The following is a 57671-nucleotide window of genomic DNA, read 5'->3' on the forward strand; positions in this document are numbered from 1 at the left end:
CACGCTTTAAGTTCCGAAAATTTGACAGAATTTGATAACCCCCTAAATCAGCATGAACATAACCACCATCGTTTGCTTTAAAGGGTGTAAATGTTGCTTTGCCTAACTTTAATTTGTTGTCAGCAGCATCGACCATTTCTAGGGTGATGTTTTCTGCTTCGAGATATAATAGTGCTAATTGGGCGCCTAACCCTACAACCGTTTCATCGCTTTTGGTTTTAATAGACAATAAACTGCGGCGGATTTTGCCATCAGGGTCTGGAACAAAATCATTAGAACTTACTTGTCCTAATTCGTATAGTACAGGTGGAGGGTTAATAGCGACTCCATAAGAACTGCCAATAACTTTTTGAATACCAATAAGATTGGGTGTTGTTTTATATACGTTAATTAATTCTTGATGACCGGGTTCTACAGGCAAATCTCGGTAAATATCTAGACCTATTGCGCGCGGTTGCTGCTGTTTGATATTGGTAATCATTCTTGCTAGTTTGGTATCGGATATCGGTAAACCATGCTTTCGCACATCTTCCTCGTTTACCTCGACTATTACTACACGCTCATCTACTGGTTCGGATGGGCGCCTGCGAAAAAACTCATCGAGTGCAGCTAACTCAAATGGCTGTAATAACCCCGCATATCGCAAACCAATCAATAGACCTGCGACAGCAGGAGCAGTAAGCAAAATACCACGTAATTGCCAGATTCGTTTTTTGAACGCGCGCATAGCCTGTATGTTCTACTAAATATTGGGGGTTACAGCTACAGAGTTCCCAAAAATTAGCTGTAACTAACAATCTTGTGGGATGGGCATCCTTGCCCGTCCCAAAATATACAATAACTTTTAAGTAGAAACCAAGGCGCCTTCAACGTGTGATTCTTTACCACGCAACTCTTGTAAATCATGGTCAACCATCAACTCGACCAACTGCTTAAAAGAGTATTGAGGTTTCCAACTGAGTTCAGCTTTTATCTTATATATACAGCCAACTAGCTGCACTGGTTCATCAGGACGATAAAAAGCTGGGTCTACAACAACATAATCCTGCCAATTTAAATCCACATAATTAAAAGCACACTCAACTAAATCTCTAACTGAGTGAGTTTCGCCGCTAGCAATAATAAAATCATCTGGTTGTTCTTGCTGTAGCATCATCCACATAGCATGAACAGCATCTTTGGCATAACACCAATCACGTCTAGCATCCAAATTACCAAGTTTTAGTTCCTTTGCCAAACCGAGTTTTATCATTGCTGCAGTGCGGGTAATTTTCCTAAATACAAACTCTGTACCGCGTCGAGGAGATTCGTGAGTGTAGGTTATACCGCAACAAGCATAAAGATTATACTGCTGTCTATAGTTAACAGTCATCCAATGCGCGTAAGCTTTAGCAACACCATAAGGGTTACGGGGACGAAAAGCAGTGCGTTCGCTTTGAGGTGACTCATCAGGTTGTCCAAACACTTCGCTACTAGATGCTTGGTAAAATTTTGCATCGGGTCTACAGCGACGAATTGATTCGAGTAAGCGGGAGACACCAATTGCGGTATACTCAGCAGTTAAAGCTGGTTGTGTCCAAGAAAGAGGAACGTAACTTTGGGAAGCAAGATTGTAAATTTCCGAAGGCTGGGTTTCGGTGATGACATCCATTAAGGAACATTGGTCAAGTAAATCGCCAGATACTATTTTGATTTTATCAAACAGGTGGCTAATGCGTTCTAGGTTACTAGTGCTAGAACGACGAACCAAGCCAAATACCTGGTAGCCTTTTTCGAGAAGGAGTTCGGCAAGATAGGAACCGTCTTGTCCTGTGAGTCCTGTAATTAGTGCTTTTTTAGTCATGCTAATGGCTTGAATAGAGTAATGAGTTTATGCAAAACACAAATAATTAAAAATCTACTAATTATTAATTGGTTCTATTACTAGTTTTCTAAAGTTAACAGACATAGCTCTATTATCACCAGGAGCAAATGTTTTTTGATTTCCATTCCAGTATTTATACTTAAAAACTATGTGATTAATACCTTTAAGTGCTTGTAGCTTTATTGCGTTGTCTATAATAACATCTTTTTTCAAATTTTTAAAAGCTGTTTTGGTTTCCCCGTTTAATTCAACAACTACATTTTGAGCTTGAATTGGGTTACTAAATGTGAAAGATAACTTTAATAATTCAGATTCAGGCATTTTAAAAACAATATCGGTATTTGCTCCTAAAGCCCAGCGCCATTTCTCGGTTGCAGTTTCTTCAATAGAACTAAGTCCATTTATTGATATAAAGCTATTTCTTGAAGGCGATGTAAGAAGGTTCCCTTCTGCAAAATCAAGTATAGGCTCAAACTTGATACTAGCTCCTAATTCTAAATTTACTTGACTTCTCAGTTCAGAATATTTAGGAATAAATTTGACTTTGCCTGCTGCAAGTATTGTTGTTTCAAATACAGGCTGACCAAAGCGTTTATAAAATTCTTGGACACAACTTTCAGGTAATAAATCAGTATAAAGGTTAATACCAGCAAAGTCATTATACTTATAAAAATCTGTGAAAAAAGACCATTCATGAGAACGAAAACATCTAGCTAATTGGGTTGCTTTCATAATATCTGGGGAGTTAGGAATTAATAACTTTTGCCAGCCAGCTTCTAAATAAGAGTTAAGTTGAGAAGGATGTAAACGACCAAAGTACTGACCCATAACTTTTTTTTCATGGAATCTTCTTAGAGCAAAAATAGAACCATTTTTCGAGTAATAAGGACATAAACCTGCGCCAGCACCAACTCCATTTCCTCCTATAATACAGAATGGCCAGTCGAGAACTGCTTCTCCTGGCTGTTGTTTTACATAATTCATGTACCTAAAGAAATTTTCATTTAATAAATGCGGCTGATAATTAGCCTTAAACGAATAAACTGTAAAAACTTCAGTACATGCTAAAATTACTAATATTCCAGCAACTAACTGCTTACTGGAATTTCGTAGCCAATTCAAGTTAAAATATAGCGCAAAAATACCAAGTATGATTGGATAAATTACTGTAGAGCGAGTAGCAAGTCGATTAAAAGCAAACCAAGGAAATATTTTTAGGGTTGGTAAGTTAGATGGATGATAAAATAAGCAAAGCAAAAATAGAACAATTAGGGGTATGAATATGATAATTTTTTTGCGTGCCTGCCACAATCCTAAAAATCCAATAATTACTATAAATAAGCCCGGACTTCCATCAAAAAATTGCTCAGATGTATCTTTCCAAATTTTATTTGAATCTAATATTTCTGGATTTAATGTTGGAAGATAAGGGATAAATAACCGTAAAGGATTTGCCCACCATGCTCCTGAATTTACTCCAGTGAAATCAAAACCTTTAGCTCCTCTAGTAATTTGAAAAATTAGAGGCAGGTATATACATGATAAAACAAAACAAAATCCTAGCAAAATAAAAGATATTTTTTTGTGTAAAAGCAAGTCATTTTTAATAATTACAAATGTATTATTAAATTTAATGATAGCTTTTAAAGGTGATGTAAAATATCTACGTAGTGCTATTAGAATAACATAAACTACGGAAATTATAAATGAAGTAAGTGAAAAACCTGCTATATACCCTAACTCTTGACCTAAAGACAATATCAATAAGTTTGCTCTCAGTATAATAATTGTGCTGGATAGTTTTTCTGTTAAAATAAATTTTCTAACTATAATAAAATCAGTTATAATGCTAAGTGTAGTCCAATGAATTACTGAATAAGCGAAATGACCTGGGTATTTATATATTGCATAAAAGTTACAGAAAGAAACTAGTAATCCAACACCAGTTGCCTTAGCAGAACCATAATATTTTACCAGTAGTACAAAACTTCCGAAAAATGTAATAACAATAGTTAAAATATAATATATTTGTAACCAGGGACCAACACCAAATAATTTATAAAACATCGCGTATAAAATATCTCTTTCAAAAGACCAGGGTTGGAATACTGAGTTAACTCCATACGGATAAAAAGCTTGATTATTTACTATATCCAAATGTGGAAAAGGTGTAAAATGGAGATTTTTTGAAAAATAAAATCCTGTGTATTCCCAATATTCTGCATCTCCTGCACCTGCAAGTGGATTTGAAAAATCTTTGATGACTAAAATACTAAAAGCAAAAGATAAAAACAATACAAGTAAAATTAGATACTTGTATTTTTTAGTAATGTTTTTGAATGTTGTATACATAATTAAAATGAATACTAATATGTTTTTTGCCAAATTCCTAATATAGACTTACCAATAGAATAATTAATGAGTGGATCGACTTTTTGAGACAGGGGTACCATCACTCTATCCCAAAGTAGTATTTGCTTTTTAGTTGGCATTTTACTTTTTAAAATAAATTTATTACCTAAAGAAGCAGCTAGTCCAATACTATCAATATATCTTAATTTAATGCACTTTAAGTTATTAGGAATGATTGAACTTAATGTTTGATTATCATAGCGGCGATAATGACCAATAGCTTTATCAAAATTAGTAAACAGCCACTGATGGGCTGGGGATAAAATTACTAAAAATCCATTAACTTTCAAATGATTAACTGCGAATGTAGCTTCTAACTTGTCATCTTCAATATGTTCAATTACGTCGATATAGATAATTGAATCGAATTGCTCTTCAAAGTTTAAATCCGATAAATCACCTATCTTGACATCACAACATTGAGGTATTAAATTATTATGGATAGATAATTTAAGATTACTTGCTAATACTGAATCAGGTTCTAGACATAGCCAGCGCTTATAACTTCCCTGGCAAAGTATTTCGGTGTTTGAACCAGTACCTGCACCTACCTCTAGCACCTCATTGCCTAAGAAAGGTTTTATTAAATCGCTCCAGTAGGCTTTCCAATTACGAGCATGACGGAATAACTCTAGTTCAGAACCGATGTAAGTATAGTTAGTCATATTGGTAACAAGCTTAAATACTAAGTTAAATGTTGATTTTTTATGTAGTCTATAGAATTAAGTTTTTTAACACCTAAAACGAAATAATGAAAGTCACGTGTTGGCAAAAATACAAAGTTGTTTTTCCCATTTAAAATCAAAAATATAAAAGAAAAAGATATAGTCGCAAGCTGTAAAAAAATAATAAAAGAAATACCTGCAATGTACGGTGCCCAATCTGGAACGGCGATTCTAACTATGTAAACTATAGCAATGATTAAAATACTCAACAACATCAACATTACGGCTGCAATTAATGCTTTAGTTCCGATAATGTCGCCGTATATAGAAATTGCACTAAGACCATGCATTACTAGAGATACAAAATTCATCTTAGATTTTCCTGCAATACGACAACTACGTTTACATGGAATACTTGTAAACGGAATACGCGCTTTTAAAATGCCAGCAGCATAATGATTCCATATCTCTGATACTATCACAATTCTTTGTAAACTTATAAAAGGAACAATGCTAAAATTACCCATATCGATGTACTGACCTGTAAGTAATTTGAATGCATATTTATACATTTGATAAAATAATCTGAATAATACAGATTCTGATCGCTGAGTACGTCTAGCAAATACTATTTTTTCATATTTTTCTTCCATACATTTATAAATAAGTTTGGGAATATCTCTTGGGTCATCTTCTCCATCACTATCCATGACAACAATTGCTTTGCACTTTACGTTTGCTTCAAGAAATGCTAATCCTATAGAAATTGCTCTTTGATGACCAAGATTTCTTTTTAAATCTAACATGTAAATTTGATTAATAGCTTTGGTTTCACATAAGTCGAAAATTTCATGATAAGCAATTGTGGAACAATCGTTTAATATATAAATATCAACGTCAATATTTTCCTCATGCAATACTTGGTCTATTTTTGCAATTAGAATATTCAAACATTCCCAGTCGTTAAATACAGGAATTATGATGATGATAGGAGAAGCTCTATGCATATTCAAATTTATCATGAGTAATTAATTCATTTAAAATTAAAATGAAACTAAAAATGTTGGCATTGTATCAAATTTCTTTAGCATACCACATACCGCAAAGTCAAATAAACTAGAAACCGGGTTTCTTAAGAATATTTGACGCAATTTAAATACATTTGTTCTATATTGTCCCATCTATAATTATTTTCAACGAATTTCTTCCCCTGTCTTCCTAATTGCAATCTTACTTCTTGACTGATTATTTCTATAGCTACTTGAAACTCATCTTCGCTTGTGTACCAAACTCCACCCTGCGCTCTACGACATTGACCGACTAAAACATCGCATTTTCCGTTGACTAAAACTGCTTTACCTATTGACCATGCTTCTAAGAGTACAATAGAAAGGCTCTCATAAGGTGATGGCATTATTAGCAAATCACAGGCAGCTAAAGCATCCCATTTAGTTTGTTCATCAACAAACCCTAGAGTAATAATATCTGGATGTTTAGGTATTGGCATTGCTGGTTTACCAAGTAAAACCAATTTTGTAGAAGCACTTTCTTTTTTAGGTAACTTTAGAAAGTAAGTAAAAAGCTCTTGACATCCTTTAGAAGGGTCAATTCTGCCGACGTAGAGAAAAAATGGTTGATTTATATTGTATTTTTGCCGAAATTCATCTGGATTACAAGTTGATGGTACATCTATTCCTACCCCAGCAATTGGTCCTTCTAATTTAGCTTTAGGAAAACGCGCTTTAAGAAAATTGAGTTCTTCTAGTGTATTGAAGATGAATCCGCGAGGTTTTTCAAAGAACTTATCCCACATATTCATATAAATAGTCCATTCATTATGAGCCAAAGGAGCAAGATAAGCTTTTTTTGCTACTAATGGAAGGATGAAGTAAGTCGTGGCATATAAATATGTGAAAAAAATAAATGCATCGTACTCATGCTGATGATTTTTCACATAAGTAATCATTTCCAAAGAAAATGGTCCTTGTGCTTGCATCCATGCTTCTTGTTCTTCTATAGACGCTTGCTGCAAACGAGGAGATATATTGTCAGATAAACGATTGAATGATTTAATATCGCGCTGTTGCGTAACTGGAAAACGCCTGACTGTAACTCCTTGAATATTTTCAACTCCAGCAGTATAATGATTTTTCCAAGTTATATAGTCTAAAGCACAAGTTGTTAATATTTCAGTGTCCCAATACTTAGACATTTTTTGGGCAATCATTAAACAGAGGCTTTCAGCACCTCCATTAACTTCTAATCCACATCTTTGAACTACAAATGCAACTTTAGTCATTATTCTATTTCATCCGCAGGATAACTTCTATACAAAAAGGAAGGTTTTTTATTACCTCCTATATCCGTGTTAATTGCTTTCACAAAAATATATTGCCCTAAATCAAATTCTCTCTTTTTTAAAAGAGATGCTAATACATCAACTGAGCAATAATCACTAGTAGAATTTGCATGGACATCTGCAGAGAACATTTTTTCAATGTTAAATCCCAAATAGTTTAGCAATAGATGTAACTCATGCTTATTATATTCTCGATTGTGTCTCCCATAAGGGCCGTATGAAGAGTATGGGTCATATATATTGGCGCCACTAATCATACGAGCGACATTTTCTAATCGACTTACATTCGGGGTAGTCAGAATTAATACTCCATTTGGTTTTAATATCCTTTTAATTTCTTTGATAACGGCAACTGGGTCTACAAGCAGATGTTCGATAATTTCGCAAAATAAAACAACATCAAATTCATCATCCTCAAAAGGAAATTTATTAGATTCTATATTGAAATGACTTGAGTTTAATTGGGTTGACACGATTTCGCCAGAACTAACGTCTTTGTAAGTTACTTTCTGAGTAATTGAATTACCTATATCTGAACCAAAATAATTGGCTAGAACAAGTTTCAAATTAGTAAATTCTTGCAGTAATATAGTAGTAAAATAAGGATTGGCGCCTAATTCAAGACATTTACCAGATAAACCTTGTACTAATCCATAAGTATAAACAAATCGACGAAAATCTCCTCTACAATAGTTTTCCATTTCTTGAGGAGGTGCATCCTCGACTCGTACACAATTGAGAATATCAAACAAACTTTTCTCAGATACTCCTGGTGGTAAGGGCAACTCTGGACGTAAGGGAAATAAATTTTCCACTGGTTTTGACATTAAATTGCTGACTCGACCAATTTTTTTGAACAATTTACGCAATTTTATCATGTAATTATTCATGGTAATCTAGTTCTATTTGTGAAATCAAATTATCTAAAATGTTGTATATGTTTTGCGGTAAAAATCTATTTCTTATACGACACTGTGCTTTGATAATTTTTGCACGTAGCTTTTGATCTCGAACGGTTAGCTTCGCTAATGCTGCTATTTGAGGCAAATCATCTTTACTAGTAAACATGAACGCAGCTTCTCCTAATGTTTCAGGTACGGCAGTGCTTTTATAAGCTAAAATTGGAATATCAAACCACATCGCCTCTACTATTGGTACACAAAAACCTTCATGCTCGCTCATCGACCAGAACAAATGCGCTGTTCGATAATAAGCTAATAACTCAGCATCGTTTGCTTGTCCTGGTAAGAGTACAAAATCTCCTAGGTTCAATCGATTAATTGTATTAATTAAATGTTGGTAGTAAGGGTCACTGACATCACCATATCCTACAAGAATAATGCGTGCATCACAATCCATTGTTAAATAATGTGCGAATGCTTCCAGCAAATCATCTTGTCGCTTATTGGGAGCTAAACGACCCACAAACAGCAAATTAGCTTTACCGTCTTGTAACTTTTGCATTAGTTCAGCGTCTGCTAATATATCCCACTTACTTGGATTTACCATAATTGGCAAAACCCCTGGTTGAGAAAAACCACTCGCAGCAAGTTCAGCAGCATTATATTCTGAATCTCCAACTGATACCGGGAAGTACTGAGCTAGTTGCTTGAGGTCTGTCCGACCTTTCTCTAAAATATTTGCAAACTCTGGCCGATAAGGTACAAAAAATTTTGCGGGTGTAATATTATGGTAAATTAAGCACTTATGACTTGGATGAGCAATCGCAAAATCTGTTAACTCTGAGCCAATGGAATGATGGTAAATTAAGCCCGCTTTACGGTTTATACTCTTTGGATTAAATACTATTGCTTCGTCTTTGACTCGCTCATCTAGGTAACGAACAAAAATATCCGACTTATAACCGCAATTGCGTAAATAATCTCTAATTGCTATAGCTTGATTTGAGATTGCATCACCATAGGCAAGATTTGGCAAAAGTTGATGAATTTCTTGAAGTTTTCTAGCTTTTGGCTTTGTTGTAGCAACTGCTGGTTGTAAGGAAACTCCTAATTTATGTTCATAACGTTGAATAATTTTATCCCACACTGCATTTTCTTGAGCATAGATATAACCTTTAGTTCCTAAGTCAATCATCTCTTGTTCGCTGTTAGTATCTATGTGACTAAATAGTTCTGTCCATTCGCTTTCTGCTCTTGCTATCCAACCTCCACAAGCAGATGTTACAGCCATTGAAGTTGCTAAACAATCTCCGTGAACTGCAACAGGTCGTTTGTAAAACCAAGCTTCCATCATTACGCGCGAGTAGCTTTCGTTTTGGCTTGGTTGAAACAACGCAAAGCAGTTTGCTAACAATGCTTCTTTTTCATGTTCTTCAACCAAACCCAAATCGATTAAGTCTGGAGCAAAACCATTAAAAGATGTACTCCCAGGTCCTGCCAGAACTAATTTGAGATTCGATTGGTACTGCTGTTTAAAACTTGCAAAAGCTCTAATTAATAAATCTGTATTTTTCGTCGGGTCGCGACGACCTAAACAAAGTATAAACCGTTCTTGTTTTGGTTGAAAATTTTTTATTGTTATTTCTTGATTATTATACTCGCCTGGTTCTATTCCGGCGCCTACCACAGTACTTTTATTAATAATACCTGGGCCATATAACTTGGTTGCTAGCCTAGCTTCTCCCTCGCTAATAAATAGTAATGCTTTTGCTATATGGAAAATATTGGCAACTTGGGGTAAATAAGCATAAACCTCATCGTGCAAACAAGGTTGTAGAAAAGCCTTATTTGCAACAATTGGTAAGCCATTTAATATCACCCCATAAAGATAGGGTAAAAAAATAAAAGCGTGATAATTTTTATGTTGATCTTTTAAAAAATTTAGTAGCTCGGTGGAGTTAATATTTTCAGTAACAAATATGGATGATTCCTCTAAACTAACTGGATTAACTCCTGGTTGTAGTGGAGATGCCAAATTTAACATTAAACCATTAACTTGGTCAAAAGTGTTTTTATCACGAGAGTCAACTCGAAATCTACGAATTGTAACACCTTGTTCCTTTGTAACCGCTGCTTTTAGACTGTTAACGCTCCAATCTTGACTAAAGGCGCCGGAGCAAGTTGTTAATACTTCAACTTGATGACCTCGACTTGCCAGACGTGTTGCCACTTGCCAACCATGTTGCTCTGCTCCTCCTTTTAAATCCTTGCCAAACCAAGGAGTAACAATTGCGATTATAGTCATAACTTATACCCTACAACAGCGTAATCTTGTGCCCCGTAAAAATAATCATTAAAACGTTCAGCTTCCGCAGAACCACTCAGTTTTAGCGTTTCTGGATAAGGATGAAGTTTTAAAATATCCACTTTACAGAAACCAATAAATTCAGCAATAAATTTTATTGTAATACTGGGTAAAGGATTGCGATGAGTGGGGTCAATATAAAAATTATGGGTACCTACTAATACATTTTCTGGATTAGGAGTTTCAAAAATAACTAACCCTTCTGGTTTTAACACCCTTAATGTCTCAGTACATAACTTCAAAATATCCTCAAATGCTAAGTGTTCAATAATATGAAAACCTGTGACGGCGCCTAAACTTTCATCTGGTAATGACTGCATATACTTAATTACATCTTCTTCTATAACCTCTAATCCTCTATTTATACATTGCTCTAGCATTACACTATTAGTATCTATACCTGTTGCCGAGTATCCAGACTCGCGTAATAATTCCAACCATTCACCACGACCACATCCAATATCTAAAATAGGTGCATCAAATTGACCAATTTTTGCTTGTTCAATTAAAGGTAAATAAATATTAAATCTATTATAAATTTCTTCACGGCTGCCTCTAAATTTATCTTCAAATGCAACATATAAAGCATCAAGTGAATATTTATTGTCAGTCAAAATTTGCAGTTGAGCTTGGTTAAACTGGTTAGGTAAAAACTTTTGTGCTTCTTCTAAAAATCTTGTCATTAAATGCTTTTGTTGAGCTAGTTCTCTTTTTAGATAACTATCATTTCTGATATAACGTTCATCCATATACTGAGAACGCTTGTCCAAACTCTGAGAAAAGTTATCTAGAGTTTGAATTTGATTATCTAATGTTTTAACACTTGTTTCTATACTAACTAAACGAGTTGTTATTTCTGTTTTAAGCGTATTAACTTCTTCAGTCAACTGCTGATTTAATGCTACTGATTCTCGCAATGATTGAATTAAATTAAGATTTACTTCCCTTTGATCTTTAAAAAGGGTATTAAATGCTTTTAAAAGAAATTTTTCAATTATTTTACCTATATTGAAAGGGATACGACTAAATGTATCGGGTAATTTTGTACGTACAGATGCTCTATTACTTGCATTGTTTAGCAAAGCTTCTATATACTTATGCTTGATTAAGTTTACTCTTGGTTGAATATTTGCAATAAAAGGCTTAGATAAATTTTGCTCAATCCTTGATTTACGTTGAGCCACCTCATTTTCAATTCTTTGCCTTAATTCATCAACATCAATTTCTTTAATATTGGATTCTATCATTATTTACTCCTTATAAACAAAATAATGCTTTACATATATAAAACTTATTTTATACCAAAATAATATATTTAATAAATTATATATAAAATTTGGCGCCAACGAAATCTCAAACTAATTACTTATTATATCAATGTAAAGGTCTTGATATAATTCAGTCGGTTTAACATCAAACCAGCGCACGCCTTCCTGTACTAGTGTAATTCGTAACACATAACTTCCAGTATTAGACAGCGATTGTACCGTTGCCGAATATGTTCCTTTATTAACTTGATGTCCAAAAAGCTTTATACTCAAACCTTTATTTGTATACAAAACAGGAATTATTTTAGTTCTTTTGCCATCAAAAACAAGATACTCGTGATCTTTACTCATCCAATGGTATGAAATATGAACTGGATTTTGCCCACAGCTATTTAAAATAAATTCGCTGGTATTTTGAATCTCTAACTCAATTTCAAACTCGCTATCAACACTAACCATCATGGGATAAGATTTCACAAGCAAATTAATTTTACCTGGCAAGATATCAGGTAAGGGTGACATTTGTAATGTATTCTTTAACTGCTCGTAATTTAACTGTTGTTGGGAAGCAACTGCAAATAAGCTAGGAGCTTGACGCATTTCTTTAATAGAAAATTTATTGATTAAACTGCCACCAGGATTTTCTGGACATCCGAACCATAAATATACATACTTAAAGTATTTACTTAACTGCTTTTTCAAAACAACTGGTGATTGCTCATTAATATGCATGAGTTGCTCGTATCTTGAACGCGGTTCTTTAGGTAAATAAGCTCCTATAGAAGCTGCAATCTTTCTTCGACGTGAATACTCATATTTGTAATACCAAAGATTTGGAAAAGTATGTACAACAAATAATCCATCAGACTTAAGATGTGTCGCGACTTTTTGATACAGCTTATCTACTTCTTCAAAGGCTAAATGTTCTATCAAATCGGATGCAACTGCTAAGTCATATTTATGTTGTAATATAATATTGCATACATCATCACATATAAATTCCACGTTTTTTTGTAACTTATCTTCTTTTTCAAAACATTGTTTTGCCAATTTCATCGCACTTGGTGAGTAGTCAACAGATGTGACGGCAAAACCTTGACGAGCAAAATAGTAGCTTAGTTCTCCTCTTCCACAACCTAAGTCAAGTACACGACCAGATTTTTTAAAACTGGAAATATTCGCTACGGCAATCAATCTTGCATCTTCTAGTCGTTTTCCTTGATTTTTACTATAAGCATCAAAACCTCCACAATCCTGAGTAAAGTATTCATCAGTATAAGTTTGACGAATCATTAAGCTTGAAGAAGCTTTGCTTGTAAATTTATTAGCTTGGCTTAAATAATTTTCTGATACTTTTATAAGTAACTCTCCAGCATAACCTGGTATGACACCATACCAATCTAGTAAATCAACATTGTGAAATAAAAAATCGCTAACTGCCAGAAAATTTGGACGTGTCCAAAAATAGCCATCTACAAGTACATACCGTGCTTGCTTAATAGCTAATTTTAAATCATGAAAAGAACTATCACCATCTTGTTGTCCGTCAACATGAATTAAATCATACACATCACCGGGAAAAAATTCCATGCTTTGTGTATCGGCAACTATAAACTCGGTATTATATTGTTGGGTAATTTGTCTTGCCCAATCAATAGCTCCTTTAACTCCACCGTAAGAATCTGTATCTAAATCGATACCAACATACTTAGCTGATGGAGATGCTTCAAGAAAAGCTACTGCGGAATAACCAAAACGTACTCCTATTTCTAAAATGCTAGAAGGATTTAAGACTTTAGCTATTGCCCACTTTAATTTGTAATAATCAATCCAATCTTCAAAAAGATGGCTAAGTGGGTCGTTTTTGTTAGCTGTTTTTTGAAAATTGTATTCTGTAAAGTTTGCTTTTTGTATAATTAAATCAAACATAAGCTTGTTTTGAAATAGATAGAGATGGATATAAGTTAACGACTCCCGACCAAATAATAGAATTTTTATTTCTTAATACTTTGAAAGCACTAACATTATGAGCGTAAATTAATGTTCGTTCAAATAACCCCTCTCCATATCCTGTATCTGTAAGACCCACAGAAATTGTGTACTCACCTTCAATTAATGGCACGTAGAAATTAAATCGCAAATTAACAAAACTATTGCTTTCGACTTTGCCTATCTTTATTCCCATACAGTAAGTATTAGTTTCAAAAACCACTTCTCCTGTTTTATTCCTTATTTTAAAACCTGCGTGAGGATCATCGAATGATTTTAAAAACAATAATCCAATTGATATTTCTATTTTATCTTCGCTAATTATTGAATCTATTTCCTGGTTATTTTCATCTAACAAAGTCACAAATTTTAAATCTACTTCCGGTTGATTAATGACGACTTCATTGGCAAACGTATTAGATGAATTGGAGATAGATTCTGAGGAAGAAAGGATTTTAATTTCTAAAGATTTAGAATCTACATCATTTTTCTTTAAAAGATTTGCTTCATACAAATCAATGACCTGCTTTGGTTGGTTATCAAGTATTAATTTCCCCGACTCTAACAGCAATGCTCTTGTACAAAGTCTATATACCGAGGTAGAATCATGAGAAACAAATAAAATGGTTGTCCCCAAGTCTTTAAGTTGTCTTAGTCTTTCGTAACATTTTTGTTGAAAGTAAACATCACCTACTGCGAGTGCTTCATCTACAATTAAAATATCAGGATTAACACACACTGCTACAGCAAATGCTAATCTCACGAACATACCGCTAGAGTATGTTTTTACAGGTTGGTCAATAAAGTCGCCAATATCGGCAAAGGCTAAGATTTCATTGAATTTAGCTTCTATATCTTGCTGACTTAACCCCAAAATCCGTCCATTGAAAAACACATTTTGGCGCCCAGTAAATTCAGGGTTAAATCCACTACCAAGTTCTAAAAGCGCCGAAACTCGTCCATTCACCAACACATTACCAGTAGTTGGTGTAAGGGTTCTGGCAATAATTTGCAGCAGTGTGCTTTTGCCGGAACCATTTTGACCAATAATTCCTACAGTTTCACCAATGTGTACTTCTAAATCAATATTTTGCAATGCCCAAAACTCCTGGGCATAATTTTTCGTCGGTAGCAAAACCTCTTTTAGCTTATCCACCGGGCGCCCATAACGCTTGTAACATTTCGATACATTTTGCAGTGAAATCGCTAACTCGTCGCCCATGACACCATGCACACGCTCATAAACAACTAAATCATTGAGTTAACTAAGCTTTTCCGAATAATAGCATTATTAAGGGCAGTGGATAACTCACCCCCATCTGGAATTAAGCCTAGTGCCTGTAAATCAGCTTCAACCATTAACTTTACTAGTTGCTCAAAACTGACAGAAGGTTCCCATGACAACTTTTGCTTTGCTTTAGTTGCATCACCAATTAATAAATCTACCTCAGTTGGGCGCAAGTAACGAGCGTCGAACTCAACATAATTTTCCCAATTGAGGTTAACATACCCAAAGGCAATTTCCAAAAACTCTTGTACTGAATGCGTTTCTCCAGTCGCTACCACATAATCATCGGGTACATTCTGCTGTAGCATCAACCACATTGCCATCACATAATCTTTGGCATAACCCCAGTCGCGTTTAGCATCTAAATTACCCATATAAAGCTTTTCTTGCTTCCCTACTAAGATGCGGGCAATGGCTCGTGTAATTTTACGAGTAACAAATGTTTCACCGCGTCTCGGAGATTCATGATTAAATAAAATACCATTGCAGGCAAACAATCCATATGACTCGCGGTAATTGACCGTTTGCCAGTGAGCAAATACCTTGGCACAAGCATAAGGACTGCGAGGGTAAAAAGGAGTTTCTTCAGATTGCGGTACTGAGCGCACTTTACCAAACATCTCAGAAGAACCAGCTTGGTAAAAACGTACTTCAATGCCGGTTCTTTGCTGATAATCGCGTATTGCTTCTAATAATCTTAAAGTCCCCATGCCTACTACATCAGCAGTATACTCAGGAGAATCAAAACTTACACGCACATGCGACTGGGCGCCAAGATTATAAACTTCTTTTGGCTGAACTTGCTCAAGAATACGCCGCATCACAGTGCCATCGGTTAAATCTCCATAGTGAAGAAACAAACGCGCCCCTTCATTGTGCGGGTCAGTATAAAGATGGTCGATACGGTCGGTGTTAAAAGTCGATGTCCTGCGGATAATACCGTGAACCTCATAGCCTTTTTCTAATAACAACTCACTTAAATACGAACCGTCTTGACCCGTAATACCCGTAACTAGCACCCGCTTGCGCTCTGTCATATCCCTTTACCGCTTTCTACAAGCACTATGACATATTACAAGCTTTTTGGTTTCGCAGATAGTGGCGCCAACGAGTCTTTGCCTTTTACACTTCAATCTTGACTCTTGGTTCCACAAGACCCTTATAAGCTTTTAATGTTTCTTTTGCCGTTCTTTCCCACGTGAATAATTTTGCTCTTTCTTTGCCTTTTTTAAGTATCTAATCAGCTGCTTCTTCTAAACCATGACAAGTGAGGGAATAACCACCAAAATATAATTTTTAATAATAATTTCGCGGAAATTTGATTTTGGTAATGATAAAATTCTTCTAGGGTAGTATGAATTAAAACTTTAGTAAATTCCCTAAGTTGGGTGTTATCAAATTTGTTTAGATTAGTAGTTTCTTCTACTTTCATTAATGAATAAGCAAAAAGCCAACAATCAGGAACTCTACCAAATTTCTGTTTGAGCATTTGATTTATTTCACAATGAGCCTCTAATCTTTTACCTAAAGTTTTGTTGGTTTTGTACATACGAGAACCAGCAAATTTTTGAGGTACTTGATAAAAAGGAACATACTCGCCATAGCGCAGCCATAGTTCATAATCCATGCAATAATTAAGCGATGCATCTAAATTACCATATTTTTGAATTAAAGAACGTCTAAAAAATACAGCAGGTTGACTAATAAAACAAATTTCTTTTAAATATTGATAATTCCAAGATTCTGTAGGAAATTGCTGCAAAACTTGATCATACTCATCAATCCAGTCAGCGTGACCATATATCACTTCGATTTCTGAGTTACTTTCAAATAAGTGTTTAACGGTGCTAAATGCATTAGGATAGTAAATATCATCAGAATTAATCCAGGCGATAATCTCGCCAGAAGTTAAGGATATACCTTTGTTTACAGCATCAGCTTGCCCTTTGTCGGGTTCAGAAACCCAGCGAATTTTATCGCTATATTTTTGTATAACTTCAAGTGTTTCATCATCACTTCCTCCATCACAAATGATGTATTCCATATCAGGAATATTTTGAGAAAGTACGCTTTTAATGGTGCGATCTATAAAACGTCCCTGGCAAAAAGAGGGAGTAATAACACTAAATTTTAAATTCATAAATTGCTATATGTGAAAATATTTAGACAACAGCTTTTAAATTATTCCGAGGTATTGTTTTTAGGAATTCAAGCCAGTCGTCTATTTTTTTGAGATTGCTGTCCCAAGTATATTGCTGTTCAACTACTTGGCGCCCGGAACTTGCCAAGGTCGCTGCTAGTTCTGGGTTGTTCAACAAACGTATAACACGTGCTGCTAGTTCTTGGTCAGTTTTCCCAACTAAAATTTCCTTGCCGTCTTCAAGGTTTAAACCTTCTTGGGCTAGAGGAGTACAAACTGTTGGCACCCCTGCACTTAAAGCTTCCAATATTTTGTATTTTGTACCACTCCCAGATATCAACGGAACGCAGAGGACAGAAGCTTGGGCAAGATAAGGTCTAACATCTTCTACCTTGCCAGTCACGATAATCTTGCGACCGTCATGCTGTGCTATTAGTTGCGTATCAGGGTATTGACCAACAATCCAAAGACGGGCATTGGGATATTGCTTTCGTACAAGTGGCATAATTTGACGTATTAGCCGCCATGCAGCTTGCTGGTTAGGTAAATAGCTAAAACTGCCTACAAAAATAATATTGGGAGGAGTATTAGGTAGACGTTCGTTGAAACTAAAGTATTGAGGATCCACGCCATTTTCGACAACCAATATACGTTCTGGCGCAAAGCGATACTCCTTTACAAAAATCTGTTTGTCCAATTCGCTAACAGCGATAATACCATCGTAGTTCGCCAGATTCTCTTTCTCGAAGGAAGCTGCGCGACGAATTTCCGCAGACATTTTTAATCTCGCCAAACCTTTTTGCGAGGCTACCAAACGTTTAATTCTTACCCATTCCACATCATACGATGCTAGTATTAATCTCGTCTGTAGACTTACTAATTTCAGATTTAGCGCTACAGGATTTAACTGAGGGCTGACAAAGAAAAAGTCAGGTTGTTCGCGCTCTAATGTTTCTTGAATAGCAGGAGCAAGATAGGTTGAGAAAATTGGTAATATTCCTGTTACATCCTGATGGTAACCATCTGCTAAAAATGGTAGGATTGTAGATTTTATTTTGTTAATGATATGCTTTTGCAAACTAGTTTTAGATGGCGTAAATGGCACAAAGTCAGTTTGGCGTGCAGCAATGTTTCCTACAGTATGGTGATTTTCTAACAATGGTAGTAGTAAGTTTTCTCGGTCTTTATAAGAATTTTCTTGTGCTGCAAAAAAATCGACCTTACTTAGTGTTAACAGTTGACGTATAAGATGAAAGTCTCTAATCTCTCCACCTGAATAACCAGGGTGGCAAGGTAAAAAGAACGAGCAAAACACGGAAAAGTAGCGTAAATTACTGCGGTCTATGTTGTAATTGGTTTGAGGAGTGGATACTGAAGTTAGAAGGTTCGGCTTTAAGGTCGGTGGTTTATCTTGAACCACATTCTTAGGTGCCGGGAATAACCAAGGTTGCATTGCTTCCGGATTACCGATTTTAGTAAGCGTGGAAAGTGCGACTAGACAAGCTATCGCCCAAAAACGAAGATTACGCCGCTGTGTACCGTAGTTGCGGAGCATATATTTCCCGACGTAATCACGCAGTAGCGATTTAAATTGAAATGAAGGTAACTGGTGCCAAAAAGGCCTGCTAAAGCTATATAGTTCAATCAAAAACTTGTTCCAATCGCTAGTCTTGGCTGTTGCATGGATACGGTAGAATGCCTGCGTCCTTTCCAACTTGTAGAATTTTGCTTTGCTAGTAAAGCGGTAAAAGAGTTCAAAATCAAAGATATAATTGTATGATTCATTGAGTTTGCCGCAGGTTTCCAACAAGTGTCGTTTAAAGTATACTGTTGGCTGCGGCACTGCATGGACGTACTCCCAGTAGAGGGGAATGTATTCTGTTGGCTTGATTTCCCCGTAGTAAAGCCCTGTGCGATAACACCCGTGGTTTACTATCTGTAACTTATTTTCCTCATCAATATAAAGAGCATTACCCAGAACCATATCTAATTCAGGTTTTTCTATAAACGCCTGAGCTACTTCCCAAAGAGCATCATGAGCGAGCATGTCATCTGAGTTTAACCAGCCAATTATATCCCCCTTTGCAATTGCAAAGCCTTGGTTAATGGCGTCTGCTGGACCATTATCGGGCTGCGACTTCCAGTAAGTTAGGTGTTCTTGGAAGGAGCGTAAAATGTCCACACTGCCATCACAAGAACCACCATCAAATACTAAAATTTCTAATTTTGGGTAGCCTTGATTAATAATACTCTCTAAGGTTTGACTTAAAAATTCTGCTTGGTTAAACGAGGGAACAATAATGCTTATAAAAGGTAAATCGGCAAAGTTAGGGCGAGGGGCATGACTGCCAACATCTATTGGAATAGGCAAATAAACACTATCTTGTAAATCGCCTGTTTCGGGGAAACCATCCTCGTTACCATATTGCTGTGCGAAATACTGCCTAATTTCTTTTATCCCCTCATAAACGTGGTAGCGTAACGCTGGTATTGAAGTATTAGCTACATCCAGCAGCGTTTCTAACATGTAATACAAACTACCTGGAGTTGCTTCCACCTCACAGTAGCCCTGAATCATTTGAACGATTTCAAAGGCTCTTTTTAGTTTACCAGTACTAGTTTTTGTTTCCTCGTACTCCCGACTGACAGACAAAAATTCGTTAATTAATACAACTGGGTAATGTTCGCTAATACGGATGAGAATATCCCAATCCATACAAAAGCGCAGTTTATCGTTAAGTCCTTTAACTTCATTCCAAGCGTCACGCAGAAAAAATACCGACGGTTGCAAAATATAATCTAATCCTTGACGCAATGCCTCCCGATTCATGACTAAATGGCGCCGACTGAATGGGGTATAACGTTCTCTTGCCTGGTCGTACCGTAAACCATTGCCAATATAAATTCCTCTTTCAGGAAAACTTTGGTATGCATGTGCTACCGTCCACAAACAATTACTCCAGTAGTAATCATCAGAATTTAACCACGCTACGATTTCTCCAGTACAATATTTTATTCCAGCATTAATCGCTGCTGATTGTCCTCCGTCAGGCTGGCTCTGCCAATATTTTAATTTTGACTCATAGGAGCGAATTATTTCTACGCTATTATCAGTAGAACCGCCATCCATGACTATCACTTCTAAAAACGGATACTCCTGACAAAAAATACTCTCAAGAGTATGACTTAAATACTTTCCTTGATTAAAAGAGGGGACAATTATACTAATTTGAGGTAATTTGTCAGTCATGAGTTTGGTGTTTCCTGTATTGTCAAGTTAAGAAGCTTTTTAATGAACACTAACAATCGATGTATCGATTGTTTAACTAGACTATTTGCGCTTTGCTTATTTTGCAGATGTTCTAGCAATTGCTGGTTTTGCTCAGATAATCGTTCAACTACCTGGAGATTAGCAACACTTTGACTTTGAAGTATCTGTAATATTTCTAGAAATTGATGGTTTTGGTTAGATAATTTTTCAATTTGATGATTGTACTTAGTATAGACAGCTTCAGTATCATCTAGTTTTTGAGTTAATTGGTTAATCATAGTTAAACGAGCAGCACGGTCAGCTTCGCTTTCCTCTAGTTTTTGAGATAATTGATTAATGACACCCAAACGAGCGGCACGGTCAGCTTCGCTTTCCTCTAGTTTTTGAGATAATTGGTTAATTACAGTTAAACGAGCAGCACGGTCAGCCTCACTTTCTTCTATTTTTTGAGATAATTGGTTAATTACAGTTAAACGAGCAGCACGGTCAGCCTCACTTTCTTGTAGTTGTGGAGATAGTTTATTAATTACAGTTAAACGATCAGCACGATCAGCTTCACATACTCCCACTTGTGGTTCGATGTAATCAAACTGTCTAGCTTTAATCGCTATATCCCATCTCGATACTAGATCTTTTGCTAATTCCAAAAATTCAGGTTCTGCACTACTCAGACGAGTATTGACATCATCAATATTTGCCACTGCAAACAAGTTGTCATACAAATATTCTAACTTATGAGATTCAGGAACTAAACGAAAATTAGTGGCATCAAAACGGCAGAGATGATAACCAAAACTTTCTATAAGTTGACGCAATTCTTTAGTACTAGTACCAGCCGCAATTGCATTGGCTTCAGTAAACTCTATCATCCAAACAGGAAGTTTACCTGCTTCGATTGCTTGATTGGCTCCATTTAGAACAAAATATTCCCAACCTTCGACATCAAGTTTAGCTAGAGTTACTTTATCAATATTTAATTCTTCGATAATATCATCTAACCTTGATAGTTCTACTACTACTTTTCCATCACCTATTTGTGTATGCAATTTTGCTTCTGTCGCGAAAGTACTAAATGCAGAATTACCAGACTTCCCTAGAAGTAGTTCGGCAGTACCTCCTTTATCGGATAAACCAATATTTAACGCTGTAAAACACTCGCATTCCAGTCTTTCAAGATTCGATTTATAAATTTCATAAGAAATTTTATTCGGTTCAAAACTTATAATCCTACCGTTATTTTTCATTTTTTTTGCAGCAACACATGAAAAAATACCTACATGAGAGCCGCAATCAAAAAATGTATCACCTGGTCGTAAATACAGCCACAGAAAAGCTAATTCTGGACTTTCAAAAACTCCTTGTTCTAGTAACTGACCTACATAGTCATTTTTAGTAGTAGATATAATACCGACATACGGAACTAATACGTCTAAATACTCTAGATTATTAATTAATGGATAGCGATTAACTCTGACAAACTCTAAATTTTCTTCTAATCCTCCCGTTTGAGAAATAGATCTAACCAAACGAAATCCAACTTTTGTTAAATAGTCTACAACTTCATCTTTACCTGCACTGCCTTCATACAAAGGCGTAGTTTGAACTTCAAGTAAAATTCTTTTGATACTATGAATACACTTACCTGCTCCCTTCAGAACTTGGAAATCGAAACCTTGAGTATCTATTTTTAATAAATCTATCTCCGCGATACCATTTTTGTTTATAAATGATTCTAATGTAGTAACTGGAACTTCTATGCTTTTTACTTCTTCAAGATTCTGTACATAAGGTTGCCAATTGCCTTGACAATTTGCTCGTAGTAGAGATGAAGTTTGGTTATCACGATTCACATGAAACTTTGATGTCGTTTCGTATGCACCCATAGCGGTACAAAAAACATTTATATTTGGCAACTGATAAGAACGGATTTTTTCCGCTAATTCAGGTATTGGCTCAATTGCATATACTAAGTTGTTTCTATCTTGAGCCATTGGGACTGATAACTTAGTCCCATCATGAGCGCCAACATCGATTATTATCATTGCTTATTCTCACTTTTCATATATTAATCATTAGTAGATAAAATAAAAAAGATAATTGATAGCTTATACATTAGCAACAACTATATCGGGAAAGCATATTCCTGACTGTTTCAATCGAGAATTTGATATCACATCTATTACTGTAGCATTGTCAATCCAATCATATATAACTTTTGCATCATGTTCGTATTCTGCAACGGCTACTTGAATAGTATACTGTTGAGGATAAATTGGTAGTTTGGTTTGAAACTGACAGATCAAAGGTTGCCCAAACTTTCCTTGATTTATAATTAATGACAACATACATGTATTCGTCCCTACAATCATCTGCCCCAGTCTATCTCGAATTTGAAATCCGATATTAAGTGGACAAATCTCTACCTGGTGTGAACTAATTTTTACAGATAAAATAAATTCTTCGCCAACCTCAAAAATCTTTTTTATTTTCCCATCAATACCTGATATAGAAATTCCATTAATTAAGCCAATCATGCTTCCGTATCTATTTTTGTTAGGAAATTCACAAATGAAATTTTCTGGTTGTACAAAACCTTCAGGTATATCAGTTATATAGTCTATTCCCATCTCTGCTATTGTATTAATTTGAGAAAGTATAGTTGGTGCGGATTCTTCAGTATGTTGACTATAATAAAGTTCAATATATTTAGGTACTATCTCTGACGGCTGCCCAGAATGCGTTAATTGCCCGTGTTGCAAAATCACAGCATGATCGCATAGTTTTAAAATTGCCTGATTGTCGTGGCTAACAAGAAGAATTGCAGTTCCTTTCTCCCTTAATTTCTCCAAAAATTTAAAACATTTCTGTTGAAAAAAAATATCTCCGACTGCTAGTGCTTCATCTACAATAAGTATATCTGGGTTCGCATTAATTGCCACGGAAAATGCCAAACGAACAAACATCCCGCTTGAGTAAGTTTTTACAGGTTGGTCTAAAAATTCTCCAATATCGGCAAAAGCTACTATTTCATCAAATTTATTTTCTATTTCTTCTTGACTTAACCCTAAAATTCTCCCGTTAAAAAAGACATTCTGGCGCCCAGTAAATTCAGGATTAAATCCACTACCTAGTTCTAATAGTGCCGATACTCGACCATTGACTAATACATCACCAGTGGTTGGTGTGAGCGTTCCAGCAATAATTTGTAGCAGTGTGCTTTTGCCAGAACCGTTTTGACCGATAATTCCTACAGTTTCACCTTTGGGAATTTCTAAATTAACATCCCGAAGTGCCCAAAACTCAGCCGCATAATTCTTCCCTGGTAGTAAAACTTCCTTAAGCTTATCCACCGGGCGCCCATAGCGCTTGTAACATTTCGAGACGTTTTTGAGTGAAATTGCTAACTCCTCGCCCATGACACCATACACATAAAAGGAACAACTAAATTATTGCGTTAACTAAGCTTTTCCGGATAATAGCATTATCAAGCGGACTCGATAACCCGACTCCATTTGCAACCAAGCCTAATGCTTGTAAATCAGCTTCAACCATTAGTTTTACTAGTTGTTCAAAGCTAACCGATGGTTCCCATGACAACTTTTGCTTTGCTTTAGTTGCATCACCAATTAATAAATCTACCTCAGTTGGGCGCAAATAACGAGCGTCAAACTCAACATAATTTTCCCAGTTGAGGTTGACATACCCAAAGGCTATCTCCAAAAACTCTTGTACTGAATGCGTTTCTCCAGTCGCTACTACATAATCATCGGGTACATTCTGCTGTAGCATCAGCCACATTGCTTTAACATAATCTTTGGCATAACCCCAGTCACGTTTGGCATCAAGATTACCCATGTAAAGCTTGGATTGCTTTCCGGCTAAAATACGCGCGACAGCTCGCGTAATCTTACGAGTTACAAATGTTTCTCCACGTCTTGGAGATTCATGATTAAACAAAATACCGTTGCTGGCAAACAATCCATACGATTCACGATAATTAACGGTTTGCCAATGAGCAAATACCTTGGCACAAGCGTAGGGACTGCGAGGGTAAAAAGGAGTTTCTTCAGATTGCGGTACTGAGCGCACTTTACCAAACATCTCAGAAGAACCAGCTTGGTAAAAACGTACTTCAATGCCGGTTCTTTGCTGATAATCGCGTATTGCTTCTAATAATCTTAAAGTCCCCATGCCTACTACATCAGCAGTATACTCAGGAGAATCAAAACTTACACGCACATGCGACTGGGCGCCAAGATTATAAACTTCTTTTGGCTGAACTTGCTCAAGAATACGCCGCATCACAGTGCCATCAGTTAAATCTCCATAATGAAGAAACAAACGCGCGTCTTCATTGTGCGGGTCAGTGTAAAGATGGTCGATACGGTCGGTATTAAAAGTTGATGTCCTGCGGATAATACCGTGGACTTCGTAGCCTTTTTCTAACAACAGTTCGCTTAAGTAAGAACCGTCTTGACCTGTAATACCCGTAATTAGCACCCGCTTACGCTCTGCCATACTCCTTCACCACTTTTACTAAGTAAACATCAAGCTAATTGATACCTTGTTTTATTTACTACACAATTTTATTTGTGTAATCAGTACGATATCGAATCAATATTTACACCCATAGCCCTTCAGACTATGTCGTTAACGCAATACACAAGCACTATGACATCTTACAAGCATTTTGGTTTCTTTGTAGTGGTGCCAACAAACTATTCCACACCTGATTTGCTTCAATTTCAACTTATCTATCTTGTCGGATGACATCTAAACTTCTTAAACCTCAATCTTCACTCTTGGTTCTATAAGACTCTTGTAAGCCTGTAATGTTTGTCTTGCTGTTCTTTCCCACGTGAATAATTTTGCTCTTTCTTTGCCTTTGATGATTAAATCTTGACGCAAATGAGAATCACTAATAATTTTAAGAATCGATTCAGCTAATTCTAGTGGTTCTGAAGGATTAATAAGTAAAGCTGCATCACCTGCGACTTCTGGAATTGAGGAGCAGTTAGAACTGACTACAGGCGCCCCTAAAGTCATTGCCTCTAGTACAGGTAATCCAAACCCTTCATAGTGCGATGGATAGACAAAAACATCAGCTTTAGAATAAAATAACGCCACTAAATCATCAGATAAATAGTCAAGATGATGAATAGAATCGCTCCAAGGAGAATCCTCAATAGCTGTAAATACAGGTTCGTAGCGCCAACCTTTTTTACCTATCAATACTAAATTATGAGGGATATCATATTTTGACTTTAAATAATTAAACGCTTCAATCAAAGAATTAATATTTTTTCTCGGCTCAATATTACTAACAAATAATAAATATGGTCGTGAAAAATCAAAATCGAATCTTTCTAAAAGCATTTCAGTCTTTCGACCTAACAGACTATTAGAATGATAACGACTCGCGAGCGGTGTTACATGTATTTTATCTGGGTCTACATGCAAATACTCAACAATATCTTGTTTTGAGCTTTCAGAAATAGTCATTACTAAATCTGTCCATTTCAAGCATCGTTGCACTTTTTGTGTATATTTCGCAACAACAGAATCAACATATTGAGGATATTTCATAAAAGTTAGGTCATACAAGTTCATGACCTTTAAGCTTTTACGGCAAGGGTACACAGAATAGTTTGTGCCATGAATAATATGAGAATTACCAAAATATTTTTCAAAGCGAGAAAAAAGAAATTTATTTTCTGTAGCTAACAATAAATCTGATACCCTCACTGGCATCGGGAAAAAATTGACGTTTGAGTATGATTTCAGAGAATCGGGTAAACTTTTGCCACCACGTAACCAGCTTTTTAATCCTGGCTGAAAAACTAGCCCTAAACTAAAATTCTCAGAGTATTGTAAATCACTCAGAGAACTAATTAAATTAGCTACAAAAAACCCTACACCACTAGGTTTGGCAGATACTGGAGTAGCATCGATTACAACTTTCAACATGGAACAATCACTATTAGCTAATTATTGACTGGTATAAATAAGTTTTAGTATTCAATTTGAAAATTACTAAAAATGACATTATAAATAACGCCTGCTCTCGTCTGCTCAATTAATTATTTATCGAGTCCAAGCTAGCTGTCATTAGCTTTTAACTTAAAATTATAAAACTCTGTAAGTACAGATTATTAATAGTACTTTTGTTAAGTTTACACTTAGATTAAGTATCATTTAATTTAATTTTAACAAAACTTATACATTTAGTAGAGTATATAAAATTACATGAAGAAGATAATATAAGTATTAAAACTTATTGTATCAAAGTACCATAGCAGTTTAAGTTACTGATGAATACCGTAACAACACTGTAATTAATTACTCTTTCATAAAGATTTCAAGAAATTATCAAGGATTATACGTAAATAACGGTCACGATTTGTTAAGCTGATAGCGCTGGTAGGAGGAGTAAGGTTAACCTTATGCGCGTGTTGTTTTCTGGACCGTTGAGCGTTGAGAGAATAACGGTTAATATTGCAAATCTACCGACATCGTTAGATGGAACTGTATTAGTACATCTGTCTGATTTGCATTATGACGGTTTGCGCTTGTCAGATGAAATGCTTGAACAGGCGATTAAAGTTAGTAATGAAGCAGAACCTGACTTGGTTGTGCTTACAGGCGATTATGTCACCGATGATCCATCACCAATTCATCAATTAGTACAGTACCTCAAGCATTTACAAACGCGCGCTGGAATTTGCGCTTGTTTAGGAAACCACGATTTGTACTATAAACACTCGCGTTCCATAATCACCGATGCTTTTACAAGTATCGGTGTTCAAGTTTTATGGGACGAAATTGGTTATCCCTTGGGATCAGAGTTGCCTTTTGTTGGTCTTGCTGATTATTGGTCAGGAAAATTTGACCCAACAATACTCGACCAACTCGACCCTAATATACCGCGTATTGTCCTTTCCCACAATCCAGATACGTTTGAATTCGTACAAAAGTGGCGCGTAGATTTACAGCTTAGTGGTCATACCCACGGTTCACAAATCGTGATTCCTGGGGTTGGCCCTTTGGTTGTGTACTACTACAAAGTTATTCGCAAAATACCACGCAAAATCCGTAAATATATACCTTTTCTACGTGGTGGTTGTGCTAAAGTTGTACGACATTGGGAATGGGCACAAGGTTTCCACCAAGTTGGAAATAATCAACTTTATGTCAATCGCGGTTTGGGTACTTATCCTCCTGGGCGCCTGTTTTGCCCACCCGAAGTAACTATTATTACTTTAAAGAGTGCTGAGTAAAAAGTGCTGAGTGCTGAGTATAAACTCTTAACTCTTAACTCCGCGCCTTCTAACTTTATACTCTACTCAGCACGAGCGCACTCAGCACTTTCCACTCTTTCAAGGTACTATCATAGAAATTCTTGATTATAAGGACAGCGGATTCGTGATAGTACGCTACGATTGGCAAGAAGCCGAAATACGCGAAATCTATAATACACCTTTGCTTGAGCTAGTTTATCAAGCAGCTAGCGTCCATCGCCAGTATCATAACCCCAAGCAAATTCAAGTTTGTAAGCTTATATCTATTAAAACAGGCGCCTGTCCTGAAGATTGTGGTTATTGTGCCCAGTCATCTCGCTACAAAACCGAAGTAACACCCCAAGCACTTCTAGAAAAAGAAACAGTTCTTAATATTGCAAAACAAGCCAAAGCTAGTGGTATTAGTCGCGTTTGTATGGGCGCCGCTTGGCGTGAAGTACGTGATAATAAACAGTTTGAGGAAGTCCTTGACATGGTTAAAGATGTCACTTCAATGGGGTTAGAGGTTTGCTGCACGTTGGGAATGCTTACCGAAAACCAGGCAAAGCGTCTAGATGAAGCAGGACTCTACGCTTATAACCATAATCTTGATACCTCGCGCGATTATTACAGCACAATTATTACCACACGAACCTACGACGACCGTCTCAATACAATAAATAACGTTCGTCAAACCAATGTAACCGTCTGTTCGGGTGGTATTTTAGGTTTGGGTGAAACTCCAGAAGACCGAGTATCAATGCTCCACACCCTCTCAACCCTAAACCCTCACCCCGAATCGGTACCAATTAATATTCTTTCACAAGTTAAGGGTACACCCCTCGAAAATCAACCCGATGTCCCATTTTGGGATGTAATACGGATGATTTCCACTGCTCGTATTATTATGCCCACGTCTGACGTGCGCTTAAGTGCAGGCAGAGCCAGACTATCTCAAGTCGAACAGGCATTTTGTTTTATGGCTGGCGCCAATTCTATCTTTTCTAGCGACGATGGACACATGCTCACCGTCACCACTCCCTGTCCTGGTTATGATGCCGATAGCGAATTACTTGGCCTACTAGGATTATCCATGCGGGCACCATTCGTCAAGAAAAACCAAACCATACCCCAAACCATCTAAATCATGTAGAGACGCGATATATTCCCTGCGGGACACTACGTGAACGCGTCTTTATACATCGCGTCTTTATATATCGCGTCTTTACATTCATTAAATAATTTTAGCTGCCCGTAGCCCAAACAGCAGACCTACAGCCAAAGCAAAAAAGGCGCCAATATAAAGAACGAAGAAAATAGTACCCATTTTAAGTTTCTCCACAAATATTCATCATTCTATATTCAATCATCCCGCACTACACTTGTAAAACCGGGTTTTTTGTTAGCTCGCGTAAAACTACGTAAACTTTACGTTAACTTATTAAAATTTTTAACAATATTTCGTAATTACTTTATAGTTATAGATTGTATTTCAACGATATTGACGCGAAAATCGGAATCTGGAAAGATTTGAGTCCCGTCCGGAATATCGTTCAGTACACACGTATATCAAAGAAATAACCAGCACTTGCTGTACTCTTATTAGATTAAATACACCTACCAAACGAGTTATAGATGATTCGACAAACTGCTTTTGGCATAGCTCTAAGTACGATTGTCCTTGCTAGCGGGTTAACAAATGCCATACCAACCCAGATTTCAGCAAAAAAAGTTAATCAAGTAAAGTCAGTGCCAATTACCAGTCAAGCTGTACTAACTGGTAATTTCAATACCAGCGAGCTAGAAAAATCTGTTTTTGAGCAAATCAACCGCTATCGAGCTTCTAAAGGTTTATCGAGACTCACGCTCAACAGCAGAATTTCAAAGCAAGCAAGGGTTCACAGTCAAAATATGGCTAGTGGTAAAGTCCCTTTTAGCCACAATGGGTTTGAAAAGCGCGTCAAATCGACAGCAGTTCGTTACCAAAGCGCTGCTGAAAACGTTGCTTTTAATCAAGGGTACGATGACCCTGTTGCTGAAGCGATTCGCGGTTGGATTAAAAGTCCTGGTCACTTAAAAAATCTTAAGGGCAATTACAACCTGACTGGTATCGGAGTTGCCACCAATAAAGAAGGACAGGTCTATCTCACTCAAATTTTTATTCTTAATCGATGACTAATTCTAAATAATAAGTGCAAACACTTAATAAATATCTTTGTATGTGTCAATTTAGAAACTGTCCTCAAACCGATTTTTACGTAAGCAGAGAAAAAATTATCGGTGTAGATTAAAACAGTGTTCCCTATTAATTGACGAGCTAGATATTTATGAACCGACATGTTATTACTATCGGTGCTATTTTACTCGCAAGCGGATTCATTTCGCTGCCAAACAGCACTTCCGCAAGCACGCGGCTATCTTCTAAACAGGCGCCGCGTGCTATCCAGGTTGCACAATCTACCACTGTCAATATTGCTACTATAGAACGATCAATTTTTGACCAAATCAATCAGTATCGCGCATCAAAAGGACTGTCTAAATTAACACGCAATACTAAAATAGATAATCAGGCTAGAACGCACAGCCAAAACATGGCTAACGGCAAAATTCCATTTAGCCACCAAGATTTTAGTAATCGCGTCAAATCTATAGGCATTGCTTATAATGGCGCCGCTGAAAATATAGCATACAACCAAGGTTACAAAGACCCAGCAACTCAAGCTGTTCAAGGTTGGCTCAAAAGTCAGGGTCATAAACAAAACATCGAAGGCAATTACAGCCAAACTGGAATTGGTGTAGCAGCTAATAGTAAGGGAGAAATCTACTTCACCGAGATTTTCATCAATAACAAGTGATAGTGCTGAGTAGAAAGTGCTGAGTGCTGAGTAGATGATATAGTGCTGAGTAGAAAGTGCTGAGTGCTGAGTAGAAACACAATTAATTGTCTCTTCACTCAGCACTCAGCACTCAGCACTCATTACTCTTATGACACTACCTGATTTCCAAGTTTGCGACAGCGATATAGATGAAGCGACTCTATCGACTTATTTAAAAAGTGATGCGATTGCTGTTGATACAGAAACAATGGGACTATTACCACAGCGTGACCGTTTGTGCTTAGTTCAATTATGTAATAGTGACGCTCAAGTTACGGCAATTCGGATTTTACGTGGACAAACCGAAGCCAAAAACTTAAAAAAACTGCTTGAAGCGACAAATACTGTTAAAATCTTCCACTTCGCGCGTTTTGACCTCGCGGCGCTGCGCTACAATCTTGACATTAATGTCCAGCCTGTTTTTTGCACTAAAATAGCCAGTAAACTCGCGCGTACCTACACAAACCGTCACGGACTCAAAGAATTAATCCTCGAACTCGAAAAAGTTGAACTTGACAAAAGCGCACAAAGTTCTGACTGGGGAAACGCAGTTAACCTAAGTGAAGCTCAGTTAAGTTATGCTGCCAACGATGTTCGGTACTTAATTAGCGCACGGCAAAAACTAATAGATATGCTGAAACGCGAAGAACGCTACGACATGGCAGAGCAGTGTTTTCAATGTTTGCCCACAATCGTAACGTTAGATTTAATGCAATTTAAAGATTTATTTGAACATTAGCAACGTAGAGACGCGATATATCGCGTCTCTACATATTTACACTTCTTTATTTTGGGTTTCTGTATGATTCTTAATGCGTGCTACAACGTTGTAATCATCGGCGCCAGCAGGAGTCATGGATTCAACAATACCTTCGGTTGGTCCACCAATAGCTTTCCATGCTGCCAAACCACCTCTCAATTCTGATACGCTTTCATATCCAGCACTTCTGAGATGTTGTGCTGCTTGTGCAGTTTGCTCTTCACCTTCACCATAAAGGTAGATGTCACGACTTTTTTGGATTGTAGCTGCCATTCTTTCCAAATCTTCTAATGGCATTGACATGGCGCCCATAATATGCCCTTCATTAAATGCTCTACGCTCACGCACGTCAAGAATTGTGAAAGCAGGCTCACCCCATTCAAGACGTGATTTCAACGCATGAACATCCGAACGGTCATTAGTAGGTGGCTCTTGAGGAATGATATTATCGAAAAGTTTGTTAGCCATATAATTTTCTCCGCGACATTTAAAGATGCCAGATATTTTTCAGAAATTTGATTACTAACAAGAATTTATCTGAAACTAACCAGGATTTAATCTTTCCATAGAGTGAAGCGTGGAGATATATATCTTTGGTTAGAATATCTCCCCCTTCACGCTTATATAACTCAATTTATTTAAGCAAGCACAAAGTCAACATCATTAGTTCCAGCAGCTTGTGATTGACCAGAAGTTAATAATTGTCCATTGACATCAACGGCAAAAGGTGTTCCTGCTAAATTAAGGTTGTAATCAGTTTTATCACCTGTGTATCCAACACTGGCAATCATTTTACGTCCAGCATCTGTATACTGGAACGCCATCATTTGGTTTTTATTTTGCTTGTTATCTTGTGCCCAAATAACCATGTACTGCTGACCCTGGTAGTCAAAAATTTTGGGTGGACGGTTAGGGACATATCGACCTGCGTCTCCAAAACTTGCATCTAAAAATGACTGTACAGAACTTGGTTCTACAGTAGCATAAGCAACTTCTTGAGGTGATGTTGGTTCCGCATCACCTTGACTCTCGTCAACTACTTCTTCTTCTCCACGATTTTTAAAATAATCTACTGCTGCCTTCGTTCCAATTGCACCAACGGTAGCGATACCTGCACCAACTAATACATTACGAAGTAAATTATTCATCGTTTCTCCTGATGGATTTAAAGTATCGTCGATAATACTATCACCAACTGCCTAGTATCATAAATATATACATTTTTTTTATACATTTGATAATCTAAAATTTTAGAAACCGGGTTTCTTTGTTGATACATTGTAATAAAAACGACAATTTTTCTGCGACAATGAATGCGTATAAACCCGGTTTCTTTTATTAAAGTTATACAAAAATAGATTTTCGCTCTTTGCGCTGAATAGATAAAGATTGGGCTAATTCAATTGCTGCTTTCATACTTGTAGCATCGGCAATACCTTTAAGGGCAATATCAAATGCAGTACCGTGGTCTGGGGAAGTACGAACAAAAGGTAAACCAATAGAAGTATTAACCGCACGGTCAAACGCCATTAACTTCACAGGTATTAAACCTTGGTCGTGGTAAAGTGCTAGGTAAGCGTCAGCAGGATTAGAGTTTTGAGAATTTCCATACCAAGCCATACCAGGTTTAACCCACATAGTATCTGGTGGAATAGGGCCATCTAAACGTAATTTAGTACTATTTTGTTCTTCTATCCAATGCACTAGCCAGTCTTGTTCCTCAGTACCTAATTGCCCTTGTTCACCGCTATGAGGATTTAAGCCAGAAACGGCAATCCGAGGATATTCAATACCAAAATCATTTTTCAAGCACTCTACTAATAAATCAAGTTTTTGCGTCATTAACTCTGGAGTTAATACTTTAGCTACTTGACATAAAGGAATATGTGTAGTGGCTAGTAATGTCCTAAGTATCCAACCAGTGTGAGGAGAACGCGCAACAAATAACATACCCACACGTTTGGCGCCAGATTTTTCTTGTAAAAGTTCAGTTTGTCCTGGATAATTATATCCTGCTGCCTTCCACGCTGACTTTGCTATTGGCGCCGTGACAATAGCATCAAACTCTCCAGTAGTAGCACGCGCAATAGCTTGTTCTAAAAAAGCAAAACTAGCTCTTCCGCTTGCAGCCGAACCTTCTCCAGGAATAATATTAGCGATAGTGGCGGCGCCTATCTCAACATCTAAGATTTTTAATTCCGATGGTTCAACTAGCTTACCTATACCGTCAATAGATTTAAGTTTAGTATACGTGTCAACCAGTAAACTTCGAGTACCTACAACAGTAATATCAAATTCCCAAAATTGTGAATCTGATAAAGCTTTCAAAACTACCTCTGGTCCTATCCCCGCAGGGTCTCCCAAAGTAATTGCTAAACGAGGACGATTGATTGTGTGATTTGATTGAGACATAAAAGACTTCTAAATAAAAAATATACAAAATTATCTTGTGGAATGGGCATCCTTGTCCGTTCCAAACTTAATTACTCCAATTAGTTCATTAGTGCTATAAAAATAATTTATGATTTATTCTGTGAATAAGCTTGGCTCTACGTGAAAAAAGGCGCCAAGTTTTTTAGCTTGTTCTGGAGTAATATTTTGTCTACCATCTAAAATATCATCTACCGAAGTTTCTAACCCTAAAAATGCCTGTAAATCATCTTTATTTTTGTTTAATTGTTCAAAAAGAAATGATAATAAAGATTCCGTGCAACTTGATGTCATATCAAAATGATAATTTTCTTGTTCAAACTTTTCGATTAATGTAATTAGCAATTGATATAACTCAGTTTCTTCAGGAATTCGTTCGCGATGCATTAAATTCCCTACAATAGCTAAAGCTTGTTCGTTTTCAGCTTCATTTTTAATAAGTTTAGGAAGATAAGTTATTAATAATTCTCTGTATTTTTCTTGATTAAAAGTGAGGGTCATTTTTCCAATAATCCTTATCGTACTCAGAGTGTATGAGGATATATTTAACGTAAATTAATTACTCTTTATAATCTATACTAACAATCAATCGGTATTTGTTCGCTTTAATATTAGAGACAGTAAAATTACCGACTGCTTCAGCTTTATAAAAAAATCTCCTGGACTTCAACTAGATTCGACCATTTGGCTTTGCTAGCAACTTTATACCAGTAAATAAGAGCTTCCCGACAATCTGCATGAATTTCAGCATACTCTCTTAAGGCTTTAAAGCTAATTACGTGCATCTTCCCTGATTATGATTATATGTTAGAACAGGCGAGACACCTATCCTGCTGTTTTACATTACAATTTAATGGTTATGAGAGAAGACTGACAAATAAATGGCAAACGTTCGTCTTGAAAACATCAAACGCCGTTTTAACAATGTGACGGCAATAGAGGATATTACCTTTGAGATACCCGATGGTGAGTTTTGGGTACTAGTTGGCCCAAGTGGATGCGGAAAGTCTACAATACTGCGAACGATAGCAGGGTTGGAAAATGCCACTTCCGGAAATTTATACATTGGGGAAACTTTAGTTAATAATGTCCCAGCACGACAACGGGACGTGGCAATGGTATTTCAGAATTATGCCCTATATCCCCATATGTCGGTAGGTGAGAATATTGCCTTTGGGATGAAAATGCGGAAGATGGAACCTAGAGTTATTCAACAGCGTGTTGCAGAAGTTGCCGCTTCTTTATCGTTAGAACATTTGCTCGACCGTAAACCCAAACAGCTTTCTGGTGGACAGCAACAGCGAGTCGCGTTAGGGAGAGCTATTGCCAGACAAGCACAAGTATTTTTACTCGACGAACCATTATCTAACTTAGATGCACAACTGCGTGACGACACACGCGCAGAGTTAAAACAATTACATCAAAATTTACGTAACACAACAGTATATGTCACCCACGACCAAGTAGAGGCAATGACTCTAGCAGATAAAATCGTGGTATTAAGCCAAGGAAATATCCAACAAATCGGAGACCCACAAACAATTTATAATCACCCAGCAAACAGAATGGTGGCAACTTTCATTGGTAATCCACCCATGAATATTTTACCAGCGAAATTTACAGGTGGCGCCTTTGATATTTCAGGTCAAACACTACCCCTACCTGCTTCCATGAAAAAATTCAATTTTTCAACAGCACAACAACTTGACTTAGGCATTCGACCCGAACATATAAATATTTCTCCTGAACCATCAGCTTTAACTGTTGACGTCAAAGTTGTCGAACCATTAGGAAGAGAAACACTAATACGCGCGACCATACCCGGTTCACTACAAACCCTAAGCATCCAAGCTCCTGGAAACATACGTCCTCACCCAGGTGACAAATTAAATTTAAACCTCGATTTAGACTATTTATTCGTATTCGATGCCACCACAGGCAAAAAATTATACCCCCTCTTGTAGCACAGGCATCTTGCCTGTGCATTCCGAAAAGCCTGTGCATTCATCTTACCTACGCCAAATGTTAAGTATGATTACGAATTTAAATAGACGTACTAATGTTCTTGTTATTTTTCTTTAAAAAAGAATATTACTCCAAATAATTACGCTATCCTCAGCAATATGAATTCAATATTGAATCTATATTGACTCTTAAAGCCAGAGGTGTGTATGGGTAAAAAATCTAAAAAGAATTTTCGCTCAGAGTGGAGAACACTAACTGAACTAGGCGCCGAATTTGGAAAATCAGCAATAGCGTTCGGCAAAATACTAAAAGAAAACGGACTCCGTAACGTAGAAGGAGAACCCACAGAAGCAGCAAGTGGACTCTTCCAGAAAATAGAGCCTAACCAAGGTAAACCTTATTACCTGTGGAATCATCAAGGAGTTGTTAGTTTCCTGCAATCAAAAGGAATTAACCCTGTAAATAATGCTTCCTATGCGCTAAAAGATACCGAAGCACGTAAATTAGCGCGCGAGTACTTAGAAGCGCAAAAGCTTGACGATGAAGGTTCAAAGCTTGGTTACATGATGTTGTGCGAAATGGTAGATGATATCAAAAAAATTGGGCTAGACAGATTTAACACCGCTTTGAAAGCAGTTGGTTACAAAGGTGAACCTGTAACACTTGAAGGTTGGTAAAAATTTGAATTTGTAACTTTTTAGCAAAGAAAATAAAATAGTTAATAGTTAGGGCAATGCCAAAGAAAATAAGAGAATTAAAGGCAAAGGTGGCAAAAGACGGTTATGTGCTTGAACCAGGTCGAGGTAAAGGAAGTCATACATATTGGAAACACCCCCTGTTGCCTAAAGAACCCTTAACCATCCCAGGTAAAGATGGAGATGATGCTCCGCTATATTTAGAGAAGAGTATTGAGAGGGTGTTGAAAAAGTTGGAAGAACTACAAAAACAAGAACAAGAAAAACAGGAAGGTGAAGAATGAGCTATCACTACAGTATGGTAATTCAGTGGTCGCAAGAAGACCAACTTTTCTTAGTCCACTTGCCTGAATTTCCCTGGCAGGAGTTTCATACCCACGGCAGAACTTATGAAGAAGCAGCCAAAAATGGTCAAGAGGTGATTGAAGCTTTCGTTGAAATGCTGAGTCAGGGAAATCAACCGCTACCTGAACCTAGAATGCTTCCTACAAAGCCTTTGCAAGTTGCCTAATATATCTTAAATTCCGCAGCAGTTCAAATTGCTGCGGCGCCTCGAAATATGATAGTGAAGATAATCTCAATGTCTGAATTATTAGAAGCTTTCAATAGAATTACTCAATTGTATCCATATATTACAAAACCAGGGCTTAAAAGTAAACAAATTGAGGAGTATCTAGAAGAGTTTCCTTTGAGGCTGCCAGAAGAGTTTTTTGAGTTTTATCAAATGAGCGATGGCTTTAACCATGATAATCCAGCAACATTAATTTTCGGTTTTGGTAAACTTTATAGTCTCTCGGAGGCAATTGAATTTTATAATGAATTACGAGATTATGAAGATTATTACTCTGGCTGGTTTCCCGTCACACAGGTAGAAGATCAGGTATACGTGATTAGAGGAAACCCTCAGCAGCATCAAACATCACCAATCATCACATTTGATTTGATTGATTTAAAAAACAAGCATAATTGGGAACCTCAAGTCGCCTACTCAAGCCTAACAGAAATGTTTCTTGAAGTTGCATATCAATTAGAAAACCCATACGGTTAAATGCAAGAATAAGTATTACAAGCTCTTTTATTCTCAATAAGCTTGTGGCGCATTGCGATCAGCTAATTAAAATCCCCCCAATCCCCTTAATAAGGGGGGCTTAAGCACGTTTTTTTCTAGCTTATTAAAAGGGCTTAAACACCTCTTTTTCCTCCCTTATTAAGGGGGGTCAGGGGGGATTAATTTCAATTGATAACGAGCGAATATTTATGTTGGGTTCCGCAAAGCCTCCACCCAACCTACGTTCTATACGGGTTGTAGTTCTTTTGACTTTACTAGGTCTTTGGGGGCGAATACACCGTTTTCGGTGATAATTGCTTCTATCAATTCGGCAGGTGTAACATCAAAGGCGGGGTTATAGTAGTCTACGCCAATGGTTGGTGTAATGATGGTTTCGCCGATTTGAGAGATTTCTGTGGGGTCGCGTTCTTCGATGGGTATTCCACTACCGTTTGTTAGGTCAAAATCTATTGTTGAAAGCGGCGCCGCTACAAAGAAAGGTACGTTATGGGCTTTTGCTACTAGTGCTAAACTATACGTGCCTATTTTGTTTGCTGTGTCACCATTGGCTGCTATTCTATCGGCGCCTACTACTACGGCGTGTATTAAGCCTTGTTTCATGCAGTGAGCAGCCATACTATCAGTAATTACCGTAACAGGTATACCTTCTTGGGCACATTCCCACGCTGTTAATTTGGCGCCTTGTAATCTAGGACGGGTTTCGTCGGCAAATACTCTTGTTAATCTACCTTCGCGCCATGCTGAACGTACTACACCTAATGCTGTACCATATCCGGCAGTAGCTAAGGCGCCTGCGTTGCAATGAGTAAGTAAAGTTAGTTGATGCGGATTAGCGGGTAATGCTTTTAACCCATTGTCGCCGATAGCTTGACAAGTTTGTAAGTCTTCTACTTGAATTGCTTGAGCGGTTTCGAGGAGTGCTTTTCTAATATCGTCAACAGTGCCTAACATTTCATATGCTACTTTCATTGACCGCGATATTGCCCAAAACAAATTCACAGCGGTGGGACGAGTTGCACGTAACATTACGGCAACTTTTTCTAACTCAGTTAAAAAGACATCGCGTTTGTCAGTTTTTATTTCTCTTGCACCCAAATACATACCATATGCCGCAGCTACTCCAATCGCTGGGGCGCCTCGAACTATCATAGTTTTAATAGCACGTGCCATATCGTCGCAACGGTGAATCTCAACAAGTGCGTATTCGTATGGTATGCGGGTTTGGTCGATAAGTGAAACGGCATCGTTATGCCATATAACAGAATATACTTGGCTGTTAGAAAGATTCATAGTTAAAAACTTGGGCGATACAGCATAAAAATAATATATTAGCGAATTGGTGGGCACCGCCCACCAAAATTGTTAACTGACGACTGAAAGTTCTTTCTTAAAGAAAGCTTGCATAATAGTGTCAGCCATTTGCGGACTAGTTAAACCTAGCTGGGCTTTGGATTCGTTTGGCTCTGCGTGTTCCACTAAAATATCGGGAACGCCAATACGTTTAACCGGAACTACAATATCCGCATCTAAAAGCGCTTCGGCAACGGCAGTCCCGAAACCACCCATTGTACAACCTTCTTCAAGGGTAACAACGCGCTTGATTTTCTTAGCTAATGGCAATATCAACTCTGTATCTAAGGGTTTGGCAAAACGCGCATTAATTACAGTCGCTTCGATACCATGTTCACTAAGAACTTCGGCGGTTTGCATGGCTGGGTAAACCATTGTACCGTATGCCACAAGCAGTACGTCATCGCCGTTGCGAAGAATTTCGCCTTTACCAATTTCTAATGGTTCCCAACCTTCTTCCATTAAAGGTACGCCGTAACCGCTACCACGAGGGAATCGCATTGCAATTGGTCCGCTGGTATGATTTACACCAGTAACAACCATGCGCTGCATTTCGGCTTCATCTTTAGGCGCCATAATTACAATGTTGGGAATACAGCGTAGGTAAGCGATGTCATACATACCTTGGTGTGTGGGACCATCGGAACCAACAATTCCTGCCCGGTCAAGACAGAAGAACACTGGTAAGTTTTGGATACACACGTCATGAACAATTTGGTCGTATGCTCGTTGCAGGAAAGTTGAGTAAATGCAACATACAGGACGTATTCCCTCAGTTGCAAGTCCTGCTGCTAAAGTTACTGCGTGTTGTTCAGCAATACCTACATCTATATATTGATTTGGAAGTTTTTGCTGAAGTTTATCTAACCCCGTACCAGTTGCCATTGCCGCAGTAATACCAATAATTTTTGGATTTTGCTCGGCAAGTTTAACAAGGGTATGAGCAAATACTTTATTATAACCAGGTGGTTTAGGTTTAGTTGAGGGAATCGCTTTACCCGTACTCAAGTTAAATGGAGTTTGAGCGTGATATCCAACTTGGTCTTTTTCTGCTAGTTCATAACCTTTACCCTTAGTAGTGGCAACATGAACTAAAACAGGCCCAGGAATTTGATGCGCGCGATTAAACGTCGATATCAATTCTTCCAAATTGTGTCCATCAACTGGTCCGACATATGTAAAACCCAGTTCTTCAAATACTGCTCCAACTTTGGGCACCGCTAACCGCTTCATTCCTTCTTTGATGCGTTCAAATTCTGGGGAAAGGGACTCACCGACAAACGGTAAGTTTTTGACTTGTTCCTCAAAGTTATCAGTAATGAACTGCATTGGAGGTGAAAGCCGCATTTTGTTTAAGTAGCGGGGAATGGCGCCAACGTTTGGAGAAATAGACATTTCGTTGTCGTTGAGAACTACCAGCAAGTTGGTTTTGGGCAAATGTCCAGCATGGTTAATAGCTTCGAGTGCCATACCCCCAGTCAAGGCGCCATCGCCGATAATAGCAGCAACTTTGAACTTTTCGCCCTTCATATCGCGCGCTAACGCCATACCCAAAGCAGCGGAGATCGAAGTCGAAGCATGACCGGCGCCGAAATGGTCAAATTTATTTTCGCAGCGTTTGAGATAACCCGCGATACCGTCTTTTTGCCGCAACGTATCAAAATTGCTGTAACGCCCTGTAATCAGTTTATGAGGGTAGGCTTGATGTCCAACGTCCCAAATAACTTTATCGCAGTCTAAATCAAGTGTTTGATAAAGCCCAAGCGTTAATTCAACAACACCCAGTCCAGGCCCCAAATGCCCACCAATTGCCGCCACTGTTTGGAGGTGCTTGTCACGAATTTGGCGAGCAATTTGTTGCAACTGTCGAATTGATAAACCGTGCAACTGGTTGGGATGGGTGATATCACTCAGGTGCATACTATACGGTTTTCCTCTCTAATATTTCTTTGTTTGATTTTCCCACGCCCAGGTAGCTTACCGTATCGGTTGTGTCACAACTGTTTTCGTGGGTAAATGTATTCTATCTTACATAAACAGTATTAAAGACTTGTGGGTTATATCAATTGATTATCACTTGCAAAATAAACGACACAAGCCATTTAATTCACTGTGATTTTCTTAAGTATTATTATGGATTTTATTTTTATTAAAGTAATAATATTTACAGAAAAAAATATTTCAAAATGCAAAAAATATATTAATAGTTAATAAATATTTTATCTATATGTACCGTCTAAGGGGGAAGTCCCCCCTACCATCACTTGACCTTTACTGGTTGAGGTTGAATATTTTGACCTTCGGGAGGACTAAACCAGAACGCTAAGTCTGAACCTTCTACCACAATTTCCCCTTCAATCGTTTGAATGTAGAGTCTTCCTTGGTCAATACTCAAAACATTACCAGCAGTTTTTGAACTATTTTTTGTACTATTAAGAACAGAAGGTTGTTGTACTTGTTCAACTTCTTTAGTAACCTGAGCTTGACTCCATAGCATATTTTGGACAACAAGCTGCAAGTTTTCGTGCGCTGTATCTTCTTCTACAATCGCTGGCACGGTTGGTTTGACAAAAGTAGGTTTTTGTGGTAGAGAATCAAAAGACTCGCGTATTGGCGCCAGCCAAGCGATTCGGGAACAATTGTGAATTACGACATCTGAAGCATAAGTTTTGATAAAAACAGTTTCATTACTCAGTCCAACATCTTTAATAGGTTGCCAACCTTCAGGGTTGAAGACAAGTAAATTTAATCTTCTTGTACCGTCAGTGTTTTGATTAATATTACGCTGCCAGTACTGCCACAACTGGTTAGCTTCAGCGTAATTAATTTGATAACCTCTAGGAATTGGGTGATATTCGTAGCGCATTAGCTCATTTACCAATTTCCCTGTTGGCATCAAACTGTTTTCCAAGAGAATCTTATTAATCAGTTCCCAATAATTAGAATCTTGGCGTACCAATACAACTTTAAATTGACTTGCAATATTAACAGATGCAAGCATTACACCTTTTTTCGTGAGTAGCTGAATTGTCTCACCTACAGGCTCCACACGTAGGTTATTATTAAAGCCTAGCTTATTTTTACCTTGAATATACTCTTTAATTAACGAAACATCGTCTAATAAATTTACTGTGTTCATTTTCTTTCCCTGGCAATTACTATATATTTGAAAGGCAGGCATACTATTTTCTCCTTACAAAATTTAGATTCTATACCCGGATGAAAAATGTATAAATTAATTTAGCGATTACCCTAGTATTATTACGTATAATACATGTAGAGACGTTACATGTAACGTCTCTACCTAACATTTATACAGCATTCGACCAATCAAAATATAGTTTTCTCACCCAATTCCAAGGTTGCTCATTCGGCAAACGCATTTTCGGCTCAAATCTAGGATAAAGATTCTCAATTACATGAGCATCTTGCTTTAATATGTCATTGCCTGCATTAATTAAGAATTTATCCAGTATTAAGTTGAATACACCAAATGATTTTGGTCGATAAATCAACATAAACGTGTGAGTTTTATTTTCAGATTCAGGATAAATCACGAAAACATCACATACATTTCCAAACGGTGTAACAGTATTAAATGCAACAATAGAAGGAAAATAATTTTTAGCAACCGCTTGAATCGATTTTGGATAAGATAACAGCAATGGGTTTTGAAGGTATTCAGTAAATGTGTTATCTTCCCGCATTTGACGTACATTAACTACAGAAAAATAATCTTCGTGAAAAAACGAATCGATTTGAATATCTTTAAACTTGAATAAATCACGATGTGTTGCTTTCGCATGATTATAATCGTGATTAACTTCTAATGCGTAAAGTAACGGCGCCTTAATACTAAAATCACCAGATACACCCGCAAAGAAACCTTCACTTTCTATTTCTTCCATCGCGTTGGGAATTGGAATTCTCGGTTCAGTATTAGCATAAGTCCAAATCCAGTTGCCTTGTACTATTATTTCTAATTTCTTGGCAAGTGGTTTAGAAATTTTTTCATTACTAACAATTGCCCTTCCTTCACCGTCAAACTCTACACCATGATAAGGACATGCAATAGTATTTGTCTTATTGCAAATCCAACCATCCGAAAGCTTGGCGCCAAGATGAGGGCAAACATTATCTAACGCCGAAACTTCTCCTTTCTCATTTTTCCATAAAACATAATCTTGCCCACAAATTGTAAATAGCTTTGGCTTATTTACAGGCAGCATCGATTTGTGAGCAATTAACCAAGGGGCACCGGGTAAATTCCACATATGATTTTATATTGTATGGGCGGGTTATTTACGCTCTATTGCGTTAATTAATGTCTCGACTATCCACTCGAAACTATCGTCTACTGATTGTGAAAACAAAAATAATCCTGCTTTGTCTGCCAAAACAAATCCGTGCAGCGTACTATTAAACATTCGCGCAGCATGAATCATTTCATCTTGACTCAAGGCAAATCCCCCAAACACTTTGGCGTAAAATGCTATGAGTCGCTCAATAATAGGCGCAAACTCTGGGTCTTCTAATTGTAATGGGTGATTGGTTACGACTCTATATAGTGCTGGACTTTCACGCGCACAACTTCTATAGGTATAAGCAGCAGTTTTTAACAACTCCTTTTTATCCTCTATACCTTCAGTATTCTGAAAGTACACATCTAAAAATCGGCGCCAACCTTCCAACACCACCGCGCGTCGCAATGCTTCGTTTCCAGAAAAGTGATTATATATAGATGGCGCCTGAATTCCTAGCTCTCTAGCAACCCGGTTCACCCCTAGTCCAGATTCACCCTCTTTGTGTAGACAAGCAATGGCAGCTTCTACAATATCTCTCTGTGTTAGCGTCTGTCCCTTTGGACGTGGCATATTGTAATTTGGCAATAAAAAACTAACACCATTAGTTTAAACTAATAACGTTAGTTTTGTCAAGCTGTAGCATAGGCGTCTCGCCTGTGCAGTCATATAATTTTTTACCACAGAGACACAGAGTACACGGAGAGTAGAGTTAAGAGGAATGAACCACATAAGGAGCGAGGATTTCCCGCTTTCTTAGACACAAAGGACACGAAGAAAGAGGTAAGAAGAGAGTCAATTAGTCAAACACGTATTTTTCAGCAACTTTCCAGTAACGCGAGAAGCGCTTGAGGTCGATGTAACCGTCGTAGTCAAAGAAGGGGTCTACCTCAAGCACTTCTAGTTCAAGGCTTTTTTCAATTTCATCACAAATCTTGTTAAACCGAGGACTGGGACTGTCTGTGGTGACAACTTGAGTCGCGTTGTTTTCTTTGGCAAACGCTAAAACTTCTGTTGCAACGTCACCGCGTCGAATAGTAACGGGTAGTTCCAGCAAGCATTCGTAAATAAACGTAATACGCTTGAGAGAAATTTGCCATTCATCAAGTAAAGCATCATCCCATACCCAGATAGCAGGGGCGCCTGGGTATTCTTGAAGTGCAGGGTTTTTAGGACTAAGACAGTCACCGTTTACCCAGATTATTGGTTTTGCCATGAGTTCAGTTGAGTATTTGCTACCAGGGTGTTATTGAATTTTAAGCTTGGTGAAAACAAAGTTCAACGGCTAGGCATAATAATTATTAAGTAAATATAAAAGTTGTGTAATTTTTCGGATTTCATTTAGATTTGATACTCGCTATTATGTAAGTATAAAGAATCTATAATATAAAAGTTTTTACTTCAGTAGAACTCTAGTACTGGCTAAATTTTATTTTTTGGTGTAGAAAATAATAGATTTTCATACTTTAGTAAGATGAACAAACTTATATATAAAGTTACTAGCTGAAAAATTATGGGTATTGCATCTAGCAAAAAGTTATCCGGTCAAGAAATTATTAGTAAAATAAATGGGAATTATCGAAGTGGAAAATCTGATTTAGGGAGAGATTTTTTTTCTCCTTGCTTGAAGTACTGTAATAGATACAGGCGCGCTGTTGGTTATTTTTCAAGTGGAGCTTTAATTGTTTGGTCAGGGGCGCTCGAAGAAATATTAACAGATGATGTTAAAATTCAATTAATTATATCACCTAATTTATCAATTGAGGATAAAGAAGCTCTACAGCGATCTTTGGATGAAGCCGAAAGGCGAAAGCTAAGACAGACTATTGCTGATAAAGTTATTACAGATGCCTTAAGTAGTCCAGAAAAGCTTAATACTGCCGATGTTAGATTAGAGTTATTAGCTTGGTTAGTAGCTAACGAACGCTTGATAATCCGCTTTGCATTTCCTGAGCATATGGAAGATGCTGGTATTTTCCATGAGAAAATAGGCATTTTTGATTTTCCTTGGGGAGACACTGTTGCATTTACAGGTTCTGCAAATGAGTCAAGCATGGGTCACAGTAGGAATTATGAATCAATTGATGTTTATCGTAATTGGTTGAGTGCGGATATAGAGCGAGTCAAAACAAAAGTAGATGAATTTGAAGAAGCTTGGAACAGCCAAGCACAAGGGCTAAAAATTATACCTCTTTCTGAAGAGGCGATTAAATTGATAAAAATTAATGCTCCTAATAAAAAACCATCTATTTCACCGAAAAATCAAACCATTACTCCCTCTAACCCTACTAATGATGTATTAGAACCAAAAGTTTATGAGGAAAAATGGCGCCATCAAGATGAAGCCGTAGACAAATTTTTGCAGGTAGGGCATGGTGTTTTAGAAATGGCTACTGGTACAGGTAAAACACGTACTACGACCAAAATACTTAGTAACCTAGATGATGAAGAAAAATTAGACGCAATTATCATTAGTACTGAAGGGACAGATTTACTTGACCAGTGGGCTAGAGAAATTGAACCTTGGTCTATTGGGCGCCGTAAACCGTTTCGAGTTTTAAAGCATTATGCTTCACATCACCAATTAGAAAGTTTTGTTAATAACAATAAAGGAGCAGTCCTTATTGTCTCAAGAGAGAAGCTTGCCTTTTTATTTAAGAGGCTAGCACCAGAAAAAAGAAAACGAATGATTATTGTACATGATGAAGTACATGGCTTAGGTAGTCCTGTTCTTCGTCAATCTTTAGCTGGTCAACATCAAACTTTTGGGTATAGATTAGGCTTAAGTGCAACTCCTGAAAGAGAATATGATATAGACGGAACAGAGTTTATTTTTCAAGAGCTAGGAAATGTAGTTTTTAAATTTGGATTAAAAGATGCAATAGAACAAGGTATACTGTGTGAATTTAATTATATTCCTCTGTATTACCAATTAACAGATAACGACAAGCAAAGGCTTAAACAAGTTTACAATAAACAAAGTGCGCGCGCACAAGTAGGAAATCCAATGAGCCAAACAGAACTTTGGATAGAACTTGCACGTGTTTACAAAACTGCCGAACAGAAGCCAGATATATTTGCTAGCTTCTTACGTGAAAACTCTCAATATACTCGTTCCACAATTATTTTTGTTGACAATAGAGAATATGGTTATAAAATATTAGAAACCATTCATGGTTATACATATAAATATCGTACTTATTACGCTGAAGATGACAGAGCAAATCTAAATAAATTTGCAAATGGCAATATAGATTGTTTAATAACTTGTCACAGAATTTCACAAGGAATTGATATTAAAAACCTTAAAAATGTAATACTTTTTTCATCATCTCGTGCCAGATTAGAAACGATTCAGCGAATAGGGCGTTGTTTGCGCGTTAATCCAAATTTTCCAGAAAAGAGGGCTACAGTTATTGACTTTATTTTACAATCAGAACCTGATGAAGATAAGGATATAATTAGCGCCGACGAAGAACGCTATTTATGGCTATCAGAACTTTCAAATACTAGGAGGAAATAAGAAGAATGTCACTAGATCCAGAAATTATTCAAGCTATTAAAGATGCAGTTGCAGAAGAAAATCAACCGGAAACTGTTGCAAATAGGCTAATAGCCTGGTTGAAAGGAATGTGTAATTCATCATTAAGTTTGGATGAACACAGTGTATTTATTGATACCGTTCGTCAAGCAATTATTGTAAATGATTCTAAGGATGAGCTATGAAAATAGAAATTATTGGATGGAAAAGTGAAGGTTTACGATGTCCTGATGTAGAAATTAACCTTATACAAGCAGATAATAAACCCGCTCGTGTGACTTTAATCCAAATGCCAAATGGTACTGGCAAAACTACTACGCTAACAATGATACGAGCGGCTTTGACAGGCGAAGCGAGAACTTGGACTAAAAATCAAATTTTAGATTTGCGTAGACCGAGTGATGATAACTCGCAAGGACTTTTTATATTAAACCTAAGAATTGACGATAAACCTTTAACCTTTGAAGTGGAACTTGATTTTGAAATATTTGCAGCAAAGTATCGCACTACGGCACCTGGAAGCGGTGGTATTACAGAAGGCTGGAAACCACCGAGTAGCGTTCTAATGTTTTTAAGCGATAAATTTATACCACTATTTATTTTTGATGGAGAATATGCAAATGATTTATTAGACCATAACAAATCAGAAGCTTCGCAAGCGATAGATGCTTTATTTCAATTATATTTACTAGAAGACATCAAGAATATAGCTCAAAGAGACTGGGATGAAAGCACAAAACATAAATCTAGTTCGAGCATAACGTTAACAAAAAGGCAAAACAAAGTTAGTAGTCTAAAAAGAAGAATTAAAGCTATTGAAGCTGAAAAAAGCCAATTAGAGAAAAAAATTGCAAGCTTGGAACCAGAAGTTATTAATTTGGAGCAAAAAATTAGTGATAATATTAGCAATACTACACAATTAAACGAAGAGTATCAGATTGTAAGAGAGCAAGAATTAAAAGCAATAAACAGCGTTAGTAATTCTGCAAGTAACTTGATGAATATACTTCGCAAACCTCATGCTTTACATGAAGCATTTGCAAATTCACTTTTAGAGCTAAGAAATCAGTTAGACAAATTAAAACTTCCAGCAAGTACGTCTCGCCAATTTTTTCTAGAACTTTTGGACGAACCAGACTGTATTTGTGGGCGCCCGCTTGACGAAACCACTTGCAACACAATAAGACAACGTTCAGTTTCATACCTTGCAGAAGACACCTCTGGTTTTTTAAATACTCTAAAAAATAATATCTCCAGCCAGTTGATGCATAATGATAATCAGCTTAATAACCAATTGGTTACTTCAGTAGAAGAACTATCAAGTAACATCATCTCACGAGATTTAGCCATTCTGGAATCTACTAACTTAAAGCGAAGATTAATTGAACAAGGAGACGAAGAGCTAAAACAATGGCAGCAATCTTTAGATATGAAAAAGCAAGAATTGCAAAAATTAGAAAGTAAATTAAAAGAAATTAATCGTCCTCAGAGTCCGGCTGATAAAGATTTAGACGACCAAAAATGTTTACAAGCTTTAAAAAACTTCCATAGAGATGCAGAAGCCGAACTTGCAGAAATTACTGAAACTAGAAATTTATATAAAAAAACAGAAATACTTAAAAGGATAATTGATAAATCTTTACAAAAATCTCGTGCTAATTTACGTATATCAATTGTTAAAGATTGTAATGATAAGTTGGAAACAGTTTTATATCAAGACCCTATTCGGATTAAAGAAGTAGACCGTTCTTTAAAATTACTAAATCAAACTAGTGGAAGCGCAGGACAAGTGCTATCTGTTGGCTACATATTTTTAACAACACTTTTGAATAGAGGACAACATCAATTTCCATTAGTAGTAGATAGTCCTGCAAACCCTATTTCTATAGCCGTAAGAAGACAGATTGGGAAATTAATTCCTTCTCTTTGTAACCAGTTTATTGCTTTCACTATTTCCTCTGAAAGGGCAGGTTTTACAGAGTCTCTTTACGCTAATTGTCCAGATGATATTAAGTTTATAACTTTATTTAGAAAAACAAATGGGACAAATAATTTAATTGATATGTTACCTAAACAAGGTGTTATTACAAGCTCAAATGCAGTACTTGTAGAAGGTAAAAAATACTTTAATAGTTTTGATTTAGTACAAGATACTGAATAGGTAGGTAAAAATGTCTAGATTTTTTAGATTACGTCAAGATGCAGAAAGTTGGTTTTCCAATATTATGCATAAACAACCAATTGATACTAAGTTCGATATCTATTATTTTTGCTTAATGTTAGGGTTAGCAACAGGTAAATATAATAATACGAAAGACGGTTCCGAATTTGTAGATTATTTTGTAAAAGATTATGCTTCTCATCAAACTTTGATTATTGGTTTGCTGATTAGAGCAGAATTATTTAAAAGAGGAATACATATCACAGAGAGGGATGAAGTTAGTAACCTTTTTAAAAAGTTTATAGATACAGCTACAAGAACTCAACTTAGTGATGAAGCTATAGAAAAGTTGAACGGGTATGCTAGTGGCGGTTATGAATATCTTGCAGGGGAAATTGACACTAAACCGCATCACGTTGAAGAGTTTTTGATTACATATCACAATTTATTAAATGAGGCTATAGAGAATAATCCACAATGGTTATCTAGGGTTTAATATAATTTCCAATCTCTTAATTTATTCGTATTTTTACAAATTTTCGATTTGAGATAATTTTTTGAAGAACAGGCAGGGATGCCTGTTCCACAAGAAGTTGATTTTAGGTTTAGCGTTTGCGTTTGCCTTTTTGCCAGCTTTGACTGTTGTCTTTTTGGACAAATTCACCTTTGGGGAATAGTTTGGCTTCTAGTTTTTCGTAGCTGCCTTCAAAGTCACATTTTCCGTAGAGTGGGCATTTTTTACAATAGACTCCTTCGGTGTAGCGTTCTAGGTTTTCGCGGTTGAAGAAGTAGGGTTTATGGCTGAAGGTGCTTGCTACCCATTGCCATGACATGTTGTTAGAAGCTGGGTCACCGTCTAATAGGTGTTCGAGAAACCATTTTGTGCCTTCTTGCCAGCGAATTCGGCGCCAGTGAACGATATAGGCAGCTAACCACATTCGCATATGGTTATGTAGGTAGCCAATTTCTCGGAGGTCGCGACTAAAACTATCTATACAAACTAGTCCTGTTGTTCCTTCGCGGATGTCTTGGGGTAATTCTGTGGCGTATTCCGAAGCGCTATATCCGGTTTTATATTCTTCTTGGTCTTTCCAGATACCGTCACCAAGTTTCATGTAAAGTCTTTGCCAGTAGTCACGCCAACCTAGTTCGTTGACAAATTTAGCTGCTTCGTCTTGGTTGCGAATTTTACTAAAGGCAAAGTCTCTGGCTTCGCGTAAGCCTAATACACCGTAGCGAATGTAAGGAGACAAACGAGTAACGGCGCCTGTTAAGAAGTTGCGTGATTTTGCGTATTTAACTGGGTCAACTTTTTGAAGTGCTGCCACTGCTGCTTGGCGCCCGCCAATGATTGGACTAATATGGTCATCGCGTTCTGCTGCTTCAGGAAATTGTTCTTTTAAGTATGTCGCCAACTCTTCGCGGTTAGCAAAGTCGCGTCGCATGTCGTTAGTCATTAGTTAATAAATTAAATATATTGCAAAGTTTATCTTGTGAGATTACAAAATTTTTCTTCTTGTGGAGCGGGCATCCTTGCCCGCCTCTATAGGGGTGTGTATATGGAACGGGCAAGGATGCCCATTCCACAATAACTGTCATACTGGAACGGCAAACGCTAAAATACGAGTAAGTGTGAGTTGATATGGTAATATTTATTACCAAAAACTGTGGAAAATTACTTTGCGAAAAGTTTTATACTTCGTGTTATCCTAGCTTTTTCTCCGGTTCCCTTATTATATTTACTGTTGTCGAGGTTTGGTTACGTCATTCCAATTACTGAGATTCCAGGAATGTTATGTATAAACGGTTGTGTTTCGCAGTCGTTTGTTCATACACCTTTTCGAGGGTATGAATTACTGAATGTGGATAAACCCTTGAAGGAGCTAATTAACTCTTCGATAGATAAGAGCAAAACTTCAATTTTGATTGAAAAATCAAAGTCCCGTTTGACGCTTTACTATAACCAAGTACCTATTAAATCTTATCCAGTGGTGTTTGGCGCCAATCCTATGGGAGATAAATTACACGCAGGAGATAATCGCACTCCCGAAGGATTACTTAAAATTAAAGACTTGTACCCGCATCCACAATGGTCAAAGTTTATGTGGTTGGACTACCCAAACAGGGAATCTTGGAAAAAACACTTACTTGCAAAGTCAGAAGGAGAATTTGATTGGTTTTTGCCTGTTGGTGGAGAAGTTGGAATTCACGGTGTTCCTCTAGGTAGTGACGGAATTATTGATAAACGGCAAAACTGGACTTTGGGATGTCCCTCGCTAAAAAACAAGGATGTTGATGAATTATACGAAGTCGTGCAGCAAGGTACTGTAGTAGAAATATTACCCTAAACTAACTCAGCACTCAGAACTCAGTACTCAGCACTCAACACTATTATGAATTTGTGTATTAACCCGAATTGTGATAAACCGCAAAATTCTGATTCTAATCGCTTTTGTGCGAACTGCGGTTCGGAACTGCTACTTGCTGGACGTTACCGGGTATTGAGGCAACTTGATAGCTGTATTTCTGGTGATACATATGAAGTCAAAGAAGTTGGTAGTGATATATGTAAGGTTTTGCAGGTCTTGACTGTTGACAAACCTCAAGTTGTTGAGTCGTTTGAGAAAACAGCAACAGCACTCAAAGTTATAGATTATCCTGGCATTCCAAAAGTTGAGGCAAACGATTATTTTATTTATTTACCACGCGATAAAGCTGTTCGGTTACATTGTTTGATAATGCAGAAAATCGAAGGTTTAAATTTATATGAATATTTAGCGCAGTCAGATAATAACCATATAAACGAACAGCTAGCAGTTAAGTGGTTACAGCAAGCTGTAAATATTATTCAACACCTTCATAATCATAATTTACTACATTTGCGTATCAATCCATCAAACTTTATAGTTAAAGCCGATGATGACAATTTGGGATTAATTGGTTTTGGTCAACCTCATATACAATCTGAAAAGGTAATTTATAAAGCAATTATTGCTTACACACCACCTGAACAGTTGTATGGTAATGTTGTTCCACAATCTGATATTTTTGCCGTTGCGCGTGTTTTTGCTTTCCTTGTTACAGGTAAAGACCCTAGTAAACACCTTCATATTTACGAACCAAGTTCAAATGAAAAAACTTGGCGCCATTATGCATCACAAATATCACCAAAATTATTAGACTTACTCGATACGATGATGGACGAAGTGCCTATGCAACGTCCAGATACGGATTCAATATTAAAAATATTAACATCGCAGCAGGCGCCATATATAGAATTACCCAACTCTGTTAAGCCATCTTTGTCAATAAAATGGGGAAAGTTTGAAATTAACTTTTTACTATCTTGGGTATTGGCAACTATTACAGGTGTAATGATTGGTGGTTTAATTGGTTTTATTATTGGCTTTGCAACAGAATTTATGGTTGGCGCCATTACTAAAAATGTAACTATTGGGTATATATCTGGTGGCGCCATATTTGGTTTGATAACAGGAATATTAGTAGGAGCAGCACAAAGTCTAGTATTGCATCAGCATGACTATAAATATAAATGGTGGATGCTAGTGACAATATTAGGATTTACAATTGAAGGAATATTGAGTGTGTTGACTGGATATGGCGCCAAAGGTGAAATGATAATTATACCGAGTTTTGCAGTTGGAATATTCCAGTGGTTAGTGTTACTACAATATGTGAGACGCGCATATTGGTGGGTATTAGTAAGTAGCGTTAGCGGTGCTGTTGGAATTGGTGCTTATAAAGCTGTACAGTATTTTTTGGGTAATGCTTACAGTATATTTGGTGGTATTCTAGGTTTAGTTGGTTTTGGCTTAATAACAGGAATTTTTATTCTCCTGTCGTGGAAGGATTAACCAAGGATTTTCAACGTAGGGTGCGTTACGGCATATAATAGCTGAAAAAGAAGCAATAATATAATGCCGTAACGCACCATCAATTAGGTGCTTGCTACAATGATTCAAGGAAAGGGGTTTACAATTAAAGAAAGTAAATTTGATTACTTTTTTGGGCGCGTCGCCTCAAGTCCCAGCAATGAAGCTAGGTCAAGACAAAACTTACAAGACTTAAGCAAGTTAGGAATTGATGAGAGTAATAATGGACAAGAACGTTTAATGCAAATTTTTGAATCTGGTTTGAGTACTTCAGAAATTAAACGGAAAATTAACGAATATGGAATTACAATTATTAAACAAGTTGAAGTTTCAGGCAATGACGTAAAAGGAGTGATTGAAATAGCATACTTCTATCCTGCTGGCGATTTACTAAGCATACCCGAAGTTAGTACGATAATTCCTAAAATATCCAATCAGGAGTAGCAATGAAAATCCACAATATTGAACAATCTCAATTTAAGAAAATCGATATAGCTAGACAAATCCTTTTTGATGAAGATGCACGTCGATTTTCATTAATTGATTTGGGTAAAGAATTTGGTTGTTATGGTTTAAGTTGGAGAAGCGATTTAATTGAGCCGATTATTGTAATATCAGCAAATCAACAAATTTGGATTGGAATTGACCAGCGTCTAGCAGCTATTAATTTAAATACAGGACATATTCTTGTTAGCTTACCCGTGTTAACAAATATTTTACAAATTCAAGTAGTTAATACAGCTACTTTAGTACTTACGGAATCAGAGTTACTGCTTTTTAACTTAGATGGTTCAATCAGATATATTAAAGGTTTGCCTGAATTAGCCTCGAAAATGTTAATTTGTGATTACGAGGTGCAAATTTATGGTGTGGAAGGAGATATTTGGGTAATGGATACACAAACAGGAACTTTTAAGCAATCTCTAGTTGCTGCGTAATCAAGACACATTTAAGTTGCAATACAACCACAATAGTTCTAAACAAAGCTCATTCTCCTTGAATTAAATATTTAAGGCTAATTAAGTATGGGTAGCTCACTACTACCCATTAATAATTATTTTTTAAATCGTTGTACCATATTGGCTACGCGCGTTCCAAGTTTGTGTGCTGTTAACCTATCACCTGGGTCGAGTTCGGCAGGTTTACCACTCATATCTAATGCGCTTTGTCCCATTACTCCCATATAGGAACCTAAGCGGTTAATACCATCATCTTTACCTAAGAGAAAACTAGATAATTCCCCAGGATTAATCCACGTCATACTATGTTGTGCAGCGTTAATTGACATATATAATAAAGTGCTTTGTTTATCACCACTTGGCGAACTCGAATGTGTAAAACCTGCAGCGAGTTTATCTTTCCAACCTTGTTGAAACCAAATTGAACTTGCCGCATCAACAAAAGCTTTAAATTGTGCTGCCACACCCCCCATATAAGTCGGAGAGCCAAATATAATAGCATCGGCGCCATTTAACTTCGCTATCATCGCATCATCTTTCCAGCGACCTTCTTGAATTTGTTCACCAGTAATTCTTAACAACTCAACAGTTGTACCACTAACTTGATTGGCGCCAAGAGCAACAGCTTCCGCCATCAAATGTGTATGACCACTACCTGAAAAATAAATAATTGCGACGGTTCCCATACAATCCTCGTAATACTCTCTCTTGAGATAGCCGAAACCGATAATAAAAGTAAACACCAATCAAAGTAAAGTAGTTACCAAAAAGTAAGTATATAGTAAGGGCGGGTTAACCAAGATTCCAATTCAGTTTTAAAATATTTGTAAACCCGCCCTGTGTAAACTCGCCCCCACAACAACCTAAAATGCACCGCCCTATCTACCTAGACAACCACGCCACAACGCCCGTAGACAAACGTGTAGTAGACGCCATGATACCCTACTTCACCGAACACTTCGGCAACCCATCAAGCATCAACCATCAATATGGATGGGAAGCAGAAGCAGCAGTAAAACAAACCCGCAGCATATTAGCCAAAGCAATAAACGCATCACCAGAAGAAATAATCTTTACAAGCGGCGCCACCGAAGCAAACAATTTAGCAATCAAAGGAGTATCCGAAGCTTACTTCCAAAAAGGGCAACATATTATAACAGTTGCCACAGAACACAACGCAGTACTAGACCCTTGTAAATATTTAGAAACACTTGGATTTGAAATTACCATATTACCAGTTCAAAAAGACGGACTAATTAACTTAGACGAACTAGAAAAAGCCATACGACCCGACACAATATTAGTCTCAGTAATGGCAGCAAATAATGAAATAGGTGTCATTCAACCATTAGCAGAAATAGGCAAAATCTGTCACGAACACGATATTATCTTCCATACCGACGCCGCCCAAGCAATTGGTAAAATACCCCTTAACGTCCAAACATTCCAAATAGACTTAATGTCATTAACAGCACACAAAGTCTACGGACCCAAAGGAATCGGCGCCTTATATGTCCGGCGCCGCAACCCTCGCGTTAAACTAGCAGCACAGCAACACGGTGGTGGACACGAACGAGGAATGCGTAGTGGTACTTTATATACACCACAAATAGTAGGATTTGGGAAAGCCGTAGAAATAGCCCTAGCTGAACAAAAACAAGAAAATAGGCGCCTCACCCAATTACGTAATAAATTATGGGAACCATTATCAAAAATAGAAGGTATTCATTTAAACGGACATCCCACCCAAAGATTACCAGGCAACCTCAATATAAGTATTGAAGGAGTAGATGGCGCCGCATTACTTTTAGGACTGCAATCTATAATGGCAGTATCTTCAGGTTCAGCATGTTCATCAACAACAACGGCACCTTCTCATGTTCTCACAGCATTAGGACACTCAGAAAAGTTAGCTTATGCATCAATTCGCTTTGGTATTGGTAGATTTAATACCGCAGAAGAAATTGATACAGTCGCACAACAAGTCATATCAACAATAAAAAGTTTGCAACGGATGTAACGGATGTAACGGATAGTATGAGCAAATTATCCGTTACATCCGTTTTATCCGTTGCCAGTGTTGCCTATTTTTGGTCGAGACGGGTAGCTTGTTCGATGGCAGCTTTTTCTTTTGCCCTGCGTGCGAGTGGTTGTAATTGTGTAATAGTACAACCTGTTAAAATACTCAAATTTTCTAAACTCATACCCCGCATTAACATTTCAATACGCCAAGTTTGCTGTGCTTGATTAATTAATGGCGCCCCTTCGGGTGTTAAAATATCTTGCGTCCATTTTTCCCAGCGTTGTTGTATATCTAATTGTGATGCAGGCGCCCCAGTTTCATTTAAAAACATTACAGTTTCATTATCTTTACGACTTTTGAGCCATTTAGTTAAAGGATTATTATTATACGAACCGTAGCGTTTACCCATTATCCATTGATTAACAGGTACTTGACGGGTAGATTCGTGAGTAATGATTTGGAGTATATGAGCTTGGGTATCATAGATTTCGTGTGTACGTTGCAAGCTGATTATTTCATCAACAGATAAACCTGCTGCGAATAGTACATATGCCAAAGCATAATCTTGTAATCCTGTTTTTTTGGCTTGCTGTAAAATTTGGTGGACTAAGTTTGCTGGTAAGTCCGCGACTTCTCTACTCATAGCTCCAGTTGAGCTAGTCTTAACAATACTCATGGAAACACTATTAACAGAAGTAGTTGATTTGGACATGGCGCCGTTTAAAAATAGATTTACCGCATTATCTATAAATGTGTCTCGCTCCCAAAGTTCACTTTGCTCAGTTGTAATAGTGAATTTTGTAACGGCATATCCCAAAATAACTACATTAAGCAAACAAGCAATAGTTTCTGATGATAAATTTGTAGTTAAATTTTCTTGCTCGATTACACTAGCTAAATATTGCCCCATAGTTTGATTCACCTGCGCTAAACCATGTCCTAACGCGCGACGATTTTCAATTGGGTATTGACTTGCTTCTCCCACCAATGACCGTATCAACTCTGGTACACGCTCCAATGCAAGTAACACTTTATCTACATATTCCCTTAGAACTTGGTAAGTATCCTCAGAAGGACTTGTAAGCAGTACAAGCGATTCTCCCAAACTTTCAAAGGCGCCTGACTCTTCAATTAACGCTAAAACCAGCCCGTGTTTATTCCCAAACTGCCGAAATAGCGTTACCTCATTGACTTCTGCTAACTCAGCAATTTGCCGAGTCGTAGTATTCGTAACTCCCTGATCAACAAACAATTCAAGTGCTGCTTGCACAAGCCGCTGACGGGTAGAACTAGTTTGGGACATCATAAATTCTCATATTGTAAATAAATTCGCTCGTTGTAAGCACTTAAGTGCTTATTACAAAAATCTTCCCAAAGTTATGCAAGTAGCACTTGCAAAAATCTCAAAGCATTGTTAGTATGAAAATGTAAGTAGCACTTGCACATCTCCACTGTAGCCCAAAACGCAGAAATTCGAGAGTAATTTGCTACATAACCTACCAAAAGAATTTTATGACAACAACATCATCTCCCACCGTCCTACAAGATGGGAAATCTGCCACGCCAAGTATTACATACGTATTATTCTTCGCCTCATTTCACGGACTAGCATTACTAGCTCCTTGGTTCTTCTCTTGGCCAGCACTATTCACAGCAATATTTCTACACTGGTTGTTTGGCAGTATTGGTATTTGTTTGGGATATCACCGACTATTAACCCATCGAAGCTTTCAAGTACCCAAGTGGTTAGAATATATAATCGCGACCATCGGCGCCTTAGCACTACAAGGTGGGCCAATGTTCTGGGTAAGTGGTCACCGTTTACACCATGCTCATACAGAAGACGTA

Annotated in this window: 52 protein-coding genes and 1 pseudogene (2 of these 53 cut by a window edge); 20 read left to right on the top strand and 33 right to left on the bottom strand. The window is 37.2% G+C overall.

Annotated elements, in window-relative coordinates; all coding sequences use genetic code 11:
- From DSM106972_RS09465 to DSM106972_RS09550, 18 genes are all read right to left on the bottom strand, one after another.
- Window positions 1-727: the beginning of a CHASE2 domain-containing protein gene (locus DSM106972_RS09465; protein ID WP_127080476.1), read on the bottom strand. 1493 nt of this gene lie to the left of the window's left edge; 727 of the gene's 2220 nt are visible here — the first part of the coding sequence; its start codon is at window positions 725-727; the stop codon falls past the left edge of the window.
- 117 nt (window positions 728-844) lie between these two features.
- A complete protein-coding gene (locus DSM106972_RS09470; protein ID WP_127080477.1) occupies window positions 845-1843 on the bottom strand; it encodes a GDP-mannose 4,6-dehydratase in 999 nt (332 codons plus the stop codon).
- A gap of 57 nt (window positions 1844-1900) precedes the next feature.
- Window positions 1901-4249 (bottom strand): hypothetical protein, encoded by a 2349-nt coding sequence (locus DSM106972_RS09475; protein WP_233787712.1) that lies wholly within the window; start codon window positions 4247-4249, stop codon window positions 1901-1903.
- Window positions 4231-4941, bottom strand: a complete 711-nt coding sequence (locus DSM106972_RS09480) for a class I SAM-dependent methyltransferase (RefSeq protein ID WP_127080478.1) — start codon at window positions 4939-4941, stop codon at window positions 4231-4233. Before DSM106972_RS09480 ends, DSM106972_RS09475 begins: the two co-directional genes overlap by 19 nt.
- 20 nt (window positions 4942-4961) lie before the next feature.
- On the bottom strand, window positions 4962-5948 hold the full coding sequence (locus DSM106972_RS09485) for a glycosyltransferase (protein ID WP_158632797.1): 987 nt from the start codon (window positions 5946-5948) through the stop codon (window positions 4962-4964).
- A gap of 125 nt (window positions 5949-6073) precedes the next feature.
- Window positions 6074-7240 carry a glycosyltransferase family 4 protein gene (locus DSM106972_RS09490; protein ID WP_127080480.1) on the bottom strand — a complete coding sequence of 389 codons (1167 nt, stop codon included), beginning with the start codon at window positions 7238-7240 and terminating at the stop codon, window positions 6074-6076.
- Window positions 7240-8190, bottom strand: a complete 951-nt coding sequence (locus DSM106972_RS09495; protein ID WP_127080481.1) for a class I SAM-dependent methyltransferase — start codon at window positions 8188-8190, stop codon at window positions 7240-7242. Before DSM106972_RS09495 ends, DSM106972_RS09490 begins: the two co-directional genes overlap by 1 nt.
- The gene (locus DSM106972_RS09500; protein ID WP_127080482.1) at window positions 8183-10507 is read right to left on the bottom strand and encodes a glycosyltransferase family 4 protein; all 2325 of its coding nucleotides are present in this window, start codon (window positions 10505-10507) and stop codon (window positions 8183-8185) included. The genes DSM106972_RS09495 and DSM106972_RS09500 overlap by 8 nt, the downstream gene beginning before the upstream one ends.
- Window positions 10504-11814, bottom strand: coding sequence for a class I SAM-dependent methyltransferase (locus tag DSM106972_RS09505; protein WP_127080483.1), 1311 nt, complete (start codon window positions 11812-11814; stop codon window positions 10504-10506). Before DSM106972_RS09505 ends, DSM106972_RS09500 begins: the two co-directional genes overlap by 4 nt.
- 111 nt (window positions 11815-11925) lie before the next feature.
- Entirely contained in the window at window positions 11926-13764 is a 1839-nt protein-coding gene (locus DSM106972_RS09510; protein WP_127080484.1) for a methyltransferase domain-containing protein, read from the bottom strand.
- Complete coding sequence (locus DSM106972_RS09515; RefSeq protein WP_127080485.1) at window positions 13757-15046, bottom strand: ABC transporter ATP-binding protein; 1290 nt, start codon at window positions 15044-15046, stop codon at window positions 13757-13759. Before DSM106972_RS09515 ends, DSM106972_RS09510 begins: the two co-directional genes overlap by 8 nt.
- Before the next feature lie 26 nt (window positions 15047-15072).
- The gene (gmd, locus tag DSM106972_RS09520; RefSeq protein ID WP_127080486.1) at window positions 15073-16149 is read right to left on the bottom strand and encodes a GDP-mannose 4,6-dehydratase; all 1077 of its coding nucleotides are present in this window, start codon (window positions 16147-16149) and stop codon (window positions 15073-15075) included.
- A 203-nt stretch (window positions 16150-16352) separates the two neighbouring features.
- Window positions 16353-17252, bottom strand: a complete 900-nt coding sequence (locus DSM106972_RS09525) for a glycosyltransferase family 2 protein (RefSeq protein ID WP_127080487.1) — start codon at window positions 17250-17252, stop codon at window positions 16353-16355.
- A 22-nt stretch (window positions 17253-17274) separates the two neighbouring features.
- Window positions 17275-20502 carry a glycosyltransferase gene (locus DSM106972_RS09530; protein WP_127080488.1) on the bottom strand — a complete coding sequence of 1076 codons (3228 nt, stop codon included), beginning with the start codon at window positions 20500-20502 and terminating at the stop codon, window positions 17275-17277.
- A complete protein-coding gene (locus DSM106972_RS09535; RefSeq protein ID WP_127080489.1) occupies window positions 20499-22565 on the bottom strand; it encodes an FkbM family methyltransferase in 2067 nt (688 codons plus the stop codon). The genes DSM106972_RS09530 and DSM106972_RS09535 overlap by 4 nt, the downstream gene beginning before the upstream one ends.
- Window positions 22566-22628: 63 nt before the next feature.
- A complete protein-coding gene (locus tag DSM106972_RS09540) occupies window positions 22629-23939 on the bottom strand; it encodes an ABC transporter ATP-binding protein (RefSeq protein WP_127080490.1) in 1311 nt (436 codons plus the stop codon).
- Between the two features lie 25 nt (window positions 23940-23964).
- Window positions 23965-25041: a GDP-mannose 4,6-dehydratase gene (gmd, locus tag DSM106972_RS09545; RefSeq protein WP_127080491.1), complete on the bottom strand. Its 1077-nt coding sequence runs from the start codon at window positions 25039-25041 to the stop codon at window positions 23965-23967.
- Window positions 25042-25305: 264 nt separating this feature from the next.
- Complete coding sequence (locus DSM106972_RS09550) at window positions 25306-26490, bottom strand: glycosyltransferase family 4 protein (RefSeq protein ID WP_127080492.1); 1185 nt, start codon at window positions 26488-26490, stop codon at window positions 25306-25308.
- Window positions 26491-26966: 476 nt separating this feature from the next.
- Here DSM106972_RS09550 and DSM106972_RS09555 point away from each other — a divergent pair, with 476 nt between their 5' ends.
- Window positions 26967-27800: a metallophosphoesterase gene (locus DSM106972_RS09555; RefSeq protein ID WP_127080493.1), complete on the top strand. Its 834-nt coding sequence runs from the start codon at window positions 26967-26969 to the stop codon at window positions 27798-27800.
- 145 nt (window positions 27801-27945) lie between these two features.
- Window positions 27946-28944 carry a biotin synthase BioB gene (gene bioB / locus DSM106972_RS09560; protein ID WP_127080494.1) on the top strand — a complete coding sequence of 333 codons (999 nt, stop codon included), beginning with the start codon at window positions 27946-27948 and terminating at the stop codon, window positions 28942-28944.
- Between the two features lie 90 nt (window positions 28945-29034).
- Here the strand turns inward: bioB and petL are convergent, their stop codons facing one another.
- Window positions 29035-29127: a cytochrome b6-f complex subunit PetL gene (petL, locus tag DSM106972_RS09565; protein WP_073622996.1), complete on the bottom strand. Its 93-nt coding sequence runs from the start codon at window positions 29125-29127 to the stop codon at window positions 29035-29037.
- 308 nt (window positions 29128-29435) lie between these two features.
- Between petL and DSM106972_RS09570 the strand changes: the two genes are divergently transcribed.
- From DSM106972_RS09570 to DSM106972_RS09580, 3 genes are all read left to right on the top strand, one after another.
- The gene (locus tag DSM106972_RS09570; RefSeq protein ID WP_127080495.1) at window positions 29436-29975 is read left to right on the top strand and encodes a CAP domain-containing protein; all 540 of its coding nucleotides are present in this window, start codon (window positions 29436-29438) and stop codon (window positions 29973-29975) included.
- Window positions 29976-30127: 152 nt separating this feature from the next.
- On the top strand, window positions 30128-30655 hold the full coding sequence (locus tag DSM106972_RS09575) for a CAP domain-containing protein (protein ID WP_127080496.1): 528 nt from the start codon (window positions 30128-30130) through the stop codon (window positions 30653-30655).
- Between the two features lie 130 nt (window positions 30656-30785).
- A complete protein-coding gene (locus DSM106972_RS09580; RefSeq protein ID WP_127080497.1) occupies window positions 30786-31415 on the top strand; it encodes a ribonuclease H-like domain-containing protein in 630 nt (209 codons plus the stop codon).
- 36 nt (window positions 31416-31451) lie between these two features.
- Here the strand turns inward: DSM106972_RS09580 and DSM106972_RS09585 are convergent, their stop codons facing one another.
- From DSM106972_RS09585 to DSM106972_RS09605, 5 genes and pseudogenes are all read right to left on the bottom strand, one after another.
- Complete coding sequence (locus tag DSM106972_RS09585) at window positions 31452-31904, bottom strand: rhodanese-like domain-containing protein (protein ID WP_127080498.1); 453 nt, start codon at window positions 31902-31904, stop codon at window positions 31452-31454.
- Window positions 31905-32074: 170 nt separating this feature from the next.
- Window positions 32075-32584, bottom strand: coding sequence for a hypothetical protein (locus DSM106972_RS09590; RefSeq protein WP_127080499.1), 510 nt, complete (start codon window positions 32582-32584; stop codon window positions 32075-32077).
- A 196-nt stretch (window positions 32585-32780) separates the two neighbouring features.
- Entirely contained in the window at window positions 32781-33848 is a 1068-nt protein-coding gene (pdxA, locus tag DSM106972_RS09595; RefSeq protein ID WP_127080500.1) for a 4-hydroxythreonine-4-phosphate dehydrogenase PdxA, read from the bottom strand.
- 114 nt (window positions 33849-33962) lie between these two features.
- Window positions 33963-34367, bottom strand: coding sequence for a helix-turn-helix domain-containing protein (locus DSM106972_RS09600; protein WP_127080501.1), 405 nt, complete (start codon window positions 34365-34367; stop codon window positions 33963-33965).
- Window positions 34351-34651: pseudogene (locus DSM106972_RS09605) on the bottom strand (type II toxin-antitoxin system HigB family toxin). Before DSM106972_RS09605 ends, DSM106972_RS09600 begins: the two are co-directional and overlap by 17 nt.
- Before the next feature lie 96 nt (window positions 34652-34747).
- Between DSM106972_RS09605 and DSM106972_RS09610 the strand changes: the two are divergent.
- The 5 genes from DSM106972_RS09610 to DSM106972_RS09630 all read left to right on the top strand — a co-directional run bounded on the left by DSM106972_RS09610 (window position 34748) and on the right by DSM106972_RS09630 (window position 37574).
- Complete coding sequence (locus DSM106972_RS09610) at window positions 34748-35830, top strand: ABC transporter ATP-binding protein (protein WP_127080502.1); 1083 nt, start codon at window positions 34748-34750, stop codon at window positions 35828-35830.
- A gap of 207 nt (window positions 35831-36037) precedes the next feature.
- On the top strand, window positions 36038-36508 hold the full coding sequence (locus tag DSM106972_RS09615; RefSeq protein WP_127080503.1) for a hypothetical protein: 471 nt from the start codon (window positions 36038-36040) through the stop codon (window positions 36506-36508).
- Window positions 36509-36564: 56 nt separating this feature from the next.
- Window positions 36565-36810, top strand: coding sequence for a type II toxin-antitoxin system HicA family toxin (locus DSM106972_RS09620; RefSeq protein WP_127080504.1), 246 nt, complete (start codon window positions 36565-36567; stop codon window positions 36808-36810).
- The gene (locus DSM106972_RS09625) at window positions 36807-37037 is read left to right on the top strand and encodes a type II toxin-antitoxin system HicB family antitoxin (RefSeq protein ID WP_127080505.1); all 231 of its coding nucleotides are present in this window, start codon (window positions 36807-36809) and stop codon (window positions 37035-37037) included. The genes DSM106972_RS09620 and DSM106972_RS09625 overlap by 4 nt, the downstream gene beginning before the upstream one ends.
- 69 nt (window positions 37038-37106) lie before the next feature.
- The gene (locus DSM106972_RS09630) at window positions 37107-37574 is read left to right on the top strand and encodes an SMI1/KNR4 family protein (RefSeq protein ID WP_158632798.1); all 468 of its coding nucleotides are present in this window, start codon (window positions 37107-37109) and stop codon (window positions 37572-37574) included.
- A gap of 246 nt (window positions 37575-37820) precedes the next feature.
- Here DSM106972_RS09630 and mtnA read toward each other — a convergent pair whose 3' ends face one another.
- The 6 genes from mtnA to DSM106972_RS09660 form a co-directional block, all read right to left on the bottom strand.
- Window positions 37821-38885: an S-methyl-5-thioribose-1-phosphate isomerase gene (mtnA, locus tag DSM106972_RS09635; RefSeq protein ID WP_127080507.1), complete on the bottom strand. Its 1065-nt coding sequence runs from the start codon at window positions 38883-38885 to the stop codon at window positions 37821-37823.
- A 72-nt stretch (window positions 38886-38957) separates the two neighbouring features.
- A complete protein-coding gene (gene dxs, locus DSM106972_RS09640; RefSeq protein ID WP_127080508.1) occupies window positions 38958-40865 on the bottom strand; it encodes a 1-deoxy-D-xylulose-5-phosphate synthase in 1908 nt (635 codons plus the stop codon).
- A 340-nt stretch (window positions 40866-41205) separates the two neighbouring features.
- Window positions 41206-42084 carry a hypothetical protein gene (locus tag DSM106972_RS09645; protein ID WP_127080509.1) on the bottom strand — a complete coding sequence of 293 codons (879 nt, stop codon included), beginning with the start codon at window positions 42082-42084 and terminating at the stop codon, window positions 41206-41208.
- 172 nt (window positions 42085-42256) lie between these two features.
- Window positions 42257-43219 carry an aromatic ring-hydroxylating oxygenase subunit alpha gene (locus DSM106972_RS09650; protein ID WP_127080510.1) on the bottom strand — a complete coding sequence of 321 codons (963 nt, stop codon included), beginning with the start codon at window positions 43217-43219 and terminating at the stop codon, window positions 42257-42259.
- Between the two features lie 24 nt (window positions 43220-43243).
- On the bottom strand, window positions 43244-43819 hold the full coding sequence (locus DSM106972_RS09655; RefSeq protein ID WP_127080511.1) for a TetR/AcrR family transcriptional regulator: 576 nt from the start codon (window positions 43817-43819) through the stop codon (window positions 43244-43246).
- 226 nt (window positions 43820-44045) lie between these two features.
- Window positions 44046-44462 carry a hypothetical protein gene (locus DSM106972_RS09660; RefSeq protein WP_127080512.1) on the bottom strand — a complete coding sequence of 139 codons (417 nt, stop codon included), beginning with the start codon at window positions 44460-44462 and terminating at the stop codon, window positions 44046-44048.
- A gap of 297 nt (window positions 44463-44759) precedes the next feature.
- Here DSM106972_RS09660 and DSM106972_RS09665 point away from each other — a divergent pair, with 297 nt between their 5' ends.
- From DSM106972_RS09665 to DSM106972_RS09680, 4 genes are read left to right on the top strand one after another with little or no spacing between them, the layout of a single operon-like run.
- Complete coding sequence (locus DSM106972_RS09665) at window positions 44760-46769, top strand: DEAD/DEAH box helicase family protein (protein WP_127080513.1); 2010 nt, start codon at window positions 44760-44762, stop codon at window positions 46767-46769.
- A 5-nt stretch (window positions 46770-46774) separates the two neighbouring features.
- Window positions 46775-46972, top strand: a complete 198-nt coding sequence (locus DSM106972_RS09670) for a CxC ATPase DNA modification system associated small protein (protein ID WP_127080514.1) — start codon at window positions 46775-46777, stop codon at window positions 46970-46972.
- Window positions 46969-48948: an AAA family ATPase gene (locus DSM106972_RS09675; RefSeq protein WP_127080515.1), complete on the top strand. Its 1980-nt coding sequence runs from the start codon at window positions 46969-46971 to the stop codon at window positions 48946-48948. Before DSM106972_RS09670 ends, DSM106972_RS09675 begins: the two co-directional genes overlap by 4 nt.
- A gap of 10 nt (window positions 48949-48958) precedes the next feature.
- Entirely contained in the window at window positions 48959-49444 is a 486-nt protein-coding gene (locus tag DSM106972_RS09680; protein WP_127080516.1) for a hypothetical protein, read from the top strand.
- 109 nt (window positions 49445-49553) lie between these two features.
- Here the strand turns inward: DSM106972_RS09680 and DSM106972_RS09685 are convergent, their stop codons facing one another.
- The gene (locus DSM106972_RS09685) at window positions 49554-50405 is read right to left on the bottom strand and encodes an FAD-binding domain-containing protein (RefSeq protein WP_127080517.1); all 852 of its coding nucleotides are present in this window, start codon (window positions 50403-50405) and stop codon (window positions 49554-49556) included.
- Window positions 50406-50615: 210 nt separating this feature from the next.
- On the opposite strand from DSM106972_RS09685, the gene DSM106972_RS09690 reads away from it, so the two are divergent.
- The 4 genes from DSM106972_RS09690 to DSM106972_RS09705 all read left to right on the top strand — a co-directional run bounded on the left by DSM106972_RS09690 (window position 50616) and on the right by DSM106972_RS09705 (window position 53779).
- Window positions 50616-51296: a L,D-transpeptidase family protein gene (locus DSM106972_RS09690; RefSeq protein ID WP_233787713.1), complete on the top strand. Its 681-nt coding sequence runs from the start codon at window positions 50616-50618 to the stop codon at window positions 51294-51296.
- Between the two features lie 45 nt (window positions 51297-51341).
- Window positions 51342-52823, top strand: a complete 1482-nt coding sequence (locus DSM106972_RS09695; protein WP_127080518.1) for a protein kinase domain-containing protein — start codon at window positions 51342-51344, stop codon at window positions 52821-52823.
- 99 nt (window positions 52824-52922) lie between these two features.
- Window positions 52923-53285, top strand: a complete 363-nt coding sequence (locus DSM106972_RS09700) for a hypothetical protein (protein WP_127080519.1) — start codon at window positions 52923-52925, stop codon at window positions 53283-53285.
- Window positions 53286-53287: 2 nt separating this feature from the next.
- Window positions 53288-53779 carry a hypothetical protein gene (locus DSM106972_RS09705; protein WP_127080520.1) on the top strand — a complete coding sequence of 164 codons (492 nt, stop codon included), beginning with the start codon at window positions 53288-53290 and terminating at the stop codon, window positions 53777-53779.
- A gap of 116 nt (window positions 53780-53895) precedes the next feature.
- Here the strand turns inward: DSM106972_RS09705 and DSM106972_RS09710 are convergent, their stop codons facing one another.
- Window positions 53896-54486: a flavodoxin family protein gene (locus DSM106972_RS09710; RefSeq protein WP_127080521.1), complete on the bottom strand. Its 591-nt coding sequence runs from the start codon at window positions 54484-54486 to the stop codon at window positions 53896-53898.
- Window positions 54487-54668: 182 nt separating this feature from the next.
- On the opposite strand from DSM106972_RS09710, the gene DSM106972_RS09715 reads away from it, so the two are divergent.
- Window positions 54669-55820 carry an IscS subfamily cysteine desulfurase gene (locus DSM106972_RS09715; RefSeq protein ID WP_127080522.1) on the top strand — a complete coding sequence of 384 codons (1152 nt, stop codon included), beginning with the start codon at window positions 54669-54671 and terminating at the stop codon, window positions 55818-55820.
- Between the two features lie 64 nt (window positions 55821-55884).
- Here DSM106972_RS09715 and DSM106972_RS09720 read toward each other — a convergent pair whose 3' ends face one another.
- Window positions 55885-57129 (bottom strand): TetR family transcriptional regulator, encoded by a 1245-nt coding sequence (locus tag DSM106972_RS09720; protein WP_170213566.1) that lies wholly within the window; start codon window positions 57127-57129, stop codon window positions 55885-55887.
- A 206-nt stretch (window positions 57130-57335) separates the two neighbouring features.
- On the opposite strand from DSM106972_RS09720, the gene DSM106972_RS09725 reads away from it, so the two are divergent.
- A protein-coding gene (locus DSM106972_RS09725; RefSeq protein WP_127080523.1) for an acyl-CoA desaturase crosses the window boundary here: on the top strand, window positions 57336-57671 show its 5' portion. Its footprint extends 507 nt past the window's final position; the window shows 336 of its 843 coding nt (coding positions 1-336); its start codon is at window positions 57336-57338; its stop codon lies beyond the right edge, outside the window.

Source organism: Dulcicalothrix desertica PCC 7102 (assembly GCF_003991905.1).
Classification (GTDB): Bacteria; Cyanobacteriota; Cyanobacteriia; order Cyanobacteriales; family Nostocaceae; genus Dulcicalothrix; species Dulcicalothrix desertica.

Bases quoted from the DNA above. Each gene is read 5' to 3' on its own strand.
- DSM106972_RS09700 (WP_127080519.1), top strand. From the start codon at position 52,923: ATGATTCAAGGAAAGGGGTTTACAATTAAAGAAAGTAAATTTGATTAC.
- DSM106972_RS09485 (WP_158632797.1), bottom strand. From the start codon at position 5,948: ATGCATAGAGCTTCTCCTATCATCATCATAATTCCTGTATTTAACGAC.
- DSM106972_RS09650 (WP_127080510.1), bottom strand. From the start codon at position 43,219: ATGTGGAATTTACCCGGTGCCCCTTGGTTAATTGCTCACAAATCGATG.
- DSM106972_RS09575 (WP_127080496.1), top strand. From the start codon at position 30,128: ATGAACCGACATGTTATTACTATCGGTGCTATTTTACTCGCAAGCGGA.
- dxs (WP_127080508.1), bottom strand. From the start codon at position 40,865: ATGCACCTGAGTGATATCACCCATCCCAACCAGTTGCACGGTTTATCA.
- petL (WP_073622996.1), bottom strand. From the start codon at position 29,127: ATGGGTACTATTTTCTTCGTTCTTTATATTGGCGCCTTTTTTGCTTTG.
- DSM106972_RS09580 (WP_127080497.1), top strand. From the start codon at position 30,786: ATGACACTACCTGATTTCCAAGTTTGCGACAGCGATATAGATGAAGCG.
- DSM106972_RS09570 (WP_127080495.1), top strand. From the start codon at position 29,436: ATGATTCGACAAACTGCTTTTGGCATAGCTCTAAGTACGATTGTCCTT.
- DSM106972_RS09505 (WP_127080483.1), bottom strand. From the start codon at position 11,814: ATGATAGAATCCAATATTAAAGAAATTGATGTTGATGAATTAAGGCAA.
- DSM106972_RS09630 (WP_158632798.1), top strand. From the start codon at position 37,107: ATGTCTGAATTATTAGAAGCTTTCAATAGAATTACTCAATTGTATCCA.
- DSM106972_RS09535 (WP_127080489.1), bottom strand. From the start codon at position 22,565: ATGATAATAATCGATGTTGGCGCTCATGATGGGACTAAGTTATCAGTC.
- DSM106972_RS09645 (WP_127080509.1), bottom strand. From the start codon at position 42,084: ATGAACACAGTAAATTTATTAGACGATGTTTCGTTAATTAAAGAGTAT.
- DSM106972_RS09620 (WP_127080504.1), top strand. From the start codon at position 36,565: ATGCCAAAGAAAATAAGAGAATTAAAGGCAAAGGTGGCAAAAGACGGT.
- DSM106972_RS09585 (WP_127080498.1), bottom strand. From the start codon at position 31,904: ATGGCTAACAAACTTTTCGATAATATCATTCCTCAAGAGCCACCTACT.
- DSM106972_RS09625 (WP_127080505.1), top strand. From the start codon at position 36,807: ATGAGCTATCACTACAGTATGGTAATTCAGTGGTCGCAAGAAGACCAA.
- DSM106972_RS09660 (WP_127080512.1), bottom strand. From the start codon at position 44,462: ATGGCAAAACCAATAATCTGGGTAAACGGTGACTGTCTTAGTCCTAAA.
- DSM106972_RS09695 (WP_127080518.1), top strand. From the start codon at position 51,342: ATGAATTTGTGTATTAACCCGAATTGTGATAAACCGCAAAATTCTGAT.
- DSM106972_RS09510 (WP_127080484.1), bottom strand. From the start codon at position 13,764: ATGTTTGATTTAATTATACAAAAAGCAAACTTTACAGAATACAATTTT.
- DSM106972_RS09670 (WP_127080514.1), top strand. From the start codon at position 46,775: ATGTCACTAGATCCAGAAATTATTCAAGCTATTAAAGATGCAGTTGCA.
- mtnA (WP_127080507.1), bottom strand. From the start codon at position 38,885: ATGAATCTTTCTAACAGCCAAGTATATTCTGTTATATGGCATAACGAT.
- DSM106972_RS09500 (WP_127080482.1), bottom strand. From the start codon at position 10,507: ATGACTATAATCGCAATTGTTACTCCTTGGTTTGGCAAGGATTTAAAA.
- DSM106972_RS09590 (WP_127080499.1), bottom strand. From the start codon at position 32,584: ATGAATAATTTACTTCGTAATGTATTAGTTGGTGCAGGTATCGCTACC.
- DSM106972_RS09685 (WP_127080517.1), bottom strand. From the start codon at position 50,405: ATGACTAACGACATGCGACGCGACTTTGCTAACCGCGAAGAGTTGGCG.
- gmd (WP_127080491.1), bottom strand. From the start codon at position 25,041: ATGGCAGAGCGTAAGCGGGTGCTAATTACGGGTATTACAGGTCAAGAC.
- DSM106972_RS09555 (WP_127080493.1), top strand. From the start codon at position 26,967: ATGCGCGTGTTGTTTTCTGGACCGTTGAGCGTTGAGAGAATAACGGTT.
- gmd (WP_127080486.1), bottom strand. From the start codon at position 16,149: ATGACAGAGCGCAAGCGGGTGCTAGTTACGGGTATTACGGGTCAAGAC.
- DSM106972_RS09715 (WP_127080522.1), top strand. From the start codon at position 54,669: ATGCACCGCCCTATCTACCTAGACAACCACGCCACAACGCCCGTAGAC.
- DSM106972_RS09710 (WP_127080521.1), bottom strand. From the start codon at position 54,486: ATGGGAACCGTCGCAATTATTTATTTTTCAGGTAGTGGTCATACACAT.
- DSM106972_RS09515 (WP_127080485.1), bottom strand. From the start codon at position 15,046: ATGGGCGACGAGTTAGCGATTTCACTGCAAAATGTATCGAAATGTTAC.
- DSM106972_RS09480 (WP_127080478.1), bottom strand. From the start codon at position 4,941: ATGACTAACTATACTTACATCGGTTCTGAACTAGAGTTATTCCGTCAT.
- DSM106972_RS09675 (WP_127080515.1), top strand. From the start codon at position 46,969: ATGAAAATAGAAATTATTGGATGGAAAAGTGAAGGTTTACGATGTCCT.
- DSM106972_RS09530 (WP_127080488.1), bottom strand. From the start codon at position 20,502: ATGACTGACAAATTACCTCAAATTAGTATAATTGTCCCCTCTTTTAAT.
- DSM106972_RS09600 (WP_127080501.1), bottom strand. From the start codon at position 34,367: ATGACCCTCACTTTTAATCAAGAAAAATACAGAGAATTATTAATAACT.
- DSM106972_RS09470 (WP_127080477.1), bottom strand. From the start codon at position 1,843: ATGACTAAAAAAGCACTAATTACAGGACTCACAGGACAAGACGGTTCC.
- DSM106972_RS09615 (WP_127080503.1), top strand. From the start codon at position 36,038: ATGGGTAAAAAATCTAAAAAGAATTTTCGCTCAGAGTGGAGAACACTA.
- DSM106972_RS09655 (WP_127080511.1), bottom strand. From the start codon at position 43,819: ATGCCACGTCCAAAGGGACAGACGCTAACACAGAGAGATATTGTAGAA.
- DSM106972_RS09525 (WP_127080487.1), bottom strand. From the start codon at position 17,252: ATGAATTTAAAATTTAGTGTTATTACTCCCTCTTTTTGCCAGGGACGT.
- DSM106972_RS09665 (WP_127080513.1), top strand. From the start codon at position 44,760: ATGGGTATTGCATCTAGCAAAAAGTTATCCGGTCAAGAAATTATTAGT.
- pdxA (WP_127080500.1), bottom strand. From the start codon at position 33,848: ATGTCTCAATCAAATCACACAATCAATCGTCCTCGTTTAGCAATTACT.
- DSM106972_RS09550 (WP_127080492.1), bottom strand. From the start codon at position 26,490: ATGTTGAAAGTTGTAATCGATGCTACTCCAGTATCTGCCAAACCTAGT.
- DSM106972_RS09610 (WP_127080502.1), top strand. From the start codon at position 34,748: ATGGCAAACGTTCGTCTTGAAAACATCAAACGCCGTTTTAACAATGTG.
- DSM106972_RS09705 (WP_127080520.1), top strand. From the start codon at position 53,288: ATGAAAATCCACAATATTGAACAATCTCAATTTAAGAAAATCGATATA.
- DSM106972_RS09490 (WP_127080480.1), bottom strand. From the start codon at position 7,240: ATGACTAAAGTTGCATTTGTAGTTCAAAGATGTGGATTAGAAGTTAAT.
- DSM106972_RS09680 (WP_127080516.1), top strand. From the start codon at position 48,959: ATGTCTAGATTTTTTAGATTACGTCAAGATGCAGAAAGTTGGTTTTCC.
- DSM106972_RS09540 (WP_127080490.1), bottom strand. From the start codon at position 23,939: ATGGGCGAGGAGTTAGCAATTTCACTCAAAAACGTCTCGAAATGTTAC.
- DSM106972_RS09495 (WP_127080481.1), bottom strand. From the start codon at position 8,190: ATGAATAATTACATGATAAAATTGCGTAAATTGTTCAAAAAAATTGGT.
- DSM106972_RS09720 (WP_170213566.1), bottom strand. From the start codon at position 57,129: ATGATGTCCCAAACTAGTTCTACCCGTCAGCGGCTTGTGCAAGCAGCA.